At 65.6% G+C, this 56,633-nt stretch carries 50 protein-coding genes (2 of these 50 only partly in view); 19 read left to right on the forward strand and 31 right to left on the reverse strand.

From position 1 onward, the window contains the following. On the reverse strand, positions 1-1,138 hold the 5' portion of the coding sequence (locus JQ603_RS27160) for a putative DNA modification/repair radical SAM protein (protein WP_212343737.1). 98 nt of this gene lie to the left of the window's left edge; only the first 1,138 of its 1,236 coding nucleotides appear in the window; it begins with the start codon at positions 1,136-1,138; the stop codon falls past the left edge of the window. Between the two features lie 160 nt (positions 1,139-1,298). Between JQ603_RS27160 and JQ603_RS27165 the strand changes: the two genes are divergently transcribed. The 3 genes from JQ603_RS27165 to JQ603_RS27175 are packed head-to-tail and all read left to right on the forward strand — an operon-like array spanning position 1,299 to position 7,031. Further along, positions 1,299-2,087 carry an ImuA family protein gene (locus JQ603_RS27165; RefSeq protein ID WP_212343739.1) on the forward strand — a complete coding sequence of 263 codons (789 nt, stop codon included), beginning with the start codon at positions 1,299-1,301 and terminating at the stop codon, positions 2,085-2,087. Further along, positions 1,984-3,579 (forward strand): Y-family DNA polymerase, encoded by a 1,596-nt coding sequence (locus JQ603_RS27170; protein WP_212343741.1) that lies wholly within the window; start codon positions 1,984-1,986, stop codon positions 3,577-3,579. The genes JQ603_RS27165 and JQ603_RS27170 overlap by 104 nt, the downstream gene beginning before the upstream one ends. Next, complete coding sequence (locus tag JQ603_RS27175) at positions 3,576-7,031, forward strand: error-prone DNA polymerase (RefSeq protein WP_212343743.1); 3,456 nt, start codon at positions 3,576-3,578, stop codon at positions 7,029-7,031. Before JQ603_RS27170 ends, JQ603_RS27175 begins: the two co-directional genes overlap by 4 nt. Positions 7,032-7,172: 141 nt before the next feature. On the opposite strand, the gene JQ603_RS27180 is transcribed toward JQ603_RS27175, so the two are convergent. After that, positions 7,173-7,943 carry an SDR family NAD(P)-dependent oxidoreductase gene (locus JQ603_RS27180; protein ID WP_212343745.1) on the reverse strand — a complete coding sequence of 257 codons (771 nt, stop codon included), beginning with the start codon at positions 7,941-7,943 and terminating at the stop codon, positions 7,173-7,175. A gap of 220 nt (positions 7,944-8,163) precedes the next feature. Continuing rightward, on the reverse strand, positions 8,164-8,451 hold the full coding sequence (locus tag JQ603_RS27185; protein ID WP_018647989.1) for a hypothetical protein: 288 nt from the start codon (positions 8,449-8,451) through the stop codon (positions 8,164-8,166). Between the two features lie 53 nt (positions 8,452-8,504). Between JQ603_RS27185 and JQ603_RS27190 the strand changes: the two genes are divergently transcribed. From JQ603_RS27190 to JQ603_RS27200, 3 genes are all read left to right on the forward strand, one after another. Next, a complete protein-coding gene (locus JQ603_RS27190) occupies positions 8,505-9,905 on the forward strand; it encodes a CoA transferase (RefSeq protein WP_212343747.1) in 1,401 nt (466 codons plus the stop codon). A gap of 145 nt (positions 9,906-10,050) precedes the next feature. Further along, a complete protein-coding gene (locus JQ603_RS27195) occupies positions 10,051-11,295 on the forward strand; it encodes an efflux RND transporter periplasmic adaptor subunit (protein ID WP_212343748.1) in 1,245 nt (414 codons plus the stop codon). Positions 11,296-11,334: 39 nt separating this feature from the next. Beyond that, the gene (locus JQ603_RS27200; protein WP_212343749.1) at positions 11,335-14,451 is read left to right on the forward strand and encodes an efflux RND transporter permease subunit; all 3,117 of its coding nucleotides are present in this window, start codon (positions 11,335-11,337) and stop codon (positions 14,449-14,451) included. Between the two features lie 15 nt (positions 14,452-14,466). Here JQ603_RS27200 and JQ603_RS27205 read toward each other — a convergent pair whose 3' ends face one another. The 5 genes from JQ603_RS27205 to JQ603_RS27225 all read right to left on the reverse strand — a co-directional run bounded on the left by JQ603_RS27205 (position 14,467) and on the right by JQ603_RS27225 (position 19,269). After that, positions 14,467-15,429 carry an amidohydrolase family protein gene (locus JQ603_RS27205; protein ID WP_212343750.1) on the reverse strand — a complete coding sequence of 321 codons (963 nt, stop codon included), beginning with the start codon at positions 15,427-15,429 and terminating at the stop codon, positions 14,467-14,469. 52 nt (positions 15,430-15,481) lie between these two features. Then, complete coding sequence (locus JQ603_RS27210) at positions 15,482-16,039, reverse strand: hypothetical protein (protein WP_212343751.1); 558 nt, start codon at positions 16,037-16,039, stop codon at positions 15,482-15,484. 25 nt (positions 16,040-16,064) lie between these two features. Then, positions 16,065-17,495 carry a TolC family outer membrane protein gene (locus JQ603_RS27215; protein ID WP_212343752.1) on the reverse strand — a complete coding sequence of 477 codons (1,431 nt, stop codon included), beginning with the start codon at positions 17,493-17,495 and terminating at the stop codon, positions 16,065-16,067. A gap of 188 nt (positions 17,496-17,683) precedes the next feature. Beyond that, a complete protein-coding gene (locus JQ603_RS27220; RefSeq protein ID WP_212343753.1) occupies positions 17,684-18,463 on the reverse strand; it encodes an enoyl-CoA hydratase in 780 nt (259 codons plus the stop codon). A 131-nt stretch (positions 18,464-18,594) separates the two neighbouring features. Then, positions 18,595-19,269 (reverse strand): hypothetical protein, encoded by a 675-nt coding sequence (locus JQ603_RS27225; protein WP_212343754.1) that lies wholly within the window; start codon positions 19,267-19,269, stop codon positions 18,595-18,597. A 290-nt stretch (positions 19,270-19,559) separates the two neighbouring features. On the opposite strand from JQ603_RS27225, the gene JQ603_RS27230 reads away from it, so the two are divergent. After that, positions 19,560-20,105 (forward strand): sigma-70 family RNA polymerase sigma factor, encoded by a 546-nt coding sequence (locus JQ603_RS27230; RefSeq protein WP_212343755.1) that lies wholly within the window; start codon positions 19,560-19,562, stop codon positions 20,103-20,105. 2 nt (positions 20,106-20,107) lie between these two features. Then, entirely contained in the window at positions 20,108-20,746 is a 639-nt protein-coding gene (locus tag JQ603_RS27235) for an NrsF family protein (RefSeq protein ID WP_212343757.1), read from the forward strand. Between the two features lie 11 nt (positions 20,747-20,757). On the opposite strand, the gene JQ603_RS27240 is transcribed toward JQ603_RS27235, so the two are convergent. Both JQ603_RS27240 and JQ603_RS27245 read right to left on the reverse strand, forming a co-directional pair. Continuing rightward, positions 20,758-21,858, reverse strand: coding sequence for a DUF2336 domain-containing protein (locus JQ603_RS27240; protein WP_212343759.1), 1,101 nt, complete (start codon positions 21,856-21,858; stop codon positions 20,758-20,760). A gap of 60 nt (positions 21,859-21,918) precedes the next feature. Continuing rightward, on the reverse strand, positions 21,919-23,076 hold the full coding sequence (locus tag JQ603_RS27245; RefSeq protein ID WP_212343762.1) for a GGDEF domain-containing protein: 1,158 nt from the start codon (positions 23,074-23,076) through the stop codon (positions 21,919-21,921). A 440-nt stretch (positions 23,077-23,516) separates the two neighbouring features. On the opposite strand from JQ603_RS27245, the gene JQ603_RS27250 reads away from it, so the two are divergent. The 4 genes from JQ603_RS27250 to JQ603_RS27265 all read left to right on the forward strand — a co-directional run bounded on the left by JQ603_RS27250 (position 23,517) and on the right by JQ603_RS27265 (position 27,807). Then, positions 23,517-24,086: a sigma-70 family RNA polymerase sigma factor gene (locus tag JQ603_RS27250; RefSeq protein ID WP_018647974.1), complete on the forward strand. Its 570-nt coding sequence runs from the start codon at positions 23,517-23,519 to the stop codon at positions 24,084-24,086. Beyond that, a complete protein-coding gene (locus JQ603_RS27255) occupies positions 24,083-24,778 on the forward strand; it encodes a hypothetical protein (RefSeq protein ID WP_212343763.1) in 696 nt (231 codons plus the stop codon). The genes JQ603_RS27250 and JQ603_RS27255 overlap by 4 nt, the downstream gene beginning before the upstream one ends. Before the next feature lie 15 nt (positions 24,779-24,793). Then, on the forward strand, positions 24,794-26,494 hold the full coding sequence (locus JQ603_RS27260) for a S8 family serine peptidase (RefSeq protein WP_212343765.1): 1,701 nt from the start codon (positions 24,794-24,796) through the stop codon (positions 26,492-26,494). Positions 26,495-26,979: 485 nt separating this feature from the next. Further along, positions 26,980-27,807, forward strand: coding sequence for a TIGR03809 family protein (locus tag JQ603_RS27265; protein ID WP_212343767.1), 828 nt, complete (start codon positions 26,980-26,982; stop codon positions 27,805-27,807). A gap of 27 nt (positions 27,808-27,834) precedes the next feature. On the opposite strand, the gene JQ603_RS27270 is transcribed toward JQ603_RS27265, so the two are convergent. From JQ603_RS27270 to JQ603_RS27350, 17 genes are all read right to left on the reverse strand, one after another. After that, the gene (locus JQ603_RS27270) at positions 27,835-29,205 is read right to left on the reverse strand and encodes a TIGR03808 family TAT-translocated repetitive protein (RefSeq protein WP_212343769.1); all 1,371 of its coding nucleotides are present in this window, start codon (positions 29,203-29,205) and stop codon (positions 27,835-27,837) included. Positions 29,206-29,403: 198 nt separating this feature from the next. Beyond that, positions 29,404-30,060, reverse strand: a complete 657-nt coding sequence (locus tag JQ603_RS27275) for a pyroglutamyl-peptidase I (RefSeq protein ID WP_212343771.1) — start codon at positions 30,058-30,060, stop codon at positions 29,404-29,406. Next, complete coding sequence (meaB, locus tag JQ603_RS27280; protein ID WP_212343773.1) at positions 30,057-31,046, reverse strand: methylmalonyl Co-A mutase-associated GTPase MeaB; 990 nt, start codon at positions 31,044-31,046, stop codon at positions 30,057-30,059. The genes JQ603_RS27275 and meaB overlap by 4 nt, the downstream gene beginning before the upstream one ends. Before the next feature lie 51 nt (positions 31,047-31,097). Further along, a complete protein-coding gene (locus tag JQ603_RS27285; RefSeq protein ID WP_212343776.1) occupies positions 31,098-32,609 on the reverse strand; it encodes a tripartite tricarboxylate transporter permease in 1,512 nt (503 codons plus the stop codon). A gap of 4 nt (positions 32,610-32,613) precedes the next feature. Continuing rightward, positions 32,614-33,105, reverse strand: coding sequence for a tripartite tricarboxylate transporter TctB family protein (locus tag JQ603_RS27290; RefSeq protein ID WP_212343777.1), 492 nt, complete (start codon positions 33,103-33,105; stop codon positions 32,614-32,616). Between the two features lie 122 nt (positions 33,106-33,227). After that, positions 33,228-34,220, reverse strand: a complete 993-nt coding sequence (locus JQ603_RS27295; RefSeq protein WP_212343778.1) for a tripartite tricarboxylate transporter substrate binding protein — start codon at positions 34,218-34,220, stop codon at positions 33,228-33,230. Between the two features lie 131 nt (positions 34,221-34,351). Next, positions 34,352-35,104, reverse strand: coding sequence for an RsiV family protein (locus JQ603_RS27300; protein ID WP_212343890.1), 753 nt, complete (start codon positions 35,102-35,104; stop codon positions 34,352-34,354). 52 nt (positions 35,105-35,156) lie between these two features. After that, a complete protein-coding gene (locus JQ603_RS27305) occupies positions 35,157-35,453 on the reverse strand; it encodes a nucleotidyltransferase family protein (protein ID WP_212343779.1) in 297 nt (98 codons plus the stop codon). Positions 35,454-35,489: 36 nt separating this feature from the next. Beyond that, entirely contained in the window at positions 35,490-37,646 is a 2,157-nt protein-coding gene (gene scpA / locus JQ603_RS27310; RefSeq protein WP_212343780.1) for a methylmalonyl-CoA mutase, read from the reverse strand. 11 nt (positions 37,647-37,657) lie between these two features. After that, entirely contained in the window at positions 37,658-37,993 is a 336-nt protein-coding gene (locus JQ603_RS27315) for a hypothetical protein (RefSeq protein ID WP_212343781.1), read from the reverse strand. Then, positions 37,986-38,450: a GFA family protein gene (locus tag JQ603_RS27320; protein WP_212343782.1), complete on the reverse strand. Its 465-nt coding sequence runs from the start codon at positions 38,448-38,450 to the stop codon at positions 37,986-37,988. Before JQ603_RS27320 ends, JQ603_RS27315 begins: the two co-directional genes overlap by 8 nt. Beyond that, positions 38,447-40,318 carry a methylmalonyl-CoA mutase subunit beta gene (locus JQ603_RS27325; protein WP_212343783.1) on the reverse strand — a complete coding sequence of 624 codons (1,872 nt, stop codon included), beginning with the start codon at positions 40,316-40,318 and terminating at the stop codon, positions 38,447-38,449. Before JQ603_RS27325 ends, JQ603_RS27320 begins: the two co-directional genes overlap by 4 nt. An 81-nt stretch (positions 40,319-40,399) precedes the next feature. Then, a complete protein-coding gene (gene folK / locus JQ603_RS27330; protein ID WP_212343792.1) occupies positions 40,400-40,891 on the reverse strand; it encodes a 2-amino-4-hydroxy-6-hydroxymethyldihydropteridine diphosphokinase in 492 nt (163 codons plus the stop codon). A 1-nt stretch (position 40,892) separates the two neighbouring features. After that, the gene (gene folB / locus JQ603_RS27335) at positions 40,893-41,261 is read right to left on the reverse strand and encodes a dihydroneopterin aldolase (RefSeq protein ID WP_080136778.1); all 369 of its coding nucleotides are present in this window, start codon (positions 41,259-41,261) and stop codon (positions 40,893-40,895) included. Continuing rightward, on the reverse strand, positions 41,258-42,118 hold the full coding sequence (gene folP / locus JQ603_RS27340) for a dihydropteroate synthase (protein ID WP_212343793.1): 861 nt from the start codon (positions 42,116-42,118) through the stop codon (positions 41,258-41,260). The genes folB and folP overlap by 4 nt, the downstream gene beginning before the upstream one ends. Before the next feature lie 237 nt (positions 42,119-42,355). Beyond that, a complete protein-coding gene (locus JQ603_RS27345) occupies positions 42,356-42,763 on the reverse strand; it encodes a DUF4332 domain-containing protein (protein ID WP_212343794.1) in 408 nt (135 codons plus the stop codon). 24 nt (positions 42,764-42,787) lie between these two features. Then, positions 42,788-43,153 (reverse strand): DUF2267 domain-containing protein, encoded by a 366-nt coding sequence (locus tag JQ603_RS27350; RefSeq protein WP_212343795.1) that lies wholly within the window; start codon positions 43,151-43,153, stop codon positions 42,788-42,790. A 349-nt stretch (positions 43,154-43,502) separates the two neighbouring features. Between JQ603_RS27350 and JQ603_RS27355 the strand changes: the two genes are divergently transcribed. From JQ603_RS27355 to JQ603_RS27365, 3 genes are all read left to right on the forward strand, one after another. Beyond that, positions 43,503-45,125 (forward strand): helicase HerA-like domain-containing protein, encoded by a 1,623-nt coding sequence (locus JQ603_RS27355; protein ID WP_212343796.1) that lies wholly within the window; start codon positions 43,503-43,505, stop codon positions 45,123-45,125. 263 nt (positions 45,126-45,388) lie between these two features. Continuing rightward, the gene (locus JQ603_RS27360; protein WP_212343798.1) at positions 45,389-46,717 is read left to right on the forward strand and encodes a glycosyltransferase family 87 protein; all 1,329 of its coding nucleotides are present in this window, start codon (positions 45,389-45,391) and stop codon (positions 46,715-46,717) included. Between the two features lie 46 nt (positions 46,718-46,763). After that, the gene (locus JQ603_RS27365; RefSeq protein WP_212343800.1) at positions 46,764-48,158 is read left to right on the forward strand and encodes a M20/M25/M40 family metallo-hydrolase; all 1,395 of its coding nucleotides are present in this window, start codon (positions 46,764-46,766) and stop codon (positions 48,156-48,158) included. A gap of 327 nt (positions 48,159-48,485) precedes the next feature. Here JQ603_RS27365 and JQ603_RS27370 read toward each other — a convergent pair whose 3' ends face one another. Together JQ603_RS27370 and JQ603_RS27375 are read right to left on the reverse strand one after the other, a co-directional pair. Then, entirely contained in the window at positions 48,486-49,265 is a 780-nt protein-coding gene (locus tag JQ603_RS27370; RefSeq protein ID WP_212343802.1) for a class II aldolase/adducin family protein, read from the reverse strand. A gap of 193 nt (positions 49,266-49,458) precedes the next feature. After that, complete coding sequence (locus tag JQ603_RS27375; RefSeq protein WP_212343804.1) at positions 49,459-51,108, reverse strand: glycosyltransferase family 39 protein; 1,650 nt, start codon at positions 51,106-51,108, stop codon at positions 49,459-49,461. A 312-nt stretch (positions 51,109-51,420) separates the two neighbouring features. On the opposite strand from JQ603_RS27375, the gene JQ603_RS27380 reads away from it, so the two are divergent. Continuing rightward, positions 51,421-52,278, forward strand: coding sequence for a DUF308 domain-containing protein (locus JQ603_RS27380; protein ID WP_212343806.1), 858 nt, complete (start codon positions 51,421-51,423; stop codon positions 52,276-52,278). A 156-nt stretch (positions 52,279-52,434) separates the two neighbouring features. Beyond that, positions 52,435-52,851 (forward strand): MucR family transcriptional regulator, encoded by a 417-nt coding sequence (locus tag JQ603_RS27385; protein ID WP_212343808.1) that lies wholly within the window; start codon positions 52,435-52,437, stop codon positions 52,849-52,851. A 130-nt stretch (positions 52,852-52,981) separates the two neighbouring features. Here the strand turns inward: JQ603_RS27385 and JQ603_RS27390 are convergent, their stop codons facing one another. Together JQ603_RS27390 and JQ603_RS27395 are read right to left on the reverse strand one after the other, a co-directional pair. Beyond that, positions 52,982-53,410: a SufE family protein gene (locus tag JQ603_RS27390; RefSeq protein ID WP_212343810.1), complete on the reverse strand. Its 429-nt coding sequence runs from the start codon at positions 53,408-53,410 to the stop codon at positions 52,982-52,984. A 68-nt stretch (positions 53,411-53,478) separates the two neighbouring features. Beyond that, a complete protein-coding gene (locus JQ603_RS27395; RefSeq protein WP_212343811.1) occupies positions 53,479-53,937 on the reverse strand; it encodes a DUF5330 domain-containing protein in 459 nt (152 codons plus the stop codon). Positions 53,938-54,349: 412 nt separating this feature from the next. Here JQ603_RS27395 and JQ603_RS27400 point away from each other — a divergent pair, with 412 nt between their 5' ends. Beyond that, positions 54,350-56,215 carry a PAS domain-containing sensor histidine kinase gene (locus JQ603_RS27400; protein WP_212343812.1) on the forward strand — a complete coding sequence of 622 codons (1,866 nt, stop codon included), beginning with the start codon at positions 54,350-54,352 and terminating at the stop codon, positions 56,213-56,215. Next, a protein-coding gene (locus JQ603_RS27405; protein WP_212343813.1) for a peptidoglycan-binding domain-containing protein crosses the window boundary here: on the forward strand, positions 56,208-56,633 show its 5' portion. 270 nt of this gene lie beyond the right edge of the window; the window shows 426 of its 696 coding nt (coding positions 1-426); the start codon lies at positions 56,208-56,210; its stop codon lies off the right edge, out of view. The genes JQ603_RS27400 and JQ603_RS27405 overlap by 8 nt, the downstream gene beginning before the upstream one ends.

Genomic DNA, 56,633 nt, shown 5'->3' on the forward strand with positions numbered 1-56,633 from the left:
CGATGAAGGGCAGGGCCTTGTGCTTGGGCACGTGCAGCCGCGCGAGATCGGCGAGGCGGATCGTGGTGGTGCGCCGTGTCGCGATGATGCGCTCGACCGCCTTGGTGCCGAAGCCCGGCACGCGCAGCAGTTCCTCGCGGCTGGCGCGGTTGACGTCGAGCGGGAAGCGGTCGCGATGACGCAGCGCCCAGGCGAGCTTCGGATCGATGTCGAGCGGCAGCATCGCGCTGTCGTCGACGATCTCCGCAACGTCGAAGCCGTAGAACCGCATCAGCCAGTCGGCCTGGTAGAGCCGGTGCTCGCGCAGCAGCGGTGGCTGTACCAGAGGCAAAGCGCGGCTCGCGTCGGGAATCGGGCTGAACGCGGAGTAATAGACGCGCCTCAATTTGTATGAGCCGTAGAGATTGGCGCTTGTGTGGAGAATGGTGTGATCGGAGGCGCTATCGGCGCCGACAATCATCTGCGTGCTCTGGCCGGCCGGCGCGAAGCGCTGCGGTTTTGCCTTCGTCTTTGCACTGCGGCTGTCCTCGGCTTCGTCGAGCTTCAGCCGCAGCCGGCCCATGGTGCGGCGGATCGCGCGGACGTTCTTCTCGGGCGCGAATTGCTGCAGGCTCGTCTCCTGCGGCATCTCGATGTTGATTGAGAGACGATCGGCATATTTGCCGGCTTCCGCGATCAGGGCGTCGTCGGCCTCCGGAATGGTCTTCAGATGGATATAGCCGCGGAAGTGATGCTCCTCGCGCAGCTTGCGCGCAACGCTCACCACCTGCTCCATGGTGTAATCAGGGCTGCGGATGATGCCGGAGGAGAGGAACAGGCCCTCGATGTAATTGCGCCGGTAGAAGTCGAGCGTCAGCTTGACCACCTCCTCGATGGTGAAGCGGGCGCGCGGCACGTTGGAGGAGGCGCGGTTGACGCAATAGAGGCAATCGTAATTGCAGGCGTTGGTCAGCAGCACCTTGAGCAGCGAGATGCAGCGTCCGTCCGGCGCGTAGGAATGGCAGATGCCCATGCCGGGCGCGGTCGAGCCCATGCCCTTGCCGTCGCTGGAATCCCGCTTCTCGGTGCCGCTGGAGGCGCAGGACGCATCGTATTTGGCGGCATCCGCCAGAATCTCCAGCTTGCGTTGTACGTCCATCCTGGAATCCCTTGATTCAACTCATGAATTCTTGGCCTGCCAATTCGATTGACTCTCCGGCCGCCGTTAGCTTTATATTAGAACATATCATGAACAAATGAGCCAGCCGCTGGTTCTTCTTTTGAAGACCACGGCACCAATTCCTGAAGGAGCGGCGAGCATGAGCGGCGCACGGACAAGCGCGCTTGCGACCTTGCGCGGCCAGATCGAGCGCATCGAGACGGCGGAGGTCGTGCATCAGCACGAGCGTGTCGCGCTCGGTCACGGTGAGATCGATAACGCGTTGAAGGGCGGGCTCGCGCGCGCGGCGGTCCACGAGGTGTTTTGCGAAGGGCGCCAGGGCGTGGCTGCGACGGGCTTCGTCATGGGCCTTGCCGGACGCGTGAGCGCGCGCCGGCCGCTGCTGTGGGTGCGGCAGGATTTTTCGGAGTTAGAGGCCGGCGCGCTGTCGATGAGCGGGCTCGCCGAGCTCGGCCTCGATCCGCGCCGCGTGGTGATGGTGCGCGCGGCCGATGTCGAGAGCGCGCTGCGCACTTCGGCCGATGCGCTCGCCTGCGATGCGCTGGGTGCGGTCGTGCTCGAGCTCTGGGGCGATATCAGGCAGTTCGATCTCGTGGCGAGCCGCAAGCTGACGCTGGCCGCGCAAGGCTCGGGCGTCACCGCTCTGATGCTGCGCATGGCCGCACAGCCGCTGCCTTCGACTGCGGAGACACGATGGATGCTGCGCGCGGCGCATTCGCCGCCGGGCCCGATGTGGAGTGCCTGGGGCGCGCCGCGCTTCGATGCCGAGCTTTTGCGCAATCGTCATGGCCCCTGCGGCCGGTGGATCATGGAATGGAATTGTGATGAGTGCCAGTTCAGCGAACCCTCGACGTATTCTCAGCCTGTGGCTGCCGCGCCTGCCCATCGACCGGATCCAGCGGTTCCTTGGCAGCGCCGGGCTGGGTAAGGCCAATCATGAGCCGAGCATTGTCGTCATCAAGGACAACAATGCGCTGGTGATCCATGCGCTGGACGATGCGGCGTCTCGTTTGGGTTTGCATATCGGCCAACCGCTCGCCAATGCGCGGGCGATGTGTCCGGACTTGAAAGTGTTCGACGCCGATGTCGTGGCCGATGCCAAGACGCTTAGCGACATCGCCGACTGGTGCGACCGCTTCACGCCGCTGGTGGCGCTCGATCCGCCGCACGGGCTGTTCCTCGATATCACCGGCTGCGCGCATCTGTTCGGCGGCGAAGCGGCACTTTTGCAGACACTGGTTCGTGCGCTCGCACGTCAGGGCTTTGCCGTCAGCGCGGCCATTGCTGGCACCTCGGTCTGCGCGCGCACGCTGACGCGGCAGGCGACCGGCATCATCGTGGCCGATGGCGGGGAGGCGGAGGCGATCAGTCCATTTCCGGTCTCGGCGCTCGGTGCGGGCGAGGCCATCACCACCGGCCTGCGCCGCGCCGGCCTGAAGACCATCGGCGATGTCGCCTCGCGCTCGCCGAGCGAGATCACGGCGCGGTTCGGGGCGCGGTTCTCGACCCTGCTCGCGCACGCGCTGGGGCAGGGCGATGCGCCGATCAATCCGCGCAAGCCGCTGCCCGACTATATCGTCGAGAAGCGCTTTGCCGAGCCGATCGCGACCGACACCATGATCGCGATGACGCTGTCGCGGCTGGCCGACACGTTGATCGCCTCCATGGAGAAGCAGGGCAAGGGCGCGCGCCGTCTCGAAGCCGCCTTTTTCCGCACCGACGGTGTGGTGCGCGCGATCATGGTCGAGACCGGACGTCCCGTGACGCGCAGCGCGGTGATCGACCGCCTGTTCCGCGAGCGTCTCGATGCGCTCGCCGACCCGCTCGATCCCGGTTTCGGTTTCGACATGGTGCGGCTGTCGGCGAGCCGCACCGAAATCGTGGTGCAGGAGCAGCGCGACCTCGATGCCCATGTCCACGACAATGACGAGCTCGCCGCGCTGATCGACCGCATCGCCGCGCGCATCGGGGGTAAACGCGTCGTCGTGCACCTGCCTGAGGACACCCATATCGCCGAAAGCGCGGTACTGGCCGCGCCGGCGCAGCATCATCTCACGGCAGCCATGCAGGCCGAATGGCCTGTTCGCACCGAGAGCGAGCCGCCGCTGCGCCCCTTAAGGCTGTTCGACAAGCCGGAGCCGATCAAGGTGCCGTTCGCGACCGTGCCCGATGGCCCGCCGCATCAGTTCACCTGGCGGCGTGCGCTGCATGCGGTGGTGCGGGTGGAAGGGCCCGAGCGTATCGCCATGGAATGGTGGCGGCAGGACGGCAAGCAGCTGACGCGGGATTATTTCCGCATCGAGGATGCCGAGGGCTTGCGCTTCTGGATCTTTCGCGACGGTCTCTACGAGGGAGAGGTGTTCGACGGTGACGGCAAGCCCGCGTCTCCCGGCTGGTATGTGCACGGTCTCTTCGCATGAATACATCAGCCTATGCCGAGATCGGCATCACCACAAATTTCTCCTTCCTGCGTGGCGGCTCGGATCCGCGCGCCTATGTGCATCAAGCGAGTCTCCTCGGCATCCCCGCGATCGGCATCGCCGATCACAACACGCTCGCCGGTGTGGTGCGGGCCTACAAGGAGCTCGACAATGACAAGGTGCTGCACAAGCCGAAGCTTCTGATCGGCGCCCGCATCGTCTTCATCGACGGCACACCCGACATTCTGGTCTATCCGCGCGATCGCGCGGCCTATGGCCGGCTGTGTCAGCTCCTCACCCGGGGCAAGCGCGGCGACGACATCACGCGGATCGAGAAGGGCGACTGTCATCTGAGGTTTGCCGATCTCCTGGAGTTTTCGCAAGGCCAGCTCCTGGTCTTGACGCTGCCCCATCGTTTCGAGCCCGCACAGGCGCTGGATGTCCTCGCCAAGCTCAAAGCCAGCCGCGCCGACGGCGTGTGGCTGGCGGCGAGCCTGCTCTATCGCGGCGACGACCGGCGGCGCCTGGCGCGGCTCGATGATCTCGCCGTCAAAGCAAAAGTGCCGCTGCTCGCGACCAACGAGGTGCTCTATCACGATCCCGGCCGCCGCCCGCTTCAGGACGTGCTGACCTGCATCCGGGAGAAGACCACGATCGAGGCTGTGGGGCGGAAGCTCGAGGCCAATGCCGAGCGCTTTTTGAAGACGCCACGCGAGATGGCGCGGCTGTTCCGCGATTTTCCTGAGGCGATCGCGGAGACCATGCGCTTTGCGGACAGGATCGACTTCTCGCTCGATCAGCTCAAATACCAGTACCCGGACGAGCCGGTGCCGCCGGGCAAGACCGCGCAGGGGCATCTGGAGGATCTGACCTGGGCGGGTGTGAAAAAGTATTTCGGCGGCGAGATCGACGACAAGCTGCGCGCTACCCTGAAGAAAGAGCTCGCGCTGATCGCCGAGCTGAAATACGCGCACTATTTCCTCACCGTGCACGACATCGTCCACTACGCGCGCAGCCAGAACATCCTGTGCCAGGGCCGCGGATCGGCGGCGAATTCGGCCGTCTGCTACGTGCTCGGCATCACCTCGGTCGATCCGACCAAGGTCGACCTGCTGTTCGAGCGCTTCATCTCCAAGGAGCGGCTGGAGCCGCCCGATATCGACGTCGATTTCGAGCATTCGCGGCGCGAGGAGGTGATGCAATATGTCTATCGCCGCTATGGCCGCCACCGCGCCGCGATCATCGCCACCGTCATCCACTACCGCCCGCGCAGCGCCATCCGCGACGTCGGCAAGGCGCTGGGCCTGACCGAGGACGTCACCGCCGCGCTCGCCGATACCGTCTGGGGCAGCTGGGGCAAGGGCCTCAACGACATGCAGGTCAGGCAGGCCGGGCTCGATCCGCAAAATCCCATGATCAACCTCGCGGTCGAGCTTGCCACCGAATTGATCGAATTCCCGCGCCATCTCTCCCAGCATGTCGGCGGCTATGTGCTGACCCAGGACCGGCTCGACACCTATGTGCCGATCGGCAATGCCGCGATGGACGACCGCACCTTCATCGAATGGGACAAGGACGACGTCGACGCGCTGAGCATGATGAAGGTCGACGTGCTCGCGCTGGGCATGCTGACCTGCATCCGCAAGTGCTTTGATCTGATCGACCTGCACAAGGGCGAGCGCTGGGTTCTGGCGACCGTCCCGCAGGACGATCCCAAGGTCTACGACATGCTGTGTGACGGAGAGTCGCTCGGTGTATTCCAAGTCGAGAGCCGCGCCCAGATGAACATGCTGCCGCGCCTGAAGCCGCGGACCTTCTACGATCTCGTCATCGAGGTCGCGATCGTGCGGCCGGGTCCGATCCAGGGCGACATGGTGCATCCTTATCTGCGGCGGCGGAACGGGCTGGAAAAGGTGAGCTACCCTTCGCCGTCGCCGGAGCACGGTCCCGCGGACGAACTCTACAAGGTGCTGCACAAGACGAAGGGCGTTCCCCTGTTCCAGGAACAGGCGATGCGCATCGCGATCGAGGCGGCAAAATTCACCTCCGAGGAGGCCAACGGCCTGCGCCGCTCGATGGCGACTTTCCGCAATGTCGGCACCATCGGTCAATACGAGGAGAAGCTGATCGGCAACATGGTGGCGCGCGGCTACGATCCCAATTTCGCCAGAAGCTGCTTCGACCAGATCAAGGGTTTTGGCTCCTACGGTTTTCCGGAGAGCCATGCCGCAAGCTTTGCCCAGCTCGTCTATATCTCCTCATGGCTGAAGCACTACCATCCCGATGCCTTCTGCTGCGGCCTCCTGAACTCGCAGCCGATGGGCTTTTACGCCCCGGCGCAGATCGTCAGCGATGCCCGCAAGAACGGTGTCGAGGTCCGTGACATCGACGTGTCCTTCAGCTTTGCGCAGAACACGCTGGAAAATACAGATGGCAAATATTGCGCCGTGCGCCTCGGCTTCCGCCAGATTGACGGCTTCCATTGGCTGGATGAGGATGAGGAGCGGCTGAAACGCTCCCAACTGTCATTCCGGGGCGCGCCGAAAGGCGCGAGCCCGGAATCCATCGAGCCGCATACGCCTGTCGGAATGGATTCCGGGCTCGTCGCTGGCGCGACGCCCCGGAATGACAAGAGAGAAGACTGGGCCGATCGCATCATCGCGGCCCGCAACCGCCGTCCCTTCACCTCGCTGGAGGATTTCGCCCGCGACACCGGCCTGCCCAAGCGCGCGCTGATCCTGCTGGCCGATGCCGACGCCTTCCGCTCGCTCGGGCTCGACCGCCGCGAGGCGCTGTGGCAGGTGCGGCGGCTTCCCGACGACGTGCCGCTGCCGCTGTTCGAGGCGGCGACCGCGCGCGAGCAGCCGGACGAAGGCGCAAAGCCGCTGCCGGCGATGCCGCGTTCCGAGCAGGTGGTCGCGGACTACCAGACCATCCGGCTGTCGCTGAAGGGCCATCCGATGGAATTCTTGCGCGAGATGTTTACGCGCGAGCACGTCGTCGCCTGCAAGGAGATCAGCCACGAGAACGAGCGGCGCCGCGTCCGCTGCGCCGGTGTGGTGCTGGTGCGGCAGCGGCCGGGCAGCGCCAGCGGCGTCGTGTTCATGACATTGGAGGACGAAACCGGCATCGCCAATGTCGTGGTCTGGCCCAAGATCATGGAGCAGTACCGCAAGGAGGTGATGGGCGCGCGCCTCATCGAGGTTCAGGGCTATATCCAGAGCAGCCCCGAGAAGGTGACACACCTCATCGCCCAGCGCATGATCGACCGCTCGCACGATCTGGTCGGCCTCGCCAACGATGCGCTCAGCGGCAAGCATCCGGTGCCGGCAGGTGCCACCGTCGTCGAGACGCTCAACGAAGACCCTCGCGCCCTCACGGACATGCCCGCGCAAAAAATCCGCCACCCCCGCAACGTCCGCATCCTGCCGCCGTCGCGGGATTTTCATTGAGGCTCTTCGCCTCCAGCAAAGCTGCCGTAGGGTGGGCAAAGACGCGTGAGCGCCGTACCCACCTTCTAGGGTCTCGTCGCGAAAGTGGTGGGCACGCTTCGCTTTGCCCACCCTACAAATTCTTCGATGATCGTGCCGCCCTCAAAAATTCACCCGGTTCGAGATCGCACCGTCCACGACGAGGTTCGATCCCGTCGTGAACCCCGACACCGGGCTCGCCAGAAACACCGCCGCGCTCGCGATCTCCTGCGGCGTTGCCATGCGGCCCGTCGGGTTGCGCTTCATCGCGTCCTGGTACCGCTCGGGCATGTTCTTCTCGACCATCTCCCAGACGCCGCCCTTGAAATAGACGGTGCCGGGCGAGACCACGTTGACCCGGATCTTCTTCTTCGCGTATTGCCGCGCCAGTCCCTTGGCCATGTGGATCAGCGCCGCCTTGATCGGGCCGTAGGAGCTCGCCGTGTCCGCCTGCGCGGCGGAGATCGACGAGATGATCACGAAGGCGGCGTCGCCGCTGCTGGCGCCGCTTGTCTCGAGGAACGGCCGCGCGGCGTCGAAGGCGTGCACGGCACCGAGCACATCGAGCCGGAAATTCTGCTCCCAGGACGCGGGATCGCCGCCCTGCGCCATCGCGCCGGCATTGGAGAACAGCATGTCGATGCCGCCGAGCTCCTTTGCTGCACTCTCGATCCAGCTTTTCAGCGCCGCGCCGTCGGTGACGTCGACCGGGCTGCCGGTGGCGCGGATCCCGCTCGCCTTCAACTCGGCAACGGTGGCGGCAACCTGATCGGCGTTGCGCGCGCACACCGCGACATTGCTGCCCTCACCGGCCAGCGTCGCCGCAATCGCCCGCCCGATGCCGCGCGTACCGCCGAGCACGACGGCGTTCTTGCCTTTGAGACCGAGATCCATTGTTGGTTTTCCTTGTTGTTGGTCGTTGCGCGAATGAGAGGAGAGTGTCTCCCCGAACGTCGTCCTGGCGAAAGCCAGGACCCATTACCACAAATCGCTATGGCTGCGCGATGTCCTGGCCAAAGCGTGCTCCGACAACATTCGACCGGGGTAATGGGTCCTGGCTTTCGCCAGGGCGACGCCGTGCGTGTCATTGACGGCTTCGCTTAAATCGCCCGCCTCACTCCGGCGACGCCCCCACCGGCGGGCCGCCGGGCGGCCGATGCAGGAAGGTCAGCGAGGCGTAGGCGCCGGCCCATGAGCCGATTGCGGCGAAAGCGACATAGAACGGGTTCTCGGTGTAGCTGATCACGGCGTAGGAGGAGAGCATGTACCAGACTGCGCTCCAATTCGCCGCTGACATGCGCTTGCGCGCGATCACGGCCGAGGTGAACATGACATAGACCGCGTCTGTGGCCGCCGTTGCGATGAACACGGCACCTGCGGTGAGAGGGTCGATGGCAGCCATTGCATTTCCTCATGTGCTAACAGGATGCTGAAGGCTAAAGGGAGAGAAGGGTCATGCAAAGCCCCGCCGACATTCTTAGGGATATCTGGACCACTGCAGGCGGCGACGCAGCCGCGCTCGATCGCGTGCGACTGACCGGCATCGAGCCACAAATCCCGTCCTCGTTTCGCGTCGCCGTCGCCGGACAAGCCACGATCGCCGCGGCCGGCCTCGCCGCCGCCGAAATATGGAAGCTGCGCAGCGGCCAGGAGCAGGTTGTCTCCGTCGACCTGCGCCACGCCGTCGCCGAATGCCGTTCCGAGCGTTACTTGCGCCTCGACGACAAGCCGCCGCCACCGGCCTGGGATGCCATCGCCGGCGTCTACAGGACGGGCGATGGCCGCTTCGTCCGCTGTCACACCAATTTCCCGCATCATCGCGACGCCGTCTGCAAGGTGCTCGGCTGCGAGCCTGAGCGCGAGAAGGTGCAGGCCGCGCTGATGCAGTGGAAGGGCGAGGACTTTGAAACCGCGGCTTACGCAGCGGGCGGTGTCGTTGCGCTGATGCGTTCTCATGACGAATGGTCGGCGCTGCCGCAGGCGCGTGCGCTCGCAGAGTTGCCGCTGCTCTCGATCGAGAAGATCGGCGAAGCCCCGCCAAGGCCGTGGCCGCAAGGCGATCGTCCGCTCGCTGGCCTGCGCGTGCTCGATCTCTCCCGCGTCATCGCAGGACCCGTCGCGGGCCGCACGCTCGCCGCGCACGGTGCGGATGTGCTGCTGGTGTCAGGCCCGGAGCTGCCGGCTATCCCGTGGCTCACCATCGATACCGGCCGCGGCAAGCTCACCACCTTCATCGAGCTGAAGAGCGAGGCGGGCAGGGCGCAATTGTGCGAGCTGCTCGAGGACGCCGATATCTTCTCGCAGGGTTATCGCCCGCGCGCGCTCGCCGCCCTCGGCTTTGCGCCCGAGGAGGTCGCCACGATCAGTCCCGGCATCGTCTATGTCACGCTGTCGGCCTATGGCCATGCCGGCACCTGGGCCGAGCGGCGCGGCTTCGATTCACTGATGCAGACCACGACCGGCTTCAACCATGCCGAAGGCCAGACCGCGGGCGTCGACGGTCCCAAGGAATTGCCGGCACAGATCCTCGACCACGCGACCGGCTATCTGATGGCGTTCGGTGCGATGATGGCCAGAGCACGCCAGGCGCGCGAAGGCGGCAGCTGGCACGTCCGAGTGTCGCTGGCGCAGACCGGTCGCTGGCTGTGGAATCTCGGCCGGCTCGACGGCGGACTGAACACCCCGGATCTTACGGGTGAAGCTGTACATGCTGCGTTCATCGAGCTCATGCCATCTGGCTTTGGCATGTTGAAGGCAGTGCAACATTCGGCACTGCTGTCGAAGACGCCGGCGCAATGGAGCCGTCCGGCGATGCCGCTCGGCAGTCATCCGGCACAGTGGCCGGCTCGAAGCTGACGCAGAGCTGACGCGTCGCAAAATTTTAACGCAAACGGAAAGGCGCGACGCGTTTTTTAGGTTGTTTGAACTCCCAATTCGGCACTATTAGCGCGACTGATGAGGCTATCGTTTGCCGACATCGTCGCAGACATGACCGGGCCCCATGGTAGTTGAAAATACCAAGCGATTGCAGGTGCTTACAAAACGGCGGGTGATCACATCCGTAGTTTTACTAGCTCTTGCCGCCGGCGGGGCCTACGGCTTTCTCCGTGCGGGCGCCAAGGAGAAGAGCCACTCCGAGATTTCCAGCCAGTCGCGCAGGAATGCGCAGAATTTCACGCCGACGCCGTCCGAGTGGGCGACCCTGACGATCGAGCCGGTCAAGGCCAAGACCTTCCGGGCCGAATACGTCACCGAGGGCAAGGTCGCGGTCGACGAGGATCGCTCGACGCCGGTGTTCTCGCCTTATGCGGGCCGGGTCACCAAGCTGCTCGCCAAGCCCGGCGAGACCCTGACGCAAGGTCAACCGCTGTTCACAATCGAGGCCGCCGACACCGTGCAGGCCCAGAACGATTTCATCGCGGCGATGACCGCGCAGAACAAGGCGAAGTCGGCGATCGATCTCGCCGACATCCAGTTCAAGCGCGCCAAGGATCTCTATGAGGGCCACGCCATCCCGCTAAAGGACTATCAGCAGGCGGAAGCGACCCAGGTCCAGGCGCAGAACGACATGCGCTCCTCGGTGACGGCGCTGGAGGCCGCGCGCAACAAGCTGCGCATTCTCGGCTTCACCGACGAGACCATCAAGGCGTTCCAGGACAAGGGCACGATCAATCGGGAGATCACGATCTACTCGCCGATCTCCGGCACGGTCGTGCAGCGCAAGATCGGCCCGGGCCAGTTCGTCAATTCCGGCGCGAGTGATCCGGTCTTCGTGATCGGCGATCTCTCGACGGTCTGGCTCACCGCCTTCGTGCGCGAAAGCGATGCGGCCGCGGTGTGCATCGGCCAGGACATCACCGTCAACGTGATGGCGCTGCCGGGCCGCCCGCTCACCGCGAAGATCAACTACGTGGCTGCGGCGATCGACCCCAACACACGCCGCCTGCTGGTCCGCGCCACCATCGACAACAAGGACGGCCTGCTCAAGCCGGAGATGTTCGCCAACGTCACGATCTATTCCGCCGGCGATCGTGCCGCGCCGGCAGTGCCCAAGCAGGCCCTGATCTACGAAGCCGACAAGGTCCGTCTTTGGGTCGCGCGCGAGGACAAGTCGGTCGAGCTGCGCGAGATCAAGACCGGCCTCATCAATGGCAACCTCGTCGAAGTCACCAGCAACCTGAAACCCGGCGAGCAGATCGTCGTCAAGGGTAGCCTGTTCATCGACCGCGCGGCGTCCGGCAGCTGATCGACGACACAAGAAACTGAAGACAAGCTGAAGACCTGAATGGATCGCCTCGTCGCCCTTGCCGTCAACCGGCGCTTCCTGATGGTCGGCATGTTCGTGGCCGTGCTGATCGGCGGCCTGATCGCGTTCAACCAGCTCAACATCGAGGCCTATCCCGACCCGACCCCGCCGATGGTCGACATCGTGACGCAGAGCCCGGGCCTGTCGGCGGAAGAGATCGAGCGCTACATCACGATCCCGATCGAGACCCAGGTCGCGGGTCTGAAGAACATCACGACCATCCGCACCATCTCGCTCTATGGTCTCTCCGACGTCAAAATCCAGTTCTCCTTCGCCTATACCTATGACGAGGCGTTGCAGCAGGTCCTGAACCGCCTGGCGCAGCTCGCGCCGCTGCCGGGCAACGTGCAGCCGCAGATCTCGCCGCTCAGCCCGATCGGCGAAATCTTCCGCTATCGCTTGGTCGGTCCGCCGAACTACAGCGTGCTCGACCTCAAGACCATCCAGGACTGGATTCTGCAGCGCCGTTTCCGCGCCGTGCCTGGCGTGATCGACGTCACCGGCTGGGGCGGCAAGAGCAAGACCTACGAGCTCCAGGTCGATTTCAACAAGCTGGTCGCGAACGGCCTGACACTGCCGCAGCTGCTCCAGGCGGTCGGCAATGCGAACGTCAATGTCGGCGGCAACACCGTCAATATCGGCCAGCAATCGGCCGTGGTGCGCGGCGTCGGCCTGATCCGCTCCCTAGACGATCTCGCCAACACCATGGTCTCGCAGACCAACGGCAACCCGGTGCTGGTCAAGGACGTCGCCACCGTCACCGTGGGGCAACGGCCCCGCCTCGGCATCGCAGGCCTCGATGATTCCGACGACATCGTGCAGGGCATCGTCCTGATGCGCCGCGGCGAGCAGAGCTCGCCGACCATCAAGCGCGTCCATCAGCTGGTTCAGACCATCAACAATTCCAGCATCCTGCCGCCCGGCGTGCGCATCGAGCGCATCTACGACCGCGGCGACCTGATCGAGCTCACCACCCACACCGTGCTGCACAACATGGTGGTCGGCATCCTGCTGATCGTGTTGCTGCAGTGGATGTTCCTCGGCGATCTCCGCAGCGCGCTGATCGTCGGCGCCACGATTCCATTCGCGCTGTTCTTCGCCGTGATCATCCTGGTGCTGCGCGGGGAATCGGCGAACCTGTTGTCGGTCGGCGCGATCGACTTCGGCCTGATCGTCGATGCCACCGTCATCATGGTGGAGGCGATCTTCCGCCGCCTGACGCAGACGACCCCGGTCTCGGAAACCGAGCATATGTCGAACGAGACGCTGTTCGGCATGAAGAGCCACGCCATCCTCAGCGCCGCCGCCGACGTCTCGCGCTCGATTTTCTTTGCCGCCGCGATCATCATCGCGGCGTTCCTGCCGCTGTTCACGCTTTCCGGCGTCGAGGGCAACATCTTTGGGCCGATGGCGCGCACCTATGCCTATGCGCTGGCCGGCGGCCTGCTTGCCACCTTCACCGTCACGCCGGCGCTGTCCGCCATCATCCTGCCCGCGCATGTCGAGGAGACCGAGACCAAGGTGATGCAGATCCTGCACCGGCTCTACATGCCGGTGCTGAACTGGGCCGTGGCCAACCGCAGCATCGTGCTCGGCGGCGCGATCGGCCTCGTGGTGATGACGGTGGCGCTGGGCCGGTTGCTCGGCCTCGAATTCCTGCCGAAGCTGGAAGAGGGCAATCTCTGGATCCGCGCCACGCTGCCGCCGACCATCTCGCTCCAGGAAGGCAACAGCTACGTCAACGAGATGCGCAAGGTGATCCGGGCCCGGCCCGAGGTGGAATCCGTGGTGTCGCAGCACGGCCGCCCCGACGACGGCACCGACGCCGCCGGCTTCTTCAACGCCGAGTTCTTCGCCCCGCTCAAGCCCGCCAGCCAATGGCCCGGCACGCGCGACAAGGAAGAGCTGACCGCGGAGCTGCTCAAGCAGCTCGACGACCGCTTTCCCGGCGTCGAGTTCAACTTCTCGCAATATCTGCAGGACAACGTCTCCGAAGCCGTCTCCGGCGTGAAGGGCGAGAACTCGATCAAGCTGTTCGGCAGCGACCTGCAGGCGCTCACCGACACCGCCAACAAGATCAAGTCGGTGCTGGCGACCGTGCAGGGCGTCACCGACCTTGCGGTGTTCACCTCGCTCGGCCAGCCGACCGTCCAGATCGACATCGACCGCGCCAAGGCCGCGCGCTACGGGCTCGCGCCCGGCGACATCAACGCCACCATCAAGGTCGCGATCGGCGGTGACACCGCGGGCGATCTGTACGAGCCGGGAAGCGACCGCCATTTCCCGATCATCGTTCGCCTTGCGCCCGAATTCCGCAGGAGTGCCGAGGCGATCCAGAATCTGCGCATCGGCGCGCCCGGTCCGAACGGTACCGTCACGCAGATTCCGCTCAGCGAAGTCGCCACCATCAGCCTCGTCTCGGGCGCCGCCTACATCTATCGCGAGCAGCAGGAACGCTATTTGCCGATCAAGTTCTCGGTGCGCGAGCGCGACCTCGGCAGCGCGATCCGCGAGGCGCAGCAGAAGATCGCCGCCCAGGTGCAGTTGCCGCCGGGCTCGCACATGGAATGGGTCGGCGAGTTCGGCAATCTGCAGGACGCGATCCGGCGGCTGTCGATCGTGGTGCCGATCTCGCTGGCGCTGATCGGCGTCCTGCTCTGGTTCAATTTCGGCTCGATGACCGACACGCTGCTCGCGATGAGCGTGATCCCGATGGCGATCTTCGGCGGCGTGCTGGGGCTGCTGATCACCGGCACCGCCTTCAGCGTATCCGCGGCGATCGGCTTCATCGCGCTGTTCGGCATCGCCGTGATGGACGGCATCATCATCCTGTCGCAGTTCAACCAGCTGATCGAAGAGGGCATGGACCGCATGAGCGCGGTGATCCGCACCGGCGAGCTTCAACTCCGGCCCGTGCTGATGACCTGCGTCGTCGCGGGCGTCGGCCTGCTGCCGGCGGCACTGTCCGAAGGCATCGGCTCCCAGGTGCAGAAGCCGCTCGCGGTCGTCGTCGTCACCGGCATGATGCTGGCGCCGGTCGTCATCCTGGTGACGCTGCCGGTGCTGATCTCGTTCTTCTCGCGCCGGGCGCGTTAACGCCCGGCGCCGACGTCAAAATCCGTAGAGCCGCGCCGGATTGTCGACCAGGATCTTCTTGCGCACCTCCGCATCCGGCGCCCACACCGGAAGCTGGTTGAGCAGGCGCCCATCGTCGATCTGGTAGAGCGGCGCGATGTCGGTGGCTTTGCGTCCCTCGACACGGCTCGAATCCGGATGCGGCCAGTCGGTGCCCCAGACGATGCGATCCGGATTCGCCGCGATCAGGGCCCGCGCGAACGGCACCATGTCCTGGTAATCCGGCGCGAGCTTCGAGGAGCGATAGGCGCCGGAGATCTTCACATGGGCCTTGCCGGACTTCACCAGCGCGACGAGATCGGAGAAGCCCGGCTGCTCCAGGCCGAGCGAAGCCTCCAGGCCGCCGAAATGGTCGAACACGACCGGCACCGGCGCCGTCTCGACGAGGTCCTTGATCGCCGAGATCATGGCCAGCGTGGTGTAGAGCTGCACATGCCAGCCGCGTGCCTTCATGCGCTCGACGGCGGCGGTGAAGCGTGACCTGCCGACGTTGGGGTCGTTGACGCCGCCGGTCGCGAGATTGAGGCGCATGCCGCGGAAGCCGTCCTGCTGCATCGTGTCGAGCGCGCTCTCCGTCGTCTTGTCGTCGATCACGGCGACGCCGCGCGCATTGGCGCCGCGTGCCTTCATGCCGAACAAGGTCGACGAATTGTCGGTGCCGTAGACGCTGGGGGTGACGATCACCACGCGTTCCATATGCAGCGCCTTGTGCAGCGCGGCCATTTCTTCGGGGCTTGCCGGCTCGGGCGTGTAGACGCGGCCGGCGAAGAACGGAAACTTCTCGACATCGCCATGAATGTGAGTGTGGCAGTCGCAGGCATGCGCGGGGACGTCGAAATTGACCGGCGTCGCAGGCTGCGCCGCACGGGCGTGGGCTCTGTTGGTCATGGCTACTCCGGCGGCAAGGGAGGCAAGCAGGACGCTGCGTCGGTTGAGCACGGTTTCTCTCCCTGGTTTTTTCTATTTGGAAGTGTGCCGGGACACTATCACATCAGCCGGACAGCAGCTGCGCTTCGTTGCATAGCTGCTCGACGAGGTCCGCAAGCGGACGTGAGCCGTCGACGCGCACGACCGGGCAGGGCAGGCCCGCGAGCCAGGCTTCATCTCTTGCGAGACTGCGGCCCTCGCGATCGCCGGCTTCGTAACGCGAGGCCCATTCGACGAACGACTCCGTCTCCTCATGACGCCAGCCGCCCTGTGCGACGGCATCAGCTCCGAAATGCGCAGCCTCGCGGCCACGCAGGCGCTGCAAGCGAAGCTCGCGCGGCGTCGTCACAAAGACGACGAGATCGAAGAACGGGATGAGCTCGTTGCCCCAGCCGGTGACGGTACCGCTCAGCACCCAATCGAGACGCGGCAGAAACATCTCGCGCATCAGGCGCAGGCGATCGGCGGCGGAGCGCGTCGTCTGGTAGGGCGGCACGGTCGGCAGCCAGAAATAATCGTCGCTGTCGTGATGCGGCAGCGCAAGCCGGCCGGCGAGCGCCCGGCCGAGCGTCGTCACCCCGGAGCCCGAAGCTCCCATCAGATGGATGCGGCGGCTTTTCATCGGCACCGACCCAGGAGATTTGAGGCTACTGCCCCGACGGCGTGCGCAGGCCGTGCCAGGCGTCGCGGACTTGCTGGTAGTGGACTTCGGGCAGGTAGTCCGGCGTGTTCAGGTTCAACGTCTTGACGTCGAGATGGCCGACGGCGCTGAGCAGGGTGTAGGACGCGATCACGCGATCACGCAGCGCGCCGATCAGGCGGGCCTTGGCCTGGATCAGATCGGCCTGCGAGTTCAGCACGTCCACCGTCGTGCGCTGTCCTCCGGCGGCCTCGCGCTGCACGCCCTGGAGCGCGACGGTCGCCGCCTTCACTTCGGATTCGGAGGCCGAGACCGCGATCTTGGCGCCTTCATTGGCGACCCAGGCGCTGACGGCTGCCGTGCGCGCCTGGTTCCGCACCTGATCGAGCACGAGCCGGCTTTGCGCCGTGATCTCCTTGGCCTGCCGGGTCTGCGCGGCGGCCTGGCCGCCGTCATAGATCGGCACGGTGACATTGGCGACGACCGAGGCCTGGTCCTCGGCGAAGGTCCCGAGCGTCGGGTCGTTGTTTCGGCTCTTGCTGGCGCTGCCCTGGACGCTGGCGCTCGGCAGCAGCGCGCCCTCGGCGACGCGGATGTTGGTGGAGGCGACGTCGACGTCGAAGCTGGCCGCCATCACCGCCGGGTGCTGACGGATCGCCATCGTCAGCGCATCCTCGCGGCCCTTCGGCAGATAGCGGTCGACCACTTCGGCGGGCTTGAGCTGCGACGGCGCGTTGCCGATCACCTGGGCATAGGTCGCCTGGCTCACCGCAAGCGCGACCTCGGCGGTGTTGAGATCGGACAGACCGCGGTTGAGGCGCGCCTCGGCCTGGGCGCTGTCGGTCGGCGTGACGTCGCCGGCATTGAGGCGGCGCTGGGTGACGGCGAGCGTCTCGCGCAGGAAGGCGACGTTGGAGCGCTGCGCCTCGACCAGCGACTGGTTCGCCAGCACGTTGGTGTAGGCGGTGACCGCGTCGAGCAGTACGCCCTGGCCGACATTGCGCAGCGCCTCGCGGCCCGATTGCACCTGGAGCTCGGCGGCCCGCACGTTGTTGGCGGTACGGAAGCCGTTGAACAGGGTCTGCGTCACGGTGACGCCGATGATCCAGGGCTTCAGGTTCGCGGTCTGGATGGTGTTGTCAGGCAAAAGGTTGCGCACCGATTGCAGGCCGGCGCTGAGGCTGGCCACGATCTGCGGCCGGTAGCCGGCCAGCGCCTGCGGCACGTTCTCGTCGGTGGCGCGCTGGCGCGCGCGCTCGGCATTGAGCTGCGGATTGGTCTGGTAGGCTTTTGCCAATGCCTCCGGCAGGGCTTCGGCCCATGCCTGGACGGGCAGGGCGCACGAGAGCGCCAGCGTGGTCCATGTCGCAAGCACAGGACCCACGCCCGATCGACGCCGCGTCATCACGCGACCAGCTCTGGCGGCTCGCCCAATCATGTAATCCCGCTAAACCCCGGCTGTCCGCCCCCGCCGACGGTGGCCTCTTAACTGTTTAACCAGCCGGGGTCGCGCAGGCAAACTGCCGCGGGGAAAACTCCCATGTATTCCGTGCTTGTTGCAGGTGCGTCACAGCATTTCTGCGAGGAGACGCCAGAGCCTTACACCAGCCTGACCGCGCGCTCGCGTTACCGGTTCTTGTTCACCGGCTTGCGCTTCTCGATGAACGCCGCCATGCCCTCGGAGCGGTCTTCCAGCGCAAAGGTCGAGTGGAACAGGTTGCGCTCGACGCTCATGCCCTCGGCGAGCGTCGTCTCGAAGGCGCGGTTCACCGCCTCCTTGGCCATCGCGGCTGCCGGGCGCGACATCGAGGCAATCTTCTCGGCGGCAGCCATGACTTCGTCCATCAGCTTGTCGGCGGGCACGATGCGGCTGACGAGGCCCGAGCGCTCGGCTTCGGCTGCATCCATCATCCGGCCGGTGAGGCAGAGGTCCATCGCCTTGGACTTGCCGATGGCGCGGGTCAGGCGCTGGGTGCCGCCGATGCCGGGAATGGTGCCGAGCGTGATTTCGGGCTGGCCGAACTTGGCGGTGTCGGCCGCGATGATGACGTCGCACATCATGGCGAGCTCGCAGCCGCCGCCGAGCGCGTAACCCGCGACCGCGGCGATGGTCGGCTTGCGGCAGCGCGCGACGCGGTCGCCGCCGATCGCGGCGAAGTCTTCGGAGAACATGTCGATGAAGCCTTTCGGCTGCATCTCCTTGATGTCGGCGCCGGCGGCAAAGGCCTTCTCGCTGCCGGTCACGACGATGCAGCCGATGGCGTCATCGGCCTCGAGATCGTCGACCGCCGCGGCGATCTCGCGGAAGACGCCGAAGGAGAGCGCGTTGAGCATCTTCGGCCGGTTCAGCTTGATGATGCCGACCGCGCCTTTACTTTCGACGATGATGTGTTCGAACGTGCTCATGCTCCACCCACGCTTTTGATTGGGCGGGCAATGTGCCCGCTGGCGCGGTGGGCTTCAAGAGCCAAAGGTGGTCCGGAACACGCGGCACGTCGCGCGTTCCGGACGGGATTTCTTCAAATCAGGCCAAGAAATCAGGCCATGAACATGCGCGCGGCGGACGCCAGCGTCAGCAGCGTGCCGACGCCGATGAAGATCTTGCCGATCAGGGAGCTCTGGTCCCAGGCCGAGCTCTGCTGGCTGCTGGCCATCACCGGCGCGGGTCGCGGCTGCGCTTCGGTCGCGGCAATCACCGCCTTCTGGGCAGGCGGGTTGTCCTGTTGCACGGCGCGGTCGAGATCGTTCGGCTGGTCGGGGGCGACGATCTGGCTCTCGGCGTGTGGTGCCGCGCTGTTATCGGCCGCCGCCTGGACGTTGTCGTTGGCCCGGCCGGTCATGGCGGAGGCGGCAGCTGCCGGCGTATCGGCGGCGGCAAGCTGCGCATTGGCGTTGGCGACCTCCGGCGGCATCTGGCGCGATGCGGGCAGACCGGTATCGGCCTTGTCGGCAGTCTTGTCGCCAGTCCTGGCGCCGTCGGACTTTGCCGCGGCCTCCTTGTTGCTCGTCTTGTCGTCGGAGGACTTCTGCGCCGTCTTGCTGCTGGTGCGGCGAGAAGAGTGCTGCCGGTGCTTGCTAGGCTTGACCGCATCGGCCTGTTGGCCCGCGCTGTCCGATTGGCTGCTCGCTGGCGCCGCCTGTGCAGCGCCTCCGAACAGCAGGAAAAGCCCGGCCAGAAGAATCAGGGCAGCGCGCCCGCTGGTTTTCATCATGTGACGATCTCCCCAATTCACCCCTCCCCGGGACCGAACAGAGACGCCGCGAGGTGACGATAGCGGGGCAGAAAAGGGGAATCTTCGGGCCACACCGGGCAAAAGCGGGGCAAGCCGTCCCCTTGCGGCTGGGGGCCGGGTGCGGACCGGAACGATCGGTGTTATGAGCCGTCACGAGTTTTCCGGCCGCATCGGAGCACCGGTTCCCAGCATATATCACGAAGTCGTGATCATGCTCGACCGGCGTAACAAATTGAAAGAGCGGCCGAATTGCATGGTGAGGGGCGCGCGTGCGCGGACGTGAGGACGAATGGACCGGCCTGATGCGGTCGGCCATGGCAGGTGATGATGCGGCGTATCATCGCCTGCTGAAGGCGGTCACGCCGGTGCTGCGCGCCGCCGCGAGGCGCGGCCTGGCGCGGGCCGGGCAGCCTCCCGACCAGGCCGAGGACATCGTGCAGGAGATACTTTTGGCGGTGCATCTGAAGCGGCACACCTGGGACAGCGAAGCCCCCTTCGCGCCCTGGCTGTTCGCGATCGCCCGCAACAAGCTGATCGATACGCTGAGGCGGCGCGGCAGGCGCGTCTTCGTCAACATCGACGATTTCGCCGAGACGCTGCCGGGCGAAGCGCCGCAGGAGACGGCATCCGCGGGCGAGGTCGCGGCGCAGCTGGGCACGCTGCCGCAGCGCCAGCGCGACGTGCTGCAGTCGATCGCTGTCGAGGCCGCCTCGATCAAGGACACGGCGGCGAAGTTTTCGATGAGCGAAGGTGCGGTGCGGGTCGCGCTGCATCGCGGACTTGCCGCACTGACGGCCAAACTGCGGGACCACTAGTCATGGATACCGATCAACTCATTCGCTCGCTCGCGGCCGACAACGCCCATCGCGCACCCCGCGTCGGCGCCGTGCTGACCATGGCGCTGCTGGTGGCCGCGCCGCTGTCGATCCTCCTCTTCGCGACCTTCCTCGGCGTGCGCGCCGACGTGATGAGCGCGATGCACAATCCCTTCTTCGACATGAAGTTCGCGGTCACGCTGTCGCTCGCGATTCCCGCGATCATCGTCAGCCTGCACCTGTCGCGGCCGGAAGCCCTGCTGCGCGGCTGGGGCTGGTTGCTGCTGCTCCCCGTCGGCCTGCTTGCGGTTGCGATCGGCAGCGAGGCGATGATGGCCCCGGCGATGCCGATGACGATGCGGCTGATGGGCAAGAACTCCAGGACCTGCCTGCTGGCGATTCCCGCGATGTCGCTGCCGCTGCTTGCGGGAGCGCTGTTCGGCTTGCGCCATGGCGCGCCATCGCGGCCCGCGCTTGCCGGCGCGCTCGCGGGCCTGGTGTCGGCCGGACTTGCCGCGACGCTCTATGCCTCGCACTGCACCGACGATTCACCGCTGTTCGTCGCGACCTGGTACACGATCGCGACTGCGGTGGTGACGGCGATCGGCGCGGCGGTAGGATCGAGGGTGCTCAGGTATTGAACCCGGCGGCGTCACGCCGCCGGCGTCGCGTTCTGCATGCGGTGGAAGCGCAGCACCTGCTGCGCGGTGGACGAGCGCAGCGCCTCGTAGGTGTCGCGCAGCGCCAGCATGTCGGCCGGCGTGCCGCCGGACAGTTTTTCGCGCATGGCGATGATCGCGCGCACGCTCGACCATTGCATGCCCGCGACCTTGGCGAGGATCATCACGCCCTCGGTGCGGCTTTCGATCATCATGGTCTCGGCGGTCTCGATCGCGACGCCCGCGAGCGCAGCGAGCCCCGCATTGGTCTCGTCGAACTTGCCCTGTTCGGCGAAGGTGGCGATCTGGAATTCGTTGAGGCGGCCGTCCTCGTGCAGCGACTTCACCAGCGCGCGCGCCATCTCGGTCTGCCTGGTCATGGCGGCGGCGCGGGCCCGCTGGGCCGCCTCCTGCACCACGCCCGACACCTCGTCCGCGAGGTCGGGATGCGCGGCCTCCAGCTTCCTGCGTACGCTCAAGGACGCCTTCGCGACCAGCTTCAGGTAGTGATGGCGCGGCAGGCTGGGCCGCAGGCCGATGCAGGTGGCGAGGCCGTCGTCGCGCTCGGCGCGCGTGACGAGGTCGGTGAGACTTTCCTCGGAGAGCCGCGCGCCCGGATTGCTGACCGTCGATTGCACGACATCCTCGTTGCCGCGTGTCACCAGCACGTCGGTCAGGGCTTCCGACAGAATCCGCCGCAGCGAGATCGCCTTCAGATGGGCCTGGCCCCGCGTGCGCGCGATCTCGATCAGGGTGGCCTCGTCCAGCCGTTCCGATTTCGTCAGCACGGGTCCTGCGACCTCGATGACCTCGTCGAGCGCAAGCGTGCGGACGATCTTCGGCGGCGCGACCGCGATCGGTGCGAGGCGGTCGGCAAGCAGCGCCCTCGCCGACGTCTCGATCTGCTCGATCAGGCACTCGAACACGTCGTCGAACACGCGGATGTGGTCGTCGGAATAATCCACCGCGTTGCCCACGAAGAGATCGGTGACGCGGCGCAGTGTCTCGACCCGGCGTGCAACGGTGCCGTGAGAGAGTGCGGCCTGCAATTCCTCAAGCAAATTCTCGGATGATTTTTCGGCTTTGGATCTCATTGCCCTGTCCTGGAGCGTTCGGTCCGGCAGCCTCTGGCGCACCGGATGAAAATGGATTGGTCAGTTCGTTACAATGCGGTTGCGGCCTTGCGCCTTGGCGGAATAGAGCGCGCTGTCGGCGCGCGCGAGAAACGTGTCGGCAGTATCATTGTCGCAAAGCGTCACGACGCCCGCTGAAATCGTCACGTGCATGCCCGGAGAGAATGCGCTCCAGTCGAGGTCGGCGACGAGGCGACGCAGGCGCTCGAGCATGCGCGAGGCAGCGTCGCTCTCGGTGTCCGGCAGCAGCAGCAGGAATTCCTCGCCGCCGTAGCGGCCGAAGCTGTCGGCCGGCCGGATGTTGGCGAAGATCGTGATCGCGAAGGTGCGCAGCACCTCGTCGCCGACCGGATGGCCATGGGCGTCGTTGATGCGCTTGAACCAGTCGAGGTCGATCAGCGCGATCGCACAAGGCTTCGATGTTCGCCGCGACGTCTCGATCTCGGCGTCGAGCAGCCGCATGATGCAGCGGCGGTTGTAGGAGCCGGTGAGCTCGTCGAGCTCGGCCAGTTCCTCGATGCGCTGATAGGCCGCCTTCAGCTCGATGCTGCGCTGATACAGGATCTTGCGCAGCGTGGCGCCGAACAGGCCGAGGAAGGCGCACTGGCCGATCACCAGCACGAAGCACAGCATCGAGGCGGTCCGCTGCATCCTGGTCGCGAGGGGCATGCCGATCGGCAGGTCGGAGGCGAGGAACACGGCGGCAAGGCCGGCGGTCGCAAGCGCCCAGGTCACCATCGCCTGGGTCGAGGTCATGCGCAGCGTGCCGAAGGCGAAGATCAGGAACAGCACGCTGATGAAGGCGATGCCGATGGTCGGCGCCGTCAGCAGGAACGCGAATTGCAGCGCCATATGCGCCGAGATCTGGAAGACGGTGAGATAGTGGTCGGTGAATTTGTCGCCGATGCCGGCCTCCGACAGCACGGTGAAGGTGCCGATGATCAGGAGGCCGCCGACCCAGAACAGCGAGGCAATGTCGATCGAGATCACGCCGTCATAGGCGTAGACCAGGAGGACCGAGGCACCGAGCGAATAGCTCGCCACCTGGCCGATATACATCTGGCGGCGCTGCCAGGCCCGGCGCGTCCGGACCTCCGGCGCCGCCGCCTCGGGCATACGGACGAGATCCGCGACCTCAGCGGCATTCCTCTCGGGAAGCGACGTCGCGGCCGTGTTCATGGTCCCGCCAATGGTGGATGTCAGCCCAAAAATCTACGTGGCAAGCCTTTAGGTTTGGTATCCTTTGAAATCGAATCCGAAGCGTGCAGCGCGGAACAGGATGACATTGGCCGGACGGGGGAATTTGCCGGCGATTAGGCATCGTTTGCGATGCAGTCGAGCCAAAGCGGGGGTTCGTGAGACATACGTCGTGCAGGACTTGCTATGGAACCGGACTTGATCGGCCCGCCCGTGCCGGGCAGGCGATCCGCAGGAAAGTGCTTCAGTATTATGTTACCGATCTGGCTTGAGGCGGGCGCCCCCGACGGGCGGGGCAGGAAAAATGCATGTATGTGGGGCAGATCACACCGGTCCCCGTACGACTGCGGTAGCTTGAACAATTTTGCACCGCCCGTCGAACCCTCCGCCGCATCGACCCGACCAACCTTGCGAGACGAGCTTTGAGCGTGACACAGGCGGCTTCGGACGAGGTCCTGATCGCCAGGATCGCTCAGGGCGACCGGCTCGCCATGCAGGTGCTGTACGGGCGGCACCATGTCAGGGTCTACAGGTTCGGGCTGAGGCTCGTGCGGGACGAGCAGGCGGCGGAAGACCTCATCAGCGAGGTGTTTCTCGACGTCTGGCGTCAAGCCGGCAAGTTCGAAGGCCGATCCGCCGTTTCCACCTGGCTGCTGGCAATCACCCGATTCAAGGCCCTCTCGGCGCTCCGGCGCAGGAAGGATTTTGAACTGGACGAAGACGCCGCGAACGCGATCGAGGACCAGTCCGACGATCCGGAAACGGTGGTGCAGAAGAAGGATACCAGTGCAGCGTTACGGGAGTGCCTGACGGGCCTCTCGCCGGAACATCGGGAAATCGTCGATCTCGTCTACTACCACGAGAAGTCCGTGGAAGAAGTCGCCGAAATCGTCGGGATCCCGGAGAACACTGTGAAGACGCGCTTGTTCTATGCGCGCAAGAAACTGGCCGAACTGCTGAAAGCAGCCGGCGTTGAGCGAGGCTGGCCATGATGGCTTTGAGCAAGAAGATGCTGGAGCAAGAGCCCAGTGAAATTGAACTGCTGCTGCCCTGGCACGCCGCCGGCACGCTGAACGCGCGCGATGCCCGCCGCGTCGAGGACGCGCTGGCGCGCGATCCGGAGCTTGCCAAGCAATATGCCGCGATCCGTGGCGAGTACGAAGAGACCATCCATCTGAACGAGAGCCTCGGCGCTCCGTCGGCGCGCGCGATGCAGAAGCTGTTCGCCGCGATCGATGCCGAGCCGGCGCGTGCTGCCACTTCGCTGCCGCTGTCGGCGCGCATCGCGACCTTCTTCGCGGGCCTGTCGCCGCGGACGCTGGCCTGGTCGGCGAGCCTTGGCGCCATCGCGCTGCTGCTGCAGGCCGGCATCATCGGCGCGGTGCTGATGAAGACCCAGACCGCGACCTTCCAGACCGCCTCGCTTTCGACCGGCGCGCCGATCACGCGCGAACTCGGTGCATCCGCAGCGCCGGCCCGCGCCCTGGTGCGCTTCGCGCCCGAGGCGCGTGTTGCCGACATCACCGCATTGCTTGACAGCTATCAGGCGTCGATCATCGGTGATGCCAAGGGCGGCATGTTCCGTCTCCAGTTCGACAAGGCGATGAGCCAGGACGAGCTCGCCGCGCTGCTCGCCAGGATGCAGCGCGAGAAGTTCGTCAACCTCGCCGTTGCGGCGCCGTAGGGCGCCTCTGAACCGATGACGCGCAAGTCCGAGAGTAAGTTGCGAGCCGGGGCCTACGCTTCGTCGGTCGGGGCCGCGCTGCTGCTCGCCGGCTGCCTCGGCGTCGAGGTCGCGCAGGCGCAGGCAATCATGCGCACGCCCACGATCAGCGTCCCCTCGCGCACGCCGACCATCTCTCCCACCATCACTGCGCGGGCGGTGAGCGTCGGTTCCGGTCCACGCACCATCCCCACGACGACGGTCGCACGGATCCCGTCGGCCCGGATCGGGCCGACGCCGGTGCTGCCCCATGTGCGCTACTCGCCGAATCTCTACCCGTCCTGCACCGCAGCCTATCGCGATGCCGACGGCGAATGCCTGGCGCAGCCGAACGCAGGCGGCGAGGGCAGCGGCAGCGGCAAATCAGGCAAGAAGGCTGCCAGCAAGGGACGCGGCAGCAACACGCCGGTTGCGGTGAACCAGCGCATCTTCGCAGGCGAATTCGTCGCCGAGATCGACGGCGCCCTGTCGGTGACGGAGGCTGACGAGCTCGCGCGCCGCCATGGCCTTGCACGGGTCGCATCCGAGAATTTTCCGCTGATCGGGGCGACGTTCGGCCTGTTCCGCATCACCGACGGCCGGCCCACCGAGACGGTGCGGCGTGAATTCGCCGCCGACGGCAGTGTCCGCTCGGTCCAGCCGAACTTCCGCTACTTGCTTCAGGACCAGAAGTCGGCGACGCCGACCGAAGGCGACCCCGCGCAATATGCGCTGGCAAAGCTTCGCCTGCCGCAGGCGCACACGCTGGCGCACGGCGCCAATGTGACGGTTGCTGTGATCGACTCCGGGATCGACGCCAAACACCCCGAGCTTGCCAATTCGATCGCCGACAGTTTCGACGCGCTCGGCAGCGCGGAAGGCCCGCATGTTCACGGCACCGGCATCGCCGGCGCCATCGTGGCGCATGCCCGCCTGATGGGCAGCGCGCCCGAGGCGCGCATCATCGCCATCCGTGCCTTTGGCGGCACCACGGGCGGCGCGGAGAGCTCGTCCTATATCATCCTGCGTTCGCTGAATTATGCCGCCGAGCACGGCGCGCAGATCGTCAATATGAGCTTTGCCGGCCCGAAGGACGCCGTGATCGAGCGCGCCATTGCGGCAACCGCCGCGCGTGGCCTCGTGCTGATCGCGGCGGCCGGCAATGCCGGCGCGAAATCGCCGCCGCTTTATCCCGCCGCCAATCCCAACGTGATCGCGGTCAGCGCGACCGACCAGCAGGATAAGCTGTTTTCCGCCTCCAACCGCGGCAACTACATCGCGCTGGCGGCGCCAGGCGTCGACATCTTCCTGCCGGCGCCCGACGGCAAATACCAGATGACGTCGGGAACCTCGTTCTCGGCCGCCTATGTCTCCGGCGTCGCGGCGCTGCTGCTTGAGCGCAACTACGCACTCAAGCCGGAAGCGCTGCGCATGACGCTCGCGAAGACCGCGCGCGATCTCGGCTCACCCGGGCGTGATGATCTCTTTGGCGACGGCGAGGCCGACGCGTTTGCCGCGGTGATGGCTGTTCCCGCCGATAGTGCGACGCCGGTTGCGGCTGCGTCCGGTACAACAAAACGTGAAGATGCCGACAAGCGTCGCGACGAGCCCGGCATCCGCGCGATCGAGCAGCCTTCGCTGTCGAGCACAGGCGATAAAGCCGCGATTTCTCAGGCGGATAGGCCGGCGACGCGATAGTCGCTGCGACAACTTTGCGCGCACGCCGAAGGTTAAAAAATCAAACCCTCGCATTGAACGTTCAGCCGGCTAGCACGACCAAATTATGTGGGAGCGGTCATCCCTCCCCATCAGTCATATCAGGCGCGAGCGCCCATCCACCCCAAGCGCCCATATGGCTCGACCCGTCCGGTTGTCCCCCCGGACGGGTCTTTTCTTTTTGGGCATCCGGTTCCTTGAAGCGATATCTGGGATCAGCTTCCGGTTGAGCGATCGCAGCGGCGCTGGGCGCCGGCGTCCATCGATTGCAGCACACGTCCGTCATGCTTGCGTGAAGCTTGACTCGAAATCACAGCAATTCTCCGCGGGACTACGGTGTTTCATGACGGACGGCGTGTCGTTGCTGGACAAGTCAAAACTTTTCCACAAAATATTCATGTCGCGTCTAAATTGATTCGTGTGCGTTGCGTCCCCCGCATCCGTGTTTTCTCCCAACGGGCTGGTTCATGACACACCGCCAAGAATCTGGTCGCGCGCCTTTCCGCGCGGAGGGTTGCAGTCGCGAAGTCGCGGCACGCTGGTGCGCTCTCGCCGAACAGCGGCTGGAGCACCTGTCCGAAATGTTCGAGACCGGGCGCTGGCGCCGCTACCACTCCGAGCTCGCCTTTCTCGAAAACATCCAGGAAGCCAAGCGCGCAGTCCAGACCTGGCGCGCCATCGCCACCGGCGGGGACGTCGCGGCAGCGGCTGCGAGCGTCACCTCCGCATTCGGCTGGTCGCCGGCGACGATGCCTCGCGTGTTTCCGCGCGAGCAGCAGGGGCAGACCGTGCAGCCCAAGACCTTGCAGCCCACGACCTTGCAGCCAAAGGCCGTCCACATCGCTCCCGAGACCGCCGTGCCGGTCAGGCTCGATCCCAAGCCGGATGTTCTCGCCGAAGTCCCCGAAGCCCCGCTCGTGCCGCTGGCACCGCCTGCTGCGCCCGCCGCAGTGGCCTCGTTCACCGCGCCTCATGCTGTCCCGCCGCTCAAGGCGCCCGCTGCGAAGGCGCCTTTCACCGCACCTGCCGTGAGGCCGCCGCTCGCCGTGTCTGCCGCAATCGCGTCTCTCACCGCACCCGTCGTGAGGCCGGTCGCCGCTCCGGCCGCAATCGCGACGTCGACCGCGCCTGCTGTGAAGGCGCCGGTCGCCGCACCCGCCGCGATGGCAGCGCTGCTGCCGCAGTTCGCCCCGCCCGCCGCCGAAATCGTCGCCGCCCCCGAGCGCGTCGTCGAATTCACCCTCAGCCTCGACGGTATCGAGGCGAAGTACCCGCTGCTCAGGAACGCGTTCTAGCGCCTAGAAGCTGAAGGCGAGTCGGCCCTACCGCCGCACCGCATTCCCGCCGATCACCACCTGCGCAAACCATTGCGCGCCGTCGGCCGACAGGTCCGCCGTCACCGCGCGGGCGTGATCGAGGCCGACGACGGCGCCGCGCGGTGTCTCCGAGATCATGTTGTTGTTGACGAGCGCGGTGCCGGCGCCGGGCACCACGGAAACGCCGACGCCGGCCAGCGCCTTGCGGATCACATTGCCCGTGATCGCGACGTCGCGCAGATATTTGCCCCAGCCGGCGACGATGCCGTAGGACGGCGCGTTCTCGATCACGTTGCCGGTCACCGAGGTATCAGCCTCGATGTAGATGCCGACGCCGGCATCGTCATCCGGCGCGGTGCCTATGGGACGCTTCGGGATCAGATTGCGGATGATGTTGCCCTGGACCACCGCGATGCGGCCGCCCTCGTTGAAATTGCAGACGGAGACGCCGACCGCGGCACCGTCCACGGTGTTGTTGGCGATCACGGCGGCCTCGAACGCGAACTCGGAATAGAGCGCGACCTCGCGCACGTCGCTGACGCTGTTGCCCGTGATGTGGATGTTCGAAGCCGAATTGCCGCGTACCGCGGAATAGTCGCAGTTCCTGATGCGATTGCCGCGCACGATCACGTTGGCGGCCCGAAACGCGTTGATGGCGTTGCCGTACTGGCCGGAGCCGCCGGGGCCGGCCTTGATGTTCTCGATACGGTTGTCGGAGACCAGCGTGCCGTCGTCGCCGATCGCCGTGCGCAGGATCTCGATGCCGTTGTCATTGGTGCCGAGAATCGTGTTGCGGGCAACACTGAGACCCCTGGCGTCGAACGAGACCACCGCCGTCACCGCGATGCCGGTGAAGATGTTGCCGGAGATATCGCCGGCGACCTGCTCGAGCCAGATGCCGCTGCCGCCGGAGTTCGTGATCTCGCAATCGGTGATGCGCACATCGCGCCCGCCGAGGACATGGATCAGCCCGCGCCGCGTCGGCAGCGCAATGCCGGCGCCGTCGAAGGTGATGCCGGTGATGCCGATCGCGTCGGAGCCGTCGCTCTGGATCGCCGAGGCCCCGCCGGTGAAGATGAATTTTGTCGCGCCGCGCACGCCGATCAGTTGCGCGCCGTTCGGCAGCCGCAGCAATCCGCTGCGGTAGACGCCGGGAGGCAGGGCGAGTGGCATTTGCGCCCGCGCGGCCTCGTCGATCGCGCGCTGCAGCGCGCGGGTCTGGTCCTCGCTGCTGCCTGGCCGCACGCCAAATTGCGTGGCATCGCGGCCGAGCAGCGACGTCAGCGGCGCCGCGCGCGCGGCGTCGGCGGGCATGGCGAGTGCGCCGGCGATGCCGGCGGTCGAAGCCCCGATGAGATGACGGCGATTGAGGTCCATGACGCGTCCTCCGGCGGACGCGGGGTCCGCGGGAGCTAGGTAGCGCAGCGTGGCCGAAGGCGCGGGGATTGTTCGCGGTAGGGTTAAATGTTTACCGCAAAGACGGTGCCGTAGGGTGGGCAAAGCGTAGCGTGCCCACCATTTGTTACCGTGGTTGCGGATGCACGGTGGGCACGGCGCTTTGCGCCTTTGCCCACCCTACGAAGCCGGTGTGTTCCGCCGCTTCCTTGCCAACCCCACCATCTCCATCAGCATCGCTTCCCCCGCATCCACCAGCTCCTCCAGCGTGATGCGCGGCGCGCCCTTGCGACGCACGGCGCCGCTGCGTGCCAGCAGGGGAATATGGATGAACGCCGCGAGCCCCGGGCCGCCGGCCCTGACGTTCTCGATCGCACGCCAGCTCAGATAATTGCAGAGATAGGCGCCGGCATCGCGCGAGGGGCGCGCGTCGATGCCGGTGAGGCGCGCGGCGCGCAGCAGCCTCGCCGTGTGCGGGCCGAACATCATCGCGTCGGCATGGCCGGCGATGCCGCGCTTGCTCGAGCGGGTGTTGGCGGCGTCGGGCCAGAGCATGGTGACCGCATTGCGCGCGCGGGTCTCGATCCGCAGGTAAGGCGTGCGTGCGGCGAGGCCGAACATCAACAGCGCGTCGGGCCTTTGCGCCGCGAGCACCTCGGGCAATTGCCGGTCGACCGCGGCATAGGTCACCGGAAAGATGTGGCTCGACAGCGCGACATCGTCGAGCGCCGGCCGGCGCAGCCGTGTCAGCCGTGTCACCAGCGGCTGGGTCGGATTATAGGGCGCGCCGGGGAAGGGCCCGAAACCGGTGAGGAGAATGCGGAGCCTGTCGCTCATTGCAGCAACTCCAGGATCTGTTCGGCGGCGAGCGCCGGCGTGAGATGGCCATCGGCGACTTCAGCCTCGATCTTGCGAACCTTGGTGCGGACCGAGGCCTCGCTGCGCAGCCGCGCCAGCATGCGCTGCTCCAGCATCGACCACATCCATTTCACCTGCTGCTCGCGCCGCCGCGCCGCGAAATCGCCGGAGGCATTCATCGCCTTGCGGTGATCCAGAACTTTCTGCCAGATCTTTGCGATGCCGTCGCCGGTCAGCGCCGAATAGGTCTCGACCGGCGGATGCCAGTGTTCGGACCGCGGCGCCAAGATATGCAGCGCGCCGCGATAGTCGGCGGCGGTGATCTTTGCGCGCTTGAGGTTGTCGCCGTCGGCCTTGTTGATCGCGATCATGTCGGCGAGCTCGACCAGGCCCTTCTTGATGCCCTGCAGCTCGTCGCCGCCGCCCGGCAGCATCAGGGCGAGGAAGAAGTCGGTCATGTCGCAGACCGCGGTCTCGGACTGGCCGATGCCGACAGTCTCGACCAGCACGACGCCGAAGCCGGCGGCCTCGCACAGCAGCATCGCCTCGCGCGTCTTGGCGGCGACGCCGCCGAGCGTGCCCGAGGACGGCGAGGGGCGGATGAAGGCATCGTCGGAGGCCGCGAGGCGCGCCATCCGGGTCTTGTCGCCGAGGATCGAGCCGCCGCTGCGTGCCGAGGACGGATCCACCGCGAGCACCGCGACCTTGTGGCCCTGCTCGATCAGATAGGTCCCGAGCGCATCGATGGTGGTGGACTTGCCGACGCCGGGTGAGCCTGTGATGCCGACGCGGAACGCCTTGCCGGTGTCGGGCAGAAGCTTCTGCACCAGCTCCCGCGCCAGCGCCTGATGGTCGGCGCGACGGCTTTCCACCAGCGTGATGGCCCGGGCGAGGGCCGCGCGATGGCCTGTGCGGAGGTCGCGGGCGAGGGTCTTGATGTCGAGCGAGGCCTTCTTCTCAGTCATGCCCTGCTTTACAACGCCGAGGGGAGACAGGCGAGGCCCGCCCGCCCGATATCACCGGGTCGTTGCCGCGACTGTCTGCGCCGGCTTCACCTTCCGCCACACCCACACCATCACCGGCCAGAGCAGCGCGCCGATCGCCATGGCGGCGAGGATCGCCGCGACGGGGCGCTCGAAGAACGGCAGGATGCTGCCGTCGGACTTGATCAGCGAGGTGACGAAGGCCTGCTCGACCATGGTGCCCATGACGATGCCGAGCACCATCGCGGCGACCGGATAGCCGTTGGCTTCCATGACGTAGCCGATCACGCCGAAGGCGGCGACGGTGACCACGCCGAACATGTTGTTGCCGATCGCGAACGAGCCGACGGCGCAGCACAGCATGATGATCGGCATCACGGTCGAGCGCGGCGCCAGCAGGATGTAGGCCGCGACGCGGATCATGGCGATGCCGAGCGGGATCATCAGAATGTTCGCGATGATGAACATCAGATAGATCGCATACATGCTCGACGCCTTCTCGGTGAACAGCGTCGGGCCCGGATTGAGGCCCTTCATGTAGAGCACGCCGATCGCGATCGCGGCGATGGTGTCGCCGGGGATGCCGAACAGCAGCGAGGGCACCCAGCCGGAGGCGATGCTGGCATTGTTGCTGGCGCCGGCCTCGACCAGGCCCTCGACATGGCCGGTGCCGAACTTTTCCTTCTCCTTGGAGAAACGCTTGGACATCGCGTAGGAGACCCACGCCGCCATGTCGGCGCCGGCGCCGGGCAGCACGCCGATGATGATGCCGACGATGTTCCCGCGCGTCATCTGCCAGTGATAGAGCTTCGTCAGCTTCCACTGCCCGGCCATGATGCTACCGAATTTTCGTCGCGGCAGCGGCGGCGGTTCGGGCGTCAGCATTGCGCGCATCACCTGCGCCACCGCGAACACGCCGACGAGGGCCGGGATCGGCTCGATGCCGCCGAACAGGTCGGTGATCCCAAAGGTGAAGCGCGGCACGCCGCCGGGGTTCTCGATGCCGATGCAGGAGACCAGCAGGCCGATGAACATGCCGGCGATCGCCTTCACCGGCGAGGAGCGCGCCACCAGGGTGGCGCACATCAGGCCGAGCAGCGCCAGCCAGAAATATTCGAAGGTCGAGAACGACAGCGCGATCTCGGCGAGCGGCGGCGCCAGGATCATCAGCGACAGCACGCCGGCGATGCCGCCGACCGCGGAGAACCACACGCCGGCACCGAGCGCGAGCTCGGCCTGGCCCTTGCGCGTCATGGCATAGGCTTCGTCCGCATAGGCGGCGGAGGCGGGCGTGCCGGGAATGCGCAAGAGCGCGCCGGGGATGTCGCCGGAGAAGATCGCCATCGAGGATGCCGCCACGATGGTCGCGATCGCCGCGATCGGCGACAGGTAGAAGGTGACGGGGACGAGCAGGGCGGTCGCCATTGTCGCCGACAGGCCCGGCAGCGAGCCGATGACGAGGCCGTACACGGAGGCCGCAAACATCGCGATGATGACCTCCCAGGTGGAGATCAGCGCGAAGGCGTCAAGCAGGGTTTTCAGCATGGGATTACCAGGGCGTCGGCAACAGGCCGGCGGGCAGCGGCACGCGCAAGAGCTTGCCGAAGATGAGGTGGATGGCGAAGGGCGACAGCGCGGCGAGCGGCAGCGCCAGCTTCCATTTCGCCCCGAGCGCGGTCGAGGTGACATAGACCATGATCGCAGCCGTGATGATGAAGCCGAGCCGGTCGGCGGCAAAGACGTAGAACAGCAGCAGCGCCGGCGGCAGCAGCGCGCGCAGCCCGTACAGCTTTCCCTGCGGCGGCGGGGCAGCGGCCTGGCCGTCCTCGAGCGGGACCAGCTCTTCCTCCTCCTCGAAGGAATGCCCGATGCCGAACACGATCGCGGCCCCGCACAGTGCGAGGCCCGTGCCGATCACCAGCGGAAACACGTTGGGGCCGACCGGCTGTCCCGGCACCGGCGGCAGGATGTAGCCGCCATAGGCGGCAGCCGCGCCGAGCACGACGAGAAACGATCCCGTGACGGAGTCGGGAAGACGCATGGGAGGGGTCCTGTGGGGTTTCTTCTCCCTCTCCCCGTTCTTACGGGGAGAGGGTTGGGGTGAGGGGACTTTCCGCGCTGATGGTGAGAGTTGAACTCGCGGAGATCCCCCTCACCCGAACATCAAGCCTTGCTCAAACCCGCGGCCTTCATCGCTTCGCCCATCTGGGCGTCGCCCTTGTCCATGAAGCTGGCAAACTGGCCGGCATCGCCCCACACGGTGCCGAAGCCGCGGTTGCTCATGAAGTCCTTGAACTCGGCGGAGTCGTAGACCTTCTTCAGCGCCGCGGTGAGCTTGGTTGCGATCTCCGGCGGCAGGTTCTTGGGCGCGCCGATGCCGCGCCAGGCGCCGGTCGCGTAGTCGATGCCCATCGCCTCCTTCAGCGTCGGCACGTCCTTGAAGATCGGGTTGCGCGCCGGCGCCATGATGGCGAGGCTCCTGGCCTTGCCGGCCTCGATGATGGCGCGCGCCTCCGGCACCGAGCAGGTGGTGAGGTCGAGGCCGCCGGCGGCGAGATCCTGCATCGCCGGGGCCGCGCCGTTCGAGGGCACCCAGGCGACCTGGTTGGCGGGCAGGCCCATCGCCTGCATCCAGCCGACCAGCGCCAGGTGCCAGATGCCGCCCTGGCCGGTGCCGGAGGCCTTGAACTTGCCGGGAGGGGCCGCCTTGATCGCCTCGGCGAGCTCCTTCACCGTCTTGTACGGCGAGGAGGAGGAGACCTGGATGCCAGGCGGATCCTCGTTCATCAGCGCCAGCGGGGTGTAGCTCTTCGGCGTCAGCTCGGTGAGGCCCTGCCAGTGCATCATCGAGATCTCGACCGTCAGCATGCCGATGGTGTAGCCGTCGGGCTGCGCGGTCGCGATCGCGCTGTGGCCGACCACGCCGGAGCCACCGGTGCGGTTGACGACGTTGAAGGGCTGGCCGAGGTCTTTTTCCAGCAGAGCTGCGACAATGCGCGCGGTGGCGTCCGTGCCGCCGCCCGCGCCCCAGGGCACGATCACGGTGACCGGCCGGGCCGGATAGGCCTGCGCCAGTGCCGGCTTGAAGCCGAATGCGGCGGATGCTGCAACCGCAGCGGTCGAAGCCGCAAAGGTGCGGCGCGAAATCTTGGACATGAATGCCTCCCAGCGGCGCCCGTAACACCGGGCGCTCTTGTCAATGGCGGCATTCTAGTCGGCTTTGCAGCGCGGCTGCAAGGTAGCGCTACCACCGCGCTGTGAGCAACGCGGTGCTGCTCAAAACATGATCACTGCGGCTCGTCCGCATCGCCCTTCGGGCGTGCGCCGCCGAAGACGCGCGCGCCTTCCGCGGTGAGGTAGGGCTTCAGCGTCTCCCACGGCACGAATGCGACATATTCGCCCTCGGCGTAGGGGCCGACCGCGTAAGGCGGATAGTGGAAGGTGAGCCCGGAGCTCTTGCCCGCCTCGGTCGACGGGGCGAGCGTCACCGCGCCGATCCTAAGCAGGCTCGGCTCCACGCCCTTGAACCATTCGTCGGTCGCGGTCTCGCTGGTGTCGCGCTTCTTCTTCTCGATTTTCAGCGACGCGATCACGGCTTTCATCATCGCCTTCATCGTCGGGCCGTTGTCGGCGGTCTCGGTGAAGAACGGGCGGATCGAGATGCGCTTGTTGGCCGTCCTGTCCCACAGGATCGTATTCACGTCCGAGTTGGGATGGGCGCCGTGGGTGTCCATGTAGTCGTTGCGCAGGACGCTGACATAGCGGTCGGCGACGACCGAACGGATCGCATATTTGCGCTCGAAATCCCAGCCGCCGCCCTTGAAGAGCTGCGGATCCTCTTTGCGCGAGGCGGCCGCCTCGGCTGCGTTCTTGTCGAGCCACTTCCTGGCCTCGGTCAGGCAATCCGCCGCCAGCGCCGCATCGGCCTTGATCCTGTCGTCGAGGAAGACGCGCGCTTCGATGCTCTTGGTCTTGATGACGGCGTCGGGTTTCGGGTCGGCTGCGAAAGCCGTTGTTGCGCACGTTGCGATAAGCGCCATCGCAACGCTCAGGCTGATGATGAATTTCAAGGGAAGTGTTCCTGCGTGGGCGTCAGAATATTTCGAAAATGTCGCCCGCAATGCGCTCCACAAAGCGAGGTGAAATGGAGTGCCGGACGGTCGCCTGCGTCTGCAAGCCAGTCGCATCCTCGATGATCTGCTCGACATCGATCAAATTGAGCAGCGAGAAGGATGTCTCCGGTTCGACCTCGACAAGGACGTCGATGTCATCGTCCGGGCGGTAATCCTCATTGGCGCGTAAACCCAATACGGCAAGCTTCGACACGCCCTTGCCCTTGATGGCATCTGCGTTCTTGCGTATCGCAGCGACGATCTCGTCACGTGTCATGATACAATCTGGCCGGTTACGCGGCCAGTCTAGCATTTACTCCGCCGCCTCGCTATGCCCGAGCCGCGCGTTCAGCTTCCGGATCAGCTCCTCGGCCGCATCCGCGATCACGGTGCCGGGTGGGAAGATGGCCTCGGCGCCGGCCGCGTAGAGCGCGTCGTAATCCTGCGGCGGCACCACGCCGCCGACGATGATCATGATGTCGTCGCGGCCCTGCTTCTTCAGCGCGGCCTTCAGCTCCGGTACGGCGGTGAGGTGGGCGGCGGCCAGCGAGGAGACGCCGAGGATGTGCACGTCGTTCTCGACCGCCTGCCGCGCGGCCTCATCGGCGGTCGCGAACAGCGGTCCGATGTCGACGTCGAAGCCGATATCGGCAAACGCCGATGCGATCACCTTCTGGCCGCGGTCGTGGCCGTCCTGGCCGATCTTGGCGACCAGGATGCGCGGGCGGCGGCCCTCGGCCTCCTCGAACGCGTCGATCAGCGCCTGAACCTTCTCGACCTGATTGCCCATGCTGGACGCCTCCCGCTTGTAGACGCCGGTGATGGATTTTATTTCGGCGCGGTGGCGGCCGAACACTTTCTCCATTGCGTCAGAGATTTCGCCGACGGTTGCCTTCGCGCGTGCCGCGTCGATGGCGAGCGCGAGCAGATTGCCGTTGCCTTCGCCGGCCGACCGCGTCAGCGCGGCGAGCGCGGCATCGACGTCCTTCTGGTTGCGCTCGGACTTCAGCCGCGTCAGCTTGTCGATCTGGAGCCGGCGAACGTTGGTGTTGTCGACCTTGAGGATCTCGATCGGGACCTCGTCGGTCGGCTTGTACTTGTTGACGCCAATCACCGCCTGCTTGCCGGCATCGATGCGGGCCTGGGTCTTGGCCGAGGCCTCCTCGATGCGCAGCTTGGGCACACCGGCCTCGATGGCCTTCGCCATGCCGCCGAGCTCCTCGACCTCCTGGATGTGGCCCCACGCCTTGGCCGCGAGATCGCGCGTGAGACGCTCGACGTAATACGAGCCGCCCCAGGGATCGATGATACGGGTGGTGCCGCTCTCCTGCTGCAGGAACAGCTGCGTGTTGCGGGCGATGCGCGCCGAGAAATCGGTCGGCAGCGCCAGCGCCTCGTCGAGCGCATTGGTGTGCAGCGACTGGGTGTGGCCTTGGGTGGCCGCCATCGCCTCCACCGTCGTGCGCATCACGTTGTTGAAGACGTCCTGTGCGGTCAGCGACCAGCCGGAGGTCTGGCTATGCGTGCGCAGCGAGAGCGAGCGAGGATCTTTCGGATTGAACGGTTTGAGCAGCTTCGCCCAAAGCAGGCGCGCGGCGCGCAGCTTGGCGACTTCCATGAAGAAGTTCATGCCGATCGCCCAGAAGAACGACAGCCGCGGTGCGAAGCGGTCGACGTCGAGGCCCGCGGCGAGACCGGCACGCAGATATTCGACGCCGTCGGCGAGCGTATAGGCGAGCTCGAGGTCCTGCGTCGCGCCGGCCTCCTGCATGTGATAGCCGGAGATCGAGATCGAATTGTATTTCGGCATCTTCTGCGAGGTGTAGGCGAAGATGTCCGAGATGATCCGCATCGAGGGCGCGGGCGGATAGATGTAGGTGTTGCGCACCATGAACTCTTTCAGAATGTCATTCTGAATGGTGCCCGAGAGCTTTTCCGGTGGCACGCCCTGTTCCTCGGCGGCGGCGACGTACAGCGCGAGGATCGGCAGCACAGCGCCGTTCATGGTCATGGACACGCTCATCTGGTCGAGCGGAATGCCCGCGAACAGCGTGCGCATGTCGTAGATGGAATCGATGGCGACGCCGGCCATACCGACATCGCCGCCGACGCGCGGATGGTCAGAGTCGTAGCCGCGATGGGTGGCGAGGTCGAAGGCGACCGAGAGGCCCTTCTGCCCGGCAGCCAGGTTGCGGCGGTAGAACGCGTTGGAATCCTCCGCCGTCGAGAAGCCGGCATATTGCCTGACGGTCCAGGGCTGGTTGACGTACATGGTCGGGTAGGGGCCGCGCAGATAGGGCGCGATGCCGGGATAGGTCTCGAGAAAGTCGAGCCCGGCGAGATCCGCCTCGCCATAGGCTGATTTCACCAGAATGCCCTCGGGCGTCAGCCACGGCTCGGCGCTGCCGGTTGGTGCGGCGGTGGTGCCACGCTCGAATGCGATTTCAGCGAAATTGGGAATGCGGCTCATTCCTTGAGTCCCTAAACCTGTCTTTGCTTGTCCGACGGCGAACCAGCTGTCTTCAATTTTACAATCCGGGCTTCACACTCTGCAAGGCGTTGAAGTACTTGAGGCTCTCCTGCGGGCCGGCCGGCAAATGTCGGTGCAATAAGAGCTCCAACTAGATCCGAGAGGGTAAACTCAAAGCCGAATATCGACCATGGCTTTGCATCGTCCTTGCTCTCTGAGTAAGCCGGCACGCGATGGTAGGCTACCACGGCAAGCAACCGATCGCGTTCGGCCTCGAGAGTGGCAAGCTCTTCCTGCGCATCCACGATCGCACGTGCTCCTCGCGCCTCATCATTTCGCTCAATCATGATCCGGATGCTGACGGCTGACGATGGTCGCCATCTTCTCCGGGCCGTAATTCTGTTGTGTGGTCTGGCTCGGCAGGTTGGCGATGCCCACCACCCAGCCGAGCCGGGATTCGGTGCCATATTGCCGTGTCGGCACCACGTGGTCCGGCCGGTCGAAGGCGCCGGTCATGATCTCGATGCGCGGGCCATCGATGCGGCGGAAGCTCAGGGGCGTGCCGCAGGCGGCGCAGAAATCGCGCATTGCGATCGACGAGGATTGGAACGCCGATGGCGTACCCTTGGTCCAGGCAAAGTCGGTCTTCTCGATATCGGCGAAGGAGGCGAACGGCGCGCCGCTGGCCTTCTGGCACATCCGGCAGTGGCAGATCGAAATCTTGTTCGGCGTCGCCGTCAGCGCAAAGCGCACCGCGCCGCATTGGCAGCCACCGGTGAGAACGGGTTTGCTGGTCTCGGTCATGCCATTTCCATCCGTCGATAGGCGTCTTGCAGCGTGGCAAGCGCATCGCCCCCGGCGAAGACAAAACCCGTGACGCCGGCGGCCCGTAGCGCCGCCTCGGCCTCAGCCGGGCGGGCTGCCAGATAGATATGTCGCCCGCCGGCCGATTGCAGGGCCTTCGCCGCAGCTTCGGCGTGTTCCGCATAGACCTTGTCGCTGGAACAAAGGCAGGCAAGCGCGGCGCCGGATGCCTTGAAGGCGGCGGCCAGCTTGGCCGGATCGGCAAAACCCTCGCTGTCGACGGCCTGGATGCCGCCGGCCTCGAAGAAGCTCTTCGCAAAGGTCGCGCGCGCGGTGAAATCGGCGGGCGTGCCGAGATTGGCCAAAAACACCTTTGGCCGCGCCCCGTGCGCCTTCAGCGTTGCATCGGACTTGTCGCGTAGCGCCTCGAACGGCTCTGCCAGCCGGATCGGCGGCAGCGCCTCGAACTTGTATTTCTGCTCGCCGTACGGCGCGAGCGTAACAGACGTTGCCTTCAGCACCGCCGTCTCGCTCTCCTGCAGGTTCGGAAACTCGCTGGCGCCGGTCAGAATGTCGCGGCGCTTGGCGATGTTGGCATCGCGCGCCTTGCGCGCGGCTGCGACCTTGCCCTGGAACAGGCCCTGCTGGAGCGCGGCAAAGGCGCCGCCGGCTTTTTCGCTCTCCTGGAACAGCGCCCAGGCCGCTTCGCACAGCTGCGCCGTCAGCGTCTCGATGCCGCCGGCGCCGGCCGCGGGATCGCTGACCTTGGCGAGATTGCTCTCCTCCAGCAGCAGGAGCTGCGTGTTGCGCGCCACGCGCCGCGCAAACGGATCGGGCAGGCCGAGTGCCAGCGTGTGCGGCAGCACGGTGATGGCATTGGCGCCGGCGAGTCCCGCCGCGAACGTCGCCATGGTCGCGCGCAGCATGTTCACGTAAGGGTCGCGCTGCGTCAGCATGCGCCACGCCGTATCGGCGGCAATGAACAGCGGCTTTGGCGCGAGCCCGCAAGCCGTCTCGATGCGCGCCCACAACAGGCGCAGCGCGCGGAATTTGGCCATGGTCAGGAACTGGTCGGCATCAGCAGAGAGCCGCGCATAGACCATGCCCTGCGCGGCTTCCAGCGGAACGCCTGCGCCTTCGATCGCGCGCAGATACGCGACGCCGCAGGCGAGCACGAAAGCGAGCTCCTGCACCTCGGAGCCACCGGCATCGTGGACCACGCGTCCGTCGGCGGAGGCAAACGGTCCCTTGAAGCCGAGCGCGGCGAGACCCTTGATGGCACCGGTGACGGCGGGAACGATCTCCTCCCACGTATAAGGGCTGTGGCCCCACACCGCGCCGGCCGCGAGCGGATCGAGCCCGAAGCGGATGTTGCAGGCGGCGGGATCGAGACCGTTGCTCTTCACATATTCCGCGACATGGATCGCGGCCATCCGCGATTGCGGACCGATCTCGAGCTCGATACCGATCCCGGCGTCGAGATGAATGTCCTTCAAGACCTTTGCGACCGCATCGGCCGTAGGTTCCAGGCCGAAACCGCGAGCGCCGTTGGCGCCGGCGAACACCAACGCGAGCCCCGTCGCGCCGTTCTCCAGATCCTGCAAGGCCTGCGCATTCGCGAGCGCGGCGTCGGGATGGTCGATCCGCTGCACGATCTGCCACGGCGCCGCCGCCGGCCGGCCCGCCACGGGCGCAACGCCACTGGCGCGCGGATAGAGCGGATCGATCTTGATTCCGTCATAGGTCCTGCCGACCAGCTTCTCGAACGGCGCGCCCCTCAGCACGCCGTCGACCAGCTTGCGCCAGTCTTCGACGGTGGCCTTGGGAAAATCCGCCGCCAGCGGCAGGTCGTCAGTCACGGAGGTCATGCGGCGAGGGGCTCCCGAAAATCTTGTTATTCGCAGGCGAAATTGCCACGGCGGACCGTCCCTGCAAACGGTTGTTTTTGGTTAACCGGTATCCGGAAGCCGCTCAATGCCTTGCGTCGAGACGCTGGCAAGCCCGTCACGCACACGAATGCCCGAGATCACGCGGTCCGGCGCGATTTCGGCCAGCGGCACCAGCACGAAGGCGCGCTCGAACAGGCGCGGATGCGGCAGCGTGAGGTCGGGCTTCTGCAAGCTGACATCGTCATAGGCGATCATGTCGAGATCGAGCGTGCGCGGGCCCCAGGGCCGCTCCTTGGCTCGCGTGCGGCCGAATTTCTGCTCGACCTTCTGCATCACGAACAGCAGCGCATGCGGATCGAGGCTGGTCTCGATCTCGACGCAGGCATTGATGAAGGGGGCCTGGTCCTCGTCGCCCCAGGGCGGCGTCGCATAGTCCGAGGAGCGCGCGATCAGTGCGGCCTGCGCCATGCCGCAGATGTGCGAGATCGCCTTTTTGAACGTCGCGCGGACATCGCCGACATTGCCACCCAGCGCGATCAGCACGTTTCCCATATCAGGGATGCCGCGAGCGCGTCAGCATGATGCCGACATCGTCGAAGATCGCCGCGATCGGCGCGTGCGGCTTGTGCACGGTGATCTTCACCGCACGGATGCGCGGGAAGTGCGACAGGATGGCGTCGGCGACCGCGCCGGCCGCGCCTTCCAGCAGCTTGTAATTGGTGTTCTTGAACGCCGCCGTCGTGGTCGCCACGACTTCGGCGTAGGACACCGTGTCGGCGAGCCGGTCGGTGCGCGAAGGCTCCGACAGGTCGGTGTAGAGTTCGAGGTCGATGACGAAGCGCTGGCCGACTTCGGTTTCATGATCCATCACACCATGGCGCGCATGGATCGACAGGCCGGTCACGAAGATCGTATCGGTCATTGCTTGCTCTCGATTGCGTGTGCCACCCGCAGGGCCTGCAAGGTCTCGGCGACGTCGTGGGTCCGGATGATTTTGGCGCCGCGCTGCGCGGCGATCAGATGCGCGGCGATCGAGCCGGCGAGTCGCTCCGATGGCTCCGACGGCGACACCGAGGCGATGAAGCGTTTTCGCGAGGCACCAACCAGGATCGGCAGGCCGAACCTGTCGAGCTCGCGCAGCCGGGCCAGTGCGATCATGCTCTGCTCGGCCGTCTTGCCAAAGCCGATGCCAGGATCGAGCACGATTTTTTCGCGCGCGATGCCGGCTTTTGCGGCGATATCCAGCGAGCGCAGGAAGAATGCTTTCATGTCCGCGACGATGTCGATGGCGGGATCGACGCTGTCGCGGTTGTGCATGACGATGACGGGGACGCCCTTTGCTGCGATCAGCGGCGCCATGTCGGCGTCGCGTTGCAGGCCCCAGACGTCGTTGGCGATCACCGCGCCCTGGTCGAGCGCGAATTGCACCACCTCGGCCTTCATGCTGTCGATCGACACGGGAACGCCGAGCGCGACGACGCCTGACAGCACCGGCTTCAGCCGGGCAAGCTCGTCCGCGGCCGTGACGGCCTTGGCGCCGGTGTAGGGCCGGGTGGATTCGGCGCCGATATCGATGATGTCGACGCCAGCCTCCATCATCGCCCGCGCCCGCTTCAGCGCCTGTTCCGGCGTGATGAATTTTCCGCCGTCGGAGAAGGAATCCGGGGTGACGTTGAGCACGCCCATCACCGCCGGGATCGGCCGGCCCACGAGCGTCCGCAACGCATCAGGCCCGGCCGAGCCGGCCGGCGCGACGGATGGGGAGGGCGAGGCATTCATGCGCGTGGGATTGCGCTGTCGGGGAGGGGGAGTCAAGCCGGGATTGGGGGCGTCGATGGCTACGGCACTCTCTCACCGTCACCCTGAGGTGGCCGCTTCTTCAGCGGCCCTCGAAGGGCGACGGCCCGGCTGTTGCGGCGTGGCGGCAGCGTGGCCGCTCATCCTTCGAGGCTCCCCGCGCGACGCTGCGCGCCGCACGTCTCGCACCTCAGGATGACGGGGATGGAGCGTAGCTGATCAATACGTGATCTTCGGCGGCAGCTTCTTGGCCTTGGCGATGATGTCGCCGACCGACTTCTCCGACGGCAGGATGCGGACGAGCTTCTTCTTCTCGTTGGCCTCGCGCATGCTCTGGGCGAGCCTCGCCGGATTTCGATAGGAGAGCTCGCGCACGGTGGTGACGCCGGCGGCGCGGACCAGGCCGACCTTGGCCCGGCCCATGCCGGGGATGCGCATGTAGTCGGAGACGTTGGCCCATTCCAGCAGCAGTTGCTCGCTGATGCCGGTCTTGGCGGACAGCGCCTTGCGGCCCTTCACGGTCGAGGCGGCCTCGAGCAGCGCCTCGGTTGTGCGGATACCCTGCGCCTTCAGCTTGTTGGCGGCAAAGGCGGGCAGGCCCTCAATCTCGGAGATCGGATATGTCATGATGCTCGATATGAAAAGCGTCGCTCAGGCGAATTGGCTGAGGCCCGGCGTCCCCGCGATGATCTTGCCCATCTGATCCGCTCCGATTTTGTCTCGGCCGTAGCGGAAAAGTTCACGGGCAATGGTCTGAATCTCGGACATGCCAAGACCCAGCCCCATCAGGCGCGTGCCGACGGCCATCAGGCCGCCGCCCATCAGCCGCGACAGTCCGCCGCCGCTCTTGGACGCCTCGATCGCCGCTTCCGCGCCGGGAATCTGATTGATGAGGGCTTCGACGTTCTCGGAAGGGCCCTCGCTGCGGAGAAAGCCCAGGATAATGCCGACGGTTTTTTCGGCGACAGCACTATCTATGCTGGCGTTCGCCGCCAGCCGTCCGATCAGCTCGTCCATATGGCCTGCCCCTCAGCCGGTTCACATGCCGGAGTATTGTTTTCGAAAATGATCTTGAGCCGGTGCGATGTGAAATACAAGCGATGAACGCGACGAACGATCCGATTCACTCCCGAACGCGCGAAAAGTGTTGCAGCGATGCACGAGCGGAGATGGAATCTGCAAGAAATTACCGCGGTGCGAACGCCTCGTTCCAACTTTCGGCTGATGTCGCCCGCTTGTTTCCGACAATGTCGCATGTTTGGGGCGCGTTGAACGGTTTTAATCGGCGCGCGACATGCGTTAAACTGCGGAACTGGCGCCTTTGGGTTTCAATACGCGAAACACGGCATAGAGATCAGAGAGAATAATGACGGCACAGGACAGCAAGCTCGGCGACACTGACGACAAGATCTTCGTCGGCAAGGGAGACGAGCAGGCATGGCTGACGCTGGCGCTGGCCAATCGCCATGGCCTCGTCACCGGCGCAACCGGAACCGGCAAGACGGTGTCGCTGCAAGTCATGGCGGAAGGATTTGCGCGCGCCGGTGTCCCGGTCTTCGCCTCCGACATCAAGGGCGATCTCTCCGGCATCTCCGAGGTCGGGGTGCCTAAGGACTTCATCGTCAAGCGCGCTTCCGAGATGGGGCTGAAATTCCAGCCCGACCAGTTCTCGACGGTGTTCTGGGACGTGTTCGGCGAGCAGGGCCATCCGGTGCGGGCGACCGTCACCGAGATGGGGCCGCTGCTGCTCGCGCGCATGCTCGACCTCAACGATGTGCAGGAAGGCGTGCTCAACGTCGCCTTCCGCGTCGCCGACGACAACGGGCTCACCCTCATCGACATGAAGGATCTGCGCGCGCTGCTCGACGCCATCGTGCCCGATAGCGGGAAGAAGGGGACGGATGCCGAGGAAAGCCCGCTTGGCGATATCAAGAAGGAGGCGCAGGGCTTCGGCAACGTCACCAAGGCCACGGTCGGCACCATCCAGCGCCAGCTCCTGGTGCTGGAGAATCAGGGCGGCAGCAAGTTCTTCGGCGAGCCGGCGCTGGCGCTGAAGGATTTCATGAAGACCGATCGCGACGGCCGCGGCATGGTCAACATCCTGGTCGCCGACAAGCTGCTGCAGAGCCCGCGGCTTTATGCGACATTCCTGTTGTGGATGCTGTCCGAGCTGTTCGAGGAGCTGCCCGAGGCCGGCGATCTGCCGAAGCCAAAGCTGGTGTTCTTCTTCGACGAGGCGCATCTGTTGTTCAACGACGCGCCCAAGGCGCTGATGGACAAGATCGAGCAGGTGGTACGTCTGATCCGCTCGAAGGGGGTGGGCGTCTACTTCGTGACGCAGAACCCGATCGACGTGCCGGACCGCGTGCTCGGCCAGCTCGGCAACCGCGTGCAGCATGCGTTGCGCGCCTTCACCCCGCGTGACCAGAAGGCGGTTGCGGCCGCGGCCCAGACCTTCCGTCCCAACCCGAAGCTCGACACCGCCAAGGTGATCACGGAGCTCGGCAAGGGCGAGGCGCTGGTGTCCTTCCTCGAGGGCAACGGCACGCCGACGATGGTCGAGCGGGTGATGATCCGGCCACCCTCGGCCCGGATCGGGCCGATCACGCCGGAAGAGCGCAAGGCGATCATGGATGCGAGCCCGGTGAAGGGCAAATATGACACCGCCGTCGACGCCGAATCCGCCTACGAGATGCTTCAGAAGCGCATCGCCGGCACTGCGGCCACGGCCGACGGTCCGGCCGGCGAAAGCGGAGGCGGCATCCTCGGCCAGATCGGCTCGATCGTCGGCACCATTTTCGGCACCAACGTCAAGCGCGGCCGCCTTTCGACCGGCCAGGTCATTGCGCGCGACGTGACGCGATCGGTCACCAACCAGGTGATTGGCGGGCTGGCCGCCAATGTCGGCAAGTCGATCGGCGGCCAGCTCGGCGGCTCGATCGGCCGTACCCTGGTCCGGGGCGCGCTCGGCGGGTTGCTTCGGAGATAGGCAGAAAGCCCGATTGGGGGCAATCTGTGTTCGGTCGGCTTGACTTGCATGGTTCGAGACGCCCGCTGCACGGGCTCCTCACCATGAGGGTCTGAGATTCTTGCCGCGAAACGAGACCTCATCCTGAGGAGCCCGCCGCAGGCGGGCATCTCGAAGGATGGCCGCGGGGAAACGACCCATCACCACCACCACAATTTCAAGTGAGGGGCTCTCCAAGCCCGCGCCGGTCTGCTACGTGCTGTTTGTTGCCGACTGGACATAATGTGACCTCGACCGACCCATTCCCCAAGCCTGATGCGCCGAGACGCCTGTCTCTGCGCGCGCCGCTGGACGTGCTCTTCCTGATCTGCTGCGTCATCCTGACGGCCGACGTTCTCGTTCCGGAGATCTTCGGCCACGGCAAGACCAAGGACTACCGGCTGTGGTACTGGGCCGGGCAGCAGGTTCTGAACGGCGGGTCGCTCTATCCCGCCGACATCCGCTCGTATTTTGAATTCATCTATCCGCCGCTGCCTGCGATCCTGCTGGCGATCCCGAGCTGGTTCGGCAAGATCCCGCTCTACATCGTGCTGTCGATCCTGAATGCGCTGGCATGGTGGTACACGGGGACATTGTCCAATGCGATGACCGGTTCGGGCCGCACGGCTGGCCCTTGGCTCGAGGCTCTGCCGGCTTTCGTCACAGTGACCTTCGTGTTCGACATGTTCGATCTCGGTCAGCCGAATCTTCTGCTGCTGGCGATGATGCTCTACGGCTTCTGGAGCCTGCAGCATCAGCGGTCGTGGCTCGCAGGCTTCATGTTCGCGCTCGCCACCGCCATCAAGATGTTTCCGATCGCGGTGCTGCCCTATCTGATGTGGCGCAGGAAGTGGGCCGCCGTCGCCGCGACGGTCGCCTTCACCGGCATCCTTCTCTATGTCGTGCCGGCCCCGATCCGCGGTTTCGAGCGCAACGCGGCCGAACTTGCAACCTGGTATCAAGGCATGGTCGGGTCGAGCTCCGAAAAAGGCTTTGGCCAGCGCGATGAGCAGAACTGGTCGTGGGTCAATCAGTCGCTCATCGCCGTGACGCACCGCCTGGTCCGGCCGATCAACTACAATCAGGAAGACCCCAACAAGCTGCCGCGCACGATGAATGTCATCGACGTCGATTACAGGACAGCGAACTGGATCGTGCTGGCGGTATCGGTGCTGCTCGGGCTCGGCTTCATCGCGGTGATGCCATCGCAAGCGCGACGGACGCTGCGCTCGGATGCCGAGGAGCTAGGCATCCTGTTCTGCCTGATGACCGTGGCCTCGCCGCTGGCGCGGCAATACTACTTCATGTGGCTGTTCTTCCCGATGACGGTGCTGATGCATCGCGCCGCCTTCGACGAGCGACCGAATGTGCGGTTGGGAACCTGGCTTGCGCTCGGCGCTGCGGGCATCCTCATGCTGCTGTCGCTGCCGTGGTTTCCGAACGTCCTGCAGGCCTGGGGCAACAACCTGCTCGCGACCGCCATTCTGGCCGGTGCGCTCGCATGGCACATCCGCCATCCACCGGTTGCGACTGGCTCCGGGCCTGCGACGGCGGTAAAAGCCAAGACATCCTAACAAGACGTCCTAACACGTCTTGAGATCAACAATCGGGAATCCGACCATGGCCAATGCGCAGCTTCAATCCGTGCTCGACCACATCGACAAGGATTTTGACAACAGCCTGGAGCGTCTGTTCTCGCTGTTGCGGATCAAGTCGATCTCCGCCGATCCGGCCTTTGCCGCCGATTGCAAGGCGGCGGCAGAGCATCTCGCCAAGGACATCGCCAGCCTCGGTGTTACGACCGAAGTGAGGCCGACCGCCGGCCATCCCGCGATCGTCGGCAAAACCGCAATGGGCGGACGGCCGCATGTGATCTTCTACGGCCATTACGACGTGCAGCCGGTCGATCCGCTCGATCTCTGGCATCGCCCGCCGTTCGAGCCCGTCGTCACCGACCACGCCGACGGCCGCAAGATCATCGTCGCGCGCGGTGCCGAGGACGACAAGGGCCAGGTGATGACCTTCGTCGAGGCCTGCCGCGCCTGGAAGAAGGTGACGGGATCGCTGCCGATCGATGTCACCTTCCTGATCGAAGGCGAGGAGGAGGTCGGCTCGAAGAATTTCGTGCCGTTCATCGAGGCCAACAAGGACGAGTTCAAGGCGGATTACGTGCTGGTCTGCGACACCGGCATGTGGGACCGCAACACGCCCGCGATCACGACCTCGCTGCGCGGCCTGCTCTATGAGGAGCTGAAGATCACCGCCGCCAATCGCGATCTGCATTCCGGCGTGTTCGGCGGCAGCGCGATGAATCCGATCCGGGTGCTCACCAGGATTCTCGGCGGCCTGTTCGACGACGACAACCGCATCACCATTCCCGGCTTCTATGACGGGGTGAAGGATCTGCCGCCCGATATCCTGGAGCAGTGGAAGAAGCTCAGTCTGACGCCGGAGATGTTCCTGAAGCCGATCGGCCTGTCGATCCCTGCCGGCGAGAAGGGCCGGCTGCTGATCGAGCAGGCCTCCTCGCGTCCGACCTGCGACGTCAACGGCATCTGGGGCGGCTATATCGGCGAAGGCTCCAAGACGGTGATCCCCTCGCATGCCTCGGCCAAGGTCTCGTTCCGCCTGGTCGAAGGGCAGGACCCCGCAAAGATCCGCAAGGCGTTCCGCGACTACGTGACGGCGCGCCTACCCGGCGACTGCAAGGTCGAGTTCGGCGACCACTCCGCCGCGCCCGCGGTCGCGCTCGACTGGAACATGAAGCCGCTCGCCGCCGCCAGCAAGGCGCTGGCGGAGGAATGGGGCAAGGAGACCGTTCTGATGGGCTCGGGCGCCTCGATCCCGATCGTCGCCGACTTCAAGCGCACGCTGGGGCTGGACTCGCTCCTCGTCGGCTTCGGCCTCGACGACGACAACATCCACTCGCCGAACGAGAAGTACGACCTCCGCAGCTTCCAGAAAGGCATCCGCTCCTGGGCCCGCATCCTCGCCGCGCTGGCGGAGGTGAAATAGGCACGGCTGCCGTGGGGTGGGCAAAGGCGCAAAGCCCACCATTCGTCTCGATCGCGAGGAAAGACGTGGGCACGCTTCGCTTTGCCCACGAGACCTTCATCCTCGGTGCCGTAGGGTGGATTAGCCTAAGGCGTAATCCACCAGCTTTTGCGTCCGCATCGAGAGAAGAGGTGGATTACGCCAGCGGACTGCGCTTCGCGCAGCCGCGGGCTAATCCACCCTACGAAGCTTCGCCCAAATAAAAACGCCGCCCGGAATTGGGCGGCGTTTCATTCCAAAAGGCGTAGAGGTTCGTTGAGCGCTACCCTACACCAAATCCGGAAAATCTCAAGTGCGGTAGCCGGGATTGACGCGGTCGAGCTTGCGCAGCAGCGGCGGCCACACGAGGTTGTTGGCGCGCAGCTCGGCGCGGTCGCGGTTGGCGAGCAGCTCGGTGTTCTTCTCGATCGCGATCTCCTCGACCGGGTACACCGGTGTGCCCAGCGCCCGTGTGCGCACCTGCATCGAGCAGGCGCGCTCGAGGTGGTACATGCGCTCGAAGGCGGAGGCGACCGAGCGGCCGACGGTCAGCGTGCCGTGGTTGCGCAGGAGCATGTGGTTGTGGTCGCCGAGGTCCTTCTGCAGACGCGGCCGCTCGTCGTGATCGAGCGCGATGCCTTCATAGTCGTGATAGGCGAGGTCGTGGGTGACGAGCTGGGCGGTCTGGTTCAGCGGCAGCAGGCCTTCGGCGCTGCTCGACACCGCGGTGCCGTCGAGCGTGTGGAGATGCAGCACGCAGATCGCGTCCTCGCGCACCTCGTGGATCGCCGAATGGATGGTGAAGCCGGCCGGGTTGATGCTGTACTCGCTCTCGGAGAGCTGGTGGCCGTGCAGGTCGACCTTGACGAGGCTCGAGGCCGTGATCTCCTCGAACATCAGCCCGTAGGGGTTGATGAGGAAGTGATGGTCGGGACCGGGCACGCGTGCGGAGATGTGGGTGTCGACCAGATCGTCCCAGCCGTACAGCGCGATGAGGCGATAGCAGGCGGCGAGGTTGACGCGTTGCTGCCACTCGGCCTCCGTCATGTTGGAGGGCACTTCCCTCAGGCGGGCTTCTGCTGGCGACATGGCAATTCTCTCCGAACCTCGTTGTTGCGGGTCGAGAGCCTAGTCCTGCAAATGGCTGGCAGCAAGGCGCGTCAAGCGCGGCAGTTCAGCGTAGCCCGCATGGAGTGCGCGCTGGAGGTTCCGGATTCCAGAACCACTGATCTCGAGCCGACGCGACGTTACGTCTCCGCGACCGTCCGATCGGACAATGATCTTACGGCGCGGGGATCGAGAGCAGGCTGGAAATGCTGCGGCCGCGGATGTCGTAGACGCGGGCGAACACCACGTCGTCGCGCTTGATCTCGACGAGGACGGGCGCGGTGAGGCCCTTGCAGTAGAACTCACCGAGCGTCATGGCGAAATCGGCGGCATTGGAATCCCAGCCGATGGTGAAGTCGGGCCCGAGCGCAACCTGCGCCGGGCGCTGAGGACCGCACACCGCGACCTTCCATTTGCGGTTTGCAGGCGGCACTTCCTGGCGCTCGACCAGCTGCTCGCGCAGCTCGTCCGAGGCCTGCTTCAGCGCGAGGCCCCAATAGTCCAGCATGAAGCGGTCGTCGGCGCCGCGCACGGTGCCGGCGATGTGGTTGAAGTGGGTGTACTGGTAGGGGTGCAGCCGGATCATCTCGGCGAGCGAGAGCGCGAGGCCGAAGCAGAAGGTGGCGAGCACCACCGGCTGCCAGGTGCGGTGGTTGGCGCGCAGGCGCTCCATGCTCCAGGCGAAGGCGACGCCGCCCAGCACCGCCATCGGCGGGATCACGAAGACGAAATGGCGGATGCCGTTGTAGAGCGCGGGACGCTTCACCATGGCGATCACGAGCGGCAGGGTCGCAGCCAGCGTGAGCATCAGCAGGATGGTCTTGCGGCGGGCCGGAACGTCGGCGCGCGGCAGCAGCGCGAAGGTGCTGACCACGGCGCCGCCCATCAGCACCAGCATCACCTCGGGCAGCTGCAGCGCGAACAGCGTCGGCAGATAGGACCAGGGCATGTCGGGCACCGACACGATCGCGCCGTCGAACATCTCCTTCCACGGCTTCTCGAAGAAGTGGGAGAAGTAGGTCAGCGCCTCGAAGGGATTGCCGGGTTCCATGATCGACCACGGCCAGATCAGGCCCATCACGAGATAGCCGACCACGAGGCCGGGCAGCAGCACATAGATGACATGGGCGAAGCGGCGGACCGACTCGCGCAGACCCTCGGTGCGCAGTTCCTCCAGGAACAGCGGGACGAAGCCGAGGACGGCGTAGACCAGTGCGAGCCCGCCGAGAACGCGGCAGCCGAGCGCGAGGCCGGCCCCTAAGCCAACGATCAGGATCGTGCGGGGCGAGGGCTGCGGATATTCCTCGGCGAGCCGGACCAGGCCCAGCATCAGGATGATCATGGCCACCGCGAAGGGCGCATCCTTCGGATTCATGAACATGTGGCCGTAGAAGATCGGGCACAGCGCGAGCAGCAGGAGCGCGGCAAGTCCCGCAAGGGGGCCGCCGATGCGGCGGCCGAGCCGCCAGGTCACCGCAAGTCCGATCACGCCGACGATGGCTCCGACCAGGCGGCGCGTCTCGAACAGCTCGAGCGGGAGCACCTTGTGCAAGAGGGCCGCGACCATGTCGAAGCCGCCGCCATACATGTAGAGATTGGCGAAGGAGAGCGCCGCGGTGTCCTTGAAGCCGGAACCGTACATGCGCAGCAACAGGTCGGCATATTCAGCGTGGGTGTAATCGTCCCAGCCGAGCCCGTAGTCGCGGAACGTCAAGCCTGCAATCACGGCGACCGCAGCCAGCACCAGCATGGCGAGATCGTCGCAAGTCCGTTCAACCGAGCGCCGTAGAGGCGTGTCGATCGCCGAAGTCGTGATGGATGTCATGGCTATTGGTGACCCGGAATCCCCTCTTGGCCCTGCTGGTGCGCGTGGGCCACTTCCCCGGTCTCCCTATAGCGCAGTTCCATTACCAAGTAATTGGGCATTATGGCTAAATTCCTGATGCGACGCAGCAAATCCTTGCAACCGGGAGCAGACCAGCAGTAGCGAGCCGTAGCTGAAGGGAATGTGAATAAGTCCCTGATTTCCTTCTCTTTAGGAACGCTGACCACAATTCGCCGTTGGCGTGGAACGCCGTATGACGGTATCGTGGCGTGACGGGTGTCGCGCGTGGATGCGCGGCCGGGGGTGAGTTCGATGACCTTGGCAATGTTGATCGTGGGGATTGTCGCCGTTGTGGCGGGCCTCCTTGCGATCCTGTTTGGCTTTACCGTCAGGGAATTCAGCCTCGGCAGCACTCTCATAATCTCCGGCACGATCGGAGTCTGCTCCGGGATGTTACTGGCGGGCCTGCATCTGGTGCTGCTGGAGCTGAAGGGGATCGCCCGCCGGCTCGCGGATGCACCATCCGAGGTGCGGGTCAGGCCCGTGCTGCCGGGCCTGGCGGTGCAGGGCGCGCCTTCGTCCGAGCCGATCTCTGCTCCGGCCATGCGGGCCGAGCCGACGCCTCCGCCATCGCCGGCGGTGGTGCCGCCATGGCTAGGCGAAGCACCGGCGCGGGAGCGTCCGCGCGCCGAGTCGCCGCCGGAGCCGGTCGCCGCGACGCCTCCGGAACCGCCGCGCCGTCGCAACCTGATGTTCGCCTCGACCTCGCGCAAGGAGCGCGAACGCGCGGAGGCCAAGGCCGCCGAGGGCGCGCCGCCGTCTGAGGAGCCCGTAGCGCCTGCCGCGCCGGAGACCCCGCCCGCGAGCTTCGACGATGCCTGGCCGAAGCCGGATCGCATGCGCCCGCCGGAACCGCCGGCTGTCGCACGCCGTCCGTCCCCGCCACCGCGCTCGCCCTCGACTTTCACCGAGGCTCCCCCGCCGCCGCTTGCAGCCGAGCCGGAGCCGGCGGCCGAGCAGCCGCCTGTGACGGTGCTCAAGTCCGGCATCGTCGACGGTATGGCCTATTCGCTCTATTCCGACGGCTCGATCGAAGCGCAGATGCCGGAGGGCATGATGCGCTTTGCCTCGATCGACGAGTTGCGCGCGCATCTCGATCAACGGTCCTGAGACCTCGCGCACGCAAGTAAAACGCGACCGCTCTTGTCTCGTCGTCAGTCGTCAGCTCATATTCGCCAGTTGTCGTATTTTCGCCGAACGTATTGTTGACACGGAATACTTTGGCGCCGTCAATCCCAAGCGGCGCAACAGGGAAGGGGCAAGCCCATGTCGGATGCCGGGGCTAAGAATTTCATCGAGCTGACGGCGACTATCGTGTCGGCCTATCTCGGCAACAATCCGACGCCGGCCGCAGAGATTCCGAACCTGATCAGCCAAGTGCATGGCGCCCTGGTGCGGGTCTCGACGGGCCGCACCGAGGCGGCGCCGCTCGAGCCGGCAAAGCCTGCTGTGTCGCTGAAGAAGTCGATCGCGCCCGACTATCTCGTCTGTCTGGAGGACGGCAAGCGCTTCAAGTCGCTGAAGCGCCACCTGCGCACCCAGTACAACATGACGCCGGAGCAGTATCGCGAGAAATGGGGCCTGCCCGCCGACTATCCCATGGTCGCGCCGAACTACGCGGTGGCGCGCTCGCAGCTGGCCAAGCAGATGGGCCTCGGGCAGCAGCAGCGGAAGCGGAAGTAGTTCGGGGGCGTGATAGGCCGCCGCTCGATAGGTCTCGTAGGGTGGGCAAAGGCGCGAAGCGCCGTGCCCACGAGCTTGCTTTAATTGCACTCAGATGGTGGGCACGCTTCGCTATGCCCACCCTACGGCATCACGTAGCTTCCGCCAGCGCCTCTTTCGCATCCGTCTTGATGCGTTCGACCATCGAGCGCAGGCCGTTGGAGCGCTGCGGGGTCAGATGATCGCGGAAGCCGAACTCGTTGAACACGGCGATCGCGTCGGTCGCGAGGATCTCCTGCGGCGTGCGGCCGGAATAGAGCGCGAGCACGATCGCGACCAGCCCGCGCACGATATGGGCGTCGCTGTCGCCGCGATATTTCAGGATCGGCGCGCCACCATCGCGGTCGATCAGCTTCTGCAGCCAGACCTGGCTGACGCAGCCCTGCACCTTGTTCTCGGCGGAGTGCTCGCCCTCCGGCATCGGTTCCAGGGTGCGGCCGAGCTCGATGACGTACCGGTAGCGGTCGTCCCACTCGTCCAGAATCTCGAAATTGTCCCTGATTTCGTCAATCGTCGTCATATCGGCCCACAGTTCCCGTTAGGGCCAATATAGGGACGCGAAGCCGTGAAATCGATAGGGTTTGGGCCCTAATTCGCTGCCTGGGGGCCGCGCCATTCCAGCGCGAGGTCGTCCTGGGTCAGGGTGTCGCGCGGCGCCTCGCTCGCGGCCGCGTCGCCGTCGCCGGCCATCGCGATCGAGCCGGTATGGTCGGGTGCCTTCTTATGGTCGTTCTTGGTGCCGTCGTTCTTGGTGCCGTCGTTCTTGTCGTTGGTGATCTGCTCTTTCTTGTCGTTGATGATCTGATAGATCTTCTTCGCGCCGTCCTGGGCGCGCTGGCCGATGATGGTCGCGGCCTGGCCGCCGACCTCGCAGGCCGCCGGCTGTCGCTTGCAGAACTGGGTCATGTCGGAGACGGCCGCGGTCGCAGCCTGCACCGCATCGGCGGCGCCGATCTGCGGCAGCTTCTCCGATTCGGGTGTCTTGTCCCGTGGCAGCAGCACCAGCACCAGCCCGAGCCAGAATGTGATGCGGAGCAGAAAGCGCATCTTGTCGACCTGTACGTTAGATCCCGCCGCGGCGATGTCCGCAGAGCGCGTCGGACCTAGCAACCCTCGATAAATCGCAAGTGATTGCCTTGAGCTTAATTCGCGGAAAATTGACGCAAAAATCTTCGCACGCCCCGGTCTCGTAAATTTTTCATTGATGCCGCCGCCCGTGGCCTTCCGGGGGCGGCGCATCCACCAATTCGAAACCATGCTGGGGACGCTGAAACCCTGTGTTCACCATCCTCACCGAAGACGTCGTCAAATCGTCTAAAAAGCTCCGCGACGACACGGTGTCCGGCCGCGCGCGGTGTCGCCTTAGCACTCGTTTAAGGTCGCTCTGACACGGTGGCTCAACGACAAGGAGGCGTTCCGGCGCGTCTTCTCAAGACGATTGAGCCGAAGCGCGAGACCCGTGACAGTTTTGAGTATCATCCGCGATTGTCTCGATGCGCTGCTGCATCCCTCCGCGCGTTACGATGCGCTGACGCGAGCGCGCCATCGTGCCTTCATGGCGCCGCGGCTGCTGGGCAGCCTGGCAGCGTTCGCCGCATTCCCCGTCTATCTCGCCATGCGTGGCGCGCCGAGCGCGGTCGAGGTCGCGGCCTTTGCCTGGCTGATCGCGCCGATCATGCTGTCCTGGTTCCTGTCGCGGACCGGCCGTTACGAGGGCGCGCATGTGCTGTCATCGCTGGCGCTCTCCGGCCTCATCATGGCGGTCGCGATCACGACGGGCGGTATCGAATCATTTGCCGCGGTCTGGCTGGTGGTGGTTCCCCTTGAAGCTGCGCTGTCGGCCTCGCGCCGCGTCGCGGCCTTCGCCTCGCTGCTCGCGCTGTCCTGCGCCGGCATGCTGATCCTCGTCAGCCAGCTCGGCTGGCTGCCGGTGGAGGAGCCGAGCGCTGCGCAGCGCGGCGTGCTGATGGCCTTCGGCGTCGCCTCGGCCACTCTTTATGCAGCGGGCCTTGCCTTCGGCGCGGAATCGCTCGCGCGCACCAGCGTTGCGCTGCTGTCGCGCGAGGAGGAGCGCTACCGCCTGCTCGCGCGCAACATGAGCGACGTCATCTCGCGGCATCAGCGCAACGGCGCGGTGCAGTTCATCTCGCCGGCCGCCGAGGCCATGCTCGGCCTATCAGTCGCGCAACTGCACGGCCACGGCCTGTTCGACCGCGTCCATGTCGCCGATCGTCCGGCCTATCTCACCGCGCTGTCGGACGCCGCGCGCGGCGAGGTGCGCAGCGTCGAGTTCCGGTTGCGGCGCGAGCCTGCAGGTTCCGAGCGCAGCCAGGTCGATTTCATCTGGGTCGAGATGCGCTGCCGGCCGCTCGACCAGGATCAGGGCCGCGATCCCGCCCGCGAGGCCGAAGTCGTCGCCGTGATGCGCGACGTCACCGATCGCAAGCATTCCGAGCAGGCGCTCGATCAGGCCCGCAGCGCGGCGGAAGCCGCCGATGCCGCCAAGACGCGCTTCCTCGCCACCATGAGCCATGAATTGCGCACGCCGCTCAATGCCATCATCGGCTTCTCCGAGATGATCGCGCAGGAGCAGGCCCTGATGCTGGGCGCGGCCCAGCGCAAGGAATACGCCCAGCTCATCAACGATTCCGGCCAGCATCTGCTCTCGGTCGTCAACGGCATCCTCGACATGTCCAAGATGGAATCGGGCAATTTCGAGATCGCATCGGAACCGTTCGCGCCGCGCGCTTCGCTATTGCATTGCTGCAATCTGCTGGCGCTGAAGGCGCGGGAGAACGGCATCGACCTCGTCACCGACGCGCCGCAGGACCTGCCGGTCATGACCGGCGATCCCAGGGCCTTCAAGCAGATCGTGCTCAACCTCGTCGCCAACGCCATCAAGTTCACCGAGCGCGGCGGTCAGGTCTCCGTGTCCGCTGCTGTGACCGGATCGCAGCTCACGCTGCGCATCAGCGACACCGGCGTCGGCATCGCGCCGGACGATCTCAAGCGCATCGGCGCGCCGTTCTTCCAGGCCGGCAAGACCTATCAGCGCCGTCACGAAGGTACCGGACTTGGATTGTCCATCGTCAAGAGTCTCGTGGCATTGCATCTCGGCGAATTGACGGTACAAAGCCGGTTGGGTGAGGGCACTGCCGTCACCGTCAAGCTGCCGCTCGTCTATACGCCGCCGCAAGCCAAACCGGTCGAGAGCAAGGTCACGACCTTGACGCCGGTGCCGCGCCAGGAACTTCACGAAGTGCTTCGCGAAGAACTTCACGAAGAACTCAACGATCAACCCGCTCCGGTGAAGAAAAGTGCCTAAGAAGTCTGCCAAGGATGAAGCTGCTCCGCGCCGCCGTGGTGCCAAGGCTGCGGTCATCGATGTCGAGACCGAGCGCAACCTCGTGATGCGCGTGTTGCTGCACAGCCCCAAGGACACGATGGCCGGCCTCGTTGCCGTCGCCGCGATCGGTGCGATCGTCGCCAATGCGCTGTTCCTGCAGACCGGCCGGCATCCGGCACCGATGTTCGGCACCGTGATCAATCTTCCCGCGCCGTCCTCGGTGCCGCTGTCGAATCCCATGCCGCGTCCGCGCCCGGTCGGCGCCGATACCTCGCCACTCGAGCCGAGAGCGACCGAGTTTCGCGTCGAGCCGAAACCTGCCGAGCGCGCCGCTGAGAAGCCGGTCGAGGCGACCGCATCGACGCCGCGCGCGGGCAACGATCCCATGACCAATTTG

Source organism: Bradyrhizobium liaoningense, from assembly GCF_018130825.1.
GTDB classification, from domain to species: domain Bacteria; phylum Pseudomonadota; class Alphaproteobacteria; order Rhizobiales; family Xanthobacteraceae; genus Bradyrhizobium; species Bradyrhizobium liaoningense_B.

Excerpts from the sequence above, each read along its gene's own strand:
- JQ603_RS27215 (WP_212343752.1), bottom strand. The coding sequence starts at position 17,495 with ATGATTGGGCGAGCCGCCAGAGCTGGTCGCGTGATGACGCGGCGTCGA.
- scpA (WP_212343780.1), bottom strand. The coding sequence starts at position 37,646 with ATGAGCCGCATTCCCAATTTCGCTGAAATCGCATTCGAGCGTGGCACC.
- JQ603_RS27275 (WP_212343771.1), bottom strand. The coding sequence starts at position 30,060 with ATGAGCGACAGGCTCCGCATTCTCCTCACCGGTTTCGGGCCCTTCCCC.
- JQ603_RS27395 (WP_212343811.1), bottom strand. The coding sequence starts at position 53,937 with ATGCGCTTTCTGCTCCGCATCACATTCTGGCTCGGGCTGGTGCTGGTG.
- JQ603_RS27210 (WP_212343751.1), bottom strand. The coding sequence starts at position 16,039 with ATGAAAAGCCGCCGCATCCATCTGATGGGAGCTTCGGGCTCCGGGGTG.
- JQ603_RS27285 (WP_212343776.1), bottom strand. The coding sequence starts at position 32,609 with ATGCTGAAAACCCTGCTTGACGCCTTCGCGCTGATCTCCACCTGGGAG.
- JQ603_RS27380 (WP_212343806.1), top strand. The coding sequence starts at position 51,421 with ATGACCTTGGCAATGTTGATCGTGGGGATTGTCGCCGTTGTGGCGGGC.
- JQ603_RS27320 (WP_212343782.1), bottom strand. The coding sequence starts at position 38,450 with ATGACCGAGACCAGCAAACCCGTTCTCACCGGTGGCTGCCAATGCGGC.
- JQ603_RS27200 (WP_212343749.1), top strand. The coding sequence starts at position 11,335 with ATGGATCGCCTCGTCGCCCTTGCCGTCAACCGGCGCTTCCTGATGGTC.
- JQ603_RS27235 (WP_212343757.1), top strand. The coding sequence starts at position 20,108 with ATGGATACCGATCAACTCATTCGCTCGCTCGCGGCCGACAACGCCCAT.
- folP (WP_212343793.1), bottom strand. The coding sequence starts at position 42,118 with ATGAATGCCTCGCCCTCCCCATCCGTCGCGCCGGCCGGCTCGGCCGGG.
- JQ603_RS27300 (WP_212343890.1), bottom strand. The coding sequence starts at position 35,104 with ATGGCGCTTATCGCAACGTGCGCAACAACGGCTTTCGCAGCCGACCCG.
- JQ603_RS27225 (WP_212343754.1), bottom strand. The coding sequence starts at position 19,269 with ATGATGAAAACCAGCGGGCGCGCTGCCCTGATTCTTCTGGCCGGGCTT.
- folB (WP_080136778.1), bottom strand. The coding sequence starts at position 41,261 with ATGACCGATACGATCTTCGTGACCGGCCTGTCGATCCATGCGCGCCAT.
- meaB (WP_212343773.1), bottom strand. The coding sequence starts at position 31,046 with ATGACTGAGAAGAAGGCCTCGCTCGACATCAAGACCCTCGCCCGCGAC.
- JQ603_RS27325 (WP_212343783.1), bottom strand. The coding sequence starts at position 40,318 with ATGACCTCCGTGACTGACGACCTGCCGCTGGCGGCGGATTTTCCCAAG.
- JQ603_RS27165 (WP_212343739.1), top strand. The coding sequence starts at position 1,299 with ATGAGCGGCGCACGGACAAGCGCGCTTGCGACCTTGCGCGGCCAGATC.
- JQ603_RS27370 (WP_212343802.1), bottom strand. The coding sequence starts at position 49,265 with ATGTCGCCAGCAGAAGCCCGCCTGAGGGAAGTGCCCTCCAACATGACG.
- JQ603_RS27240 (WP_212343759.1), bottom strand. The coding sequence starts at position 21,858 with ATGAGATCCAAAGCCGAAAAATCATCCGAGAATTTGCTTGAGGAATTG.
- JQ603_RS27185 (WP_018647989.1), bottom strand. The coding sequence starts at position 8,451 with ATGGCTGCCATCGACCCTCTCACCGCAGGTGCCGTGTTCATCGCAACG.
- JQ603_RS27195 (WP_212343748.1), top strand. The coding sequence starts at position 10,051 with ATGGTAGTTGAAAATACCAAGCGATTGCAGGTGCTTACAAAACGGCGG.
- JQ603_RS27375 (WP_212343804.1), bottom strand. The coding sequence starts at position 51,108 with ATGACATCCATCACGACTTCGGCGATCGACACGCCTCTACGGCGCTCG.
- JQ603_RS27315 (WP_212343781.1), bottom strand. The coding sequence starts at position 37,993 with ATGATTGAGCGAAATGATGAGGCGCGAGGAGCACGTGCGATCGTGGAT.
- JQ603_RS27255 (WP_212343763.1), top strand. The coding sequence starts at position 24,083 with ATGATGGCTTTGAGCAAGAAGATGCTGGAGCAAGAGCCCAGTGAAATT.
- JQ603_RS27365 (WP_212343800.1), top strand. The coding sequence starts at position 46,764 with ATGGCCAATGCGCAGCTTCAATCCGTGCTCGACCACATCGACAAGGAT.
- JQ603_RS27190 (WP_212343747.1), top strand. The coding sequence starts at position 8,505 with ATGCAAAGCCCCGCCGACATTCTTAGGGATATCTGGACCACTGCAGGC.
- JQ603_RS27220 (WP_212343753.1), bottom strand. The coding sequence starts at position 18,463 with ATGAGCACGTTCGAACACATCATCGTCGAAAGTAAAGGCGCGGTCGGC.
- JQ603_RS27175 (WP_212343743.1), top strand. The coding sequence starts at position 3,576 with ATGAATACATCAGCCTATGCCGAGATCGGCATCACCACAAATTTCTCC.
- JQ603_RS27260 (WP_212343765.1), top strand. The coding sequence starts at position 24,794 with ATGACGCGCAAGTCCGAGAGTAAGTTGCGAGCCGGGGCCTACGCTTCG.
- JQ603_RS27290 (WP_212343777.1), bottom strand. The coding sequence starts at position 33,105 with ATGCGTCTTCCCGACTCCGTCACGGGATCGTTTCTCGTCGTGCTCGGC.
- JQ603_RS27305 (WP_212343779.1), bottom strand. The coding sequence starts at position 35,453 with ATGACACGTGACGAGATCGTCGCTGCGATACGCAAGAACGCAGATGCC.
- JQ603_RS27245 (WP_212343762.1), bottom strand. The coding sequence starts at position 23,076 with ATGAACACGGCCGCGACGTCGCTTCCCGAGAGGAATGCCGCTGAGGTC.
- JQ603_RS27265 (WP_212343767.1), top strand. The coding sequence starts at position 26,980 with ATGACACACCGCCAAGAATCTGGTCGCGCGCCTTTCCGCGCGGAGGGT.
- JQ603_RS27345 (WP_212343794.1), bottom strand. The coding sequence starts at position 42,763 with ATGACATATCCGATCTCCGAGATTGAGGGCCTGCCCGCCTTTGCCGCC.
- JQ603_RS27270 (WP_212343769.1), bottom strand. The coding sequence starts at position 29,205 with ATGGACCTCAATCGCCGTCATCTCATCGGGGCTTCGACCGCCGGCATC.
- JQ603_RS27350 (WP_212343795.1), bottom strand. The coding sequence starts at position 43,153 with ATGGACGAGCTGATCGGACGGCTGGCGGCGAACGCCAGCATAGATAGT.
- JQ603_RS27390 (WP_212343810.1), bottom strand. The coding sequence starts at position 53,410 with ATGACGACGATTGACGAAATCAGGGACAATTTCGAGATTCTGGACGAG.
- JQ603_RS27180 (WP_212343745.1), bottom strand. The coding sequence starts at position 7,943 with ATGGATCTCGGTCTCAAAGGCAAGAACGCCGTCGTGCTCGGCGGTACG.
- JQ603_RS27170 (WP_212343741.1), top strand. The coding sequence starts at position 1,984 with ATGAGTGCCAGTTCAGCGAACCCTCGACGTATTCTCAGCCTGTGGCTG.
- JQ603_RS27355 (WP_212343796.1), top strand. The coding sequence starts at position 43,503 with ATGACGGCACAGGACAGCAAGCTCGGCGACACTGACGACAAGATCTTC.
- JQ603_RS27385 (WP_212343808.1), top strand. The coding sequence starts at position 52,435 with ATGTCGGATGCCGGGGCTAAGAATTTCATCGAGCTGACGGCGACTATC.
- folK (WP_212343792.1), bottom strand. The coding sequence starts at position 40,891 with ATGGGAAACGTGCTGATCGCGCTGGGTGGCAATGTCGGCGATGTCCGC.
- JQ603_RS27295 (WP_212343778.1), bottom strand. The coding sequence starts at position 34,220 with ATGTCCAAGATTTCGCGCCGCACCTTTGCGGCTTCGACCGCTGCGGTT.